49 protein-coding genes and 8 pseudogenes (2 of these 57 cut by a window edge) are annotated in these 56,974 nt (G+C 66.6%); 33 read left to right on the top strand and 24 right to left on the bottom strand.

Translation table 11 applies throughout. The features are described 5' to 3' along the window. The 15 genes from OE647_RS10175 to dhaL all read left to right on the top strand — a co-directional run. On the top strand, window positions 1-52 hold the end of the coding sequence (locus tag OE647_RS10175) for an ABC transporter substrate-binding protein (protein ID WP_263721619.1). It extends 1,337 nt beyond the left edge of the window; the window shows 52 of its 1,389 coding nt (coding positions 1,338-1,389); the start codon falls outside the window, past its left edge; the stop codon is at window positions 50-52. A gap of 120 nt (window positions 53-172) precedes the next feature. Further along, on the top strand, window positions 173-1,096 hold the full coding sequence (locus tag OE647_RS10170; protein ID WP_263721618.1) for a carbohydrate ABC transporter permease: 924 nt from the start codon (window positions 173-175) through the stop codon (window positions 1,094-1,096). 10 nt (window positions 1,097-1,106) lie between these two features. Then, window positions 1,107-1,964: a carbohydrate ABC transporter permease gene (locus OE647_RS10165; RefSeq protein WP_263721617.1), complete on the top strand. Its 858-nt coding sequence runs from the start codon at window positions 1,107-1,109 to the stop codon at window positions 1,962-1,964. Window positions 1,965-1,968: 4 nt separating this feature from the next. Continuing rightward, window positions 1,969-3,081: an ABC transporter ATP-binding protein gene (locus OE647_RS10160; protein WP_263721616.1), complete on the top strand. Its 1,113-nt coding sequence runs from the start codon at window positions 1,969-1,971 to the stop codon at window positions 3,079-3,081. Further along, window positions 3,078-4,226, top strand: a complete 1,149-nt coding sequence (locus tag OE647_RS10155; protein WP_263721615.1) for an ABC transporter ATP-binding protein — start codon at window positions 3,078-3,080, stop codon at window positions 4,224-4,226. Before OE647_RS10160 ends, OE647_RS10155 begins: the two co-directional genes overlap by 4 nt. After that, window positions 4,226-5,800: an FGGY-family carbohydrate kinase gene (locus OE647_RS10150; protein ID WP_263721614.1), complete on the top strand. Its 1,575-nt coding sequence runs from the start codon at window positions 4,226-4,228 to the stop codon at window positions 5,798-5,800. The genes OE647_RS10155 and OE647_RS10150 overlap by 1 nt, the downstream gene beginning before the upstream one ends. Then, a complete protein-coding gene (locus tag OE647_RS10145) occupies window positions 5,793-6,833 on the top strand; it encodes a 2-hydroxyacid dehydrogenase (RefSeq protein ID WP_263721613.1) in 1,041 nt (346 codons plus the stop codon). The genes OE647_RS10150 and OE647_RS10145 overlap by 8 nt, the downstream gene beginning before the upstream one ends. Next, the gene (locus OE647_RS10140) at window positions 6,833-7,483 is read left to right on the top strand and encodes a class II aldolase/adducin family protein (RefSeq protein WP_263721612.1); all 651 of its coding nucleotides are present in this window, start codon (window positions 6,833-6,835) and stop codon (window positions 7,481-7,483) included. Before OE647_RS10145 ends, OE647_RS10140 begins: the two co-directional genes overlap by 1 nt. Beyond that, entirely contained in the window at window positions 7,480-8,988 is a 1,509-nt protein-coding gene (locus OE647_RS10135; RefSeq protein WP_263721611.1) for a glycerol-3-phosphate dehydrogenase, read from the top strand. The genes OE647_RS10140 and OE647_RS10135 overlap by 4 nt, the downstream gene beginning before the upstream one ends. After that, window positions 8,985-10,031 carry a class II aldolase/adducin family protein gene (locus OE647_RS10130; RefSeq protein ID WP_263721610.1) on the top strand — a complete coding sequence of 349 codons (1,047 nt, stop codon included), beginning with the start codon at window positions 8,985-8,987 and terminating at the stop codon, window positions 10,029-10,031. Before OE647_RS10135 ends, OE647_RS10130 begins: the two co-directional genes overlap by 4 nt. Beyond that, entirely contained in the window at window positions 10,021-11,283 is a 1,263-nt protein-coding gene (locus tag OE647_RS10125; protein WP_263721609.1) for an FGGY-family carbohydrate kinase, read from the top strand. Before OE647_RS10130 ends, OE647_RS10125 begins: the two co-directional genes overlap by 11 nt. Next, window positions 11,280-12,128: a TIGR01459 family HAD-type hydrolase gene (locus OE647_RS10120; RefSeq protein ID WP_263721608.1), complete on the top strand. Its 849-nt coding sequence runs from the start codon at window positions 11,280-11,282 to the stop codon at window positions 12,126-12,128. The genes OE647_RS10125 and OE647_RS10120 overlap by 4 nt, the downstream gene beginning before the upstream one ends. After that, the gene (locus OE647_RS10115; RefSeq protein WP_263721607.1) at window positions 12,128-13,060 is read left to right on the top strand and encodes a sugar phosphate isomerase/epimerase family protein; all 933 of its coding nucleotides are present in this window, start codon (window positions 12,128-12,130) and stop codon (window positions 13,058-13,060) included. Before OE647_RS10120 ends, OE647_RS10115 begins: the two co-directional genes overlap by 1 nt. Window positions 13,061-13,075: 15 nt before the next feature. Beyond that, window positions 13,076-14,086, top strand: a complete 1,011-nt coding sequence (locus tag OE647_RS10110; RefSeq protein ID WP_263721606.1) for a dihydroxyacetone kinase subunit DhaK — start codon at window positions 13,076-13,078, stop codon at window positions 14,084-14,086. A 4-nt stretch (window positions 14,087-14,090) separates the two neighbouring features. Further along, entirely contained in the window at window positions 14,091-14,717 is a 627-nt protein-coding gene (gene dhaL, locus OE647_RS10105) for a dihydroxyacetone kinase subunit DhaL (RefSeq protein ID WP_263721605.1), read from the top strand. A 21-nt stretch (window positions 14,718-14,738) separates the two neighbouring features. On the opposite strand, the gene fsa is transcribed toward dhaL, so the two are convergent. Both fsa and tkt read right to left on the bottom strand, forming a co-directional pair. Further along, complete coding sequence (gene fsa, locus OE647_RS10100; protein ID WP_263721604.1) at window positions 14,739-15,392, bottom strand: fructose-6-phosphate aldolase; 654 nt, start codon at window positions 15,390-15,392, stop codon at window positions 14,739-14,741. Between the two features lie 10 nt (window positions 15,393-15,402). Further along, entirely contained in the window at window positions 15,403-17,403 is a 2,001-nt protein-coding gene (gene tkt / locus OE647_RS10095) for a transketolase (protein WP_263721603.1), read from the bottom strand. A 133-nt stretch (window positions 17,404-17,536) separates the two neighbouring features. On the opposite strand from tkt, the gene OE647_RS10090 reads away from it, so the two are divergent. From OE647_RS10090 to derI, 3 genes are read left to right on the top strand one after another with little or no spacing between them, the layout of a single operon-like run. Then, window positions 17,537-18,307 (top strand): DeoR/GlpR family DNA-binding transcription regulator, encoded by a 771-nt coding sequence (locus tag OE647_RS10090; protein WP_263721602.1) that lies wholly within the window; start codon window positions 17,537-17,539, stop codon window positions 18,305-18,307. Beyond that, the gene (locus OE647_RS10085) at window positions 18,304-19,074 is read left to right on the top strand and encodes a triose-phosphate isomerase (protein WP_263721601.1); all 771 of its coding nucleotides are present in this window, start codon (window positions 18,304-18,306) and stop codon (window positions 19,072-19,074) included. The genes OE647_RS10090 and OE647_RS10085 overlap by 4 nt, the downstream gene beginning before the upstream one ends. A gap of 34 nt (window positions 19,075-19,108) precedes the next feature. Continuing rightward, a complete protein-coding gene (gene derI, locus OE647_RS10080; protein WP_263721600.1) occupies window positions 19,109-19,567 on the top strand; it encodes a D-erythrulose-4-phosphate isomerase in 459 nt (152 codons plus the stop codon). A gap of 285 nt (window positions 19,568-19,852) precedes the next feature. Here derI and OE647_RS10075 read toward each other — a convergent pair. Next, window positions 19,853-20,919 (bottom strand): annotated as a pseudogene (locus tag OE647_RS10075) (IS3 family transposase); the annotation flags it as partial. Window positions 20,920-21,046: 127 nt separating this feature from the next. Here OE647_RS10075 and OE647_RS10070 point away from each other — a divergent pair. Next, window positions 21,047-22,229 (top strand): annotated as a pseudogene (locus OE647_RS10070) (IS3 family transposase). On the opposite strand, the pseudogene OE647_RS10065 reads toward OE647_RS10070, so the two are convergent. From OE647_RS10065 to OE647_RS10035, 8 genes and pseudogenes are all read right to left on the bottom strand, one after another. After that, a pseudogene (locus tag OE647_RS10065) lies at window positions 22,195-22,506 on the bottom strand (hypothetical protein); the annotation flags it as partial. The pseudogenes OE647_RS10070 and OE647_RS10065 sit on opposite strands and share 35 nt — an antisense overlap. A gap of 71 nt (window positions 22,507-22,577) precedes the next feature. Next, window positions 22,578-22,751: pseudogene (locus OE647_RS20190) on the bottom strand (SpoVR family protein); the annotation flags it as partial. Between the two features lie 278 nt (window positions 22,752-23,029). Beyond that, window positions 23,030-24,126 (bottom strand): annotated as a pseudogene (locus tag OE647_RS10060) (transposase). A gap of 69 nt (window positions 24,127-24,195) precedes the next feature. Next, entirely contained in the window at window positions 24,196-24,408 is a 213-nt protein-coding gene (locus OE647_RS10055) for a hypothetical protein (protein ID WP_263721599.1), read from the bottom strand. Window positions 24,409-24,483: 75 nt separating this feature from the next. Further along, the gene (locus tag OE647_RS10050; protein ID WP_263721598.1) at window positions 24,484-24,696 is read right to left on the bottom strand and encodes a transposase; all 213 of its coding nucleotides are present in this window, start codon (window positions 24,694-24,696) and stop codon (window positions 24,484-24,486) included. Window positions 24,697-24,874: 178 nt separating this feature from the next. Then, window positions 24,875-26,161, bottom strand: a complete 1,287-nt coding sequence (locus OE647_RS10045) for an O-acetylhomoserine aminocarboxypropyltransferase/cysteine synthase family protein (RefSeq protein ID WP_263721597.1) — start codon at window positions 26,159-26,161, stop codon at window positions 24,875-24,877. A gap of 319 nt (window positions 26,162-26,480) precedes the next feature. Further along, window positions 26,481-27,863 carry a trypsin-like peptidase domain-containing protein gene (locus OE647_RS10040; RefSeq protein ID WP_263721596.1) on the bottom strand — a complete coding sequence of 461 codons (1,383 nt, stop codon included), beginning with the start codon at window positions 27,861-27,863 and terminating at the stop codon, window positions 26,481-26,483. A gap of 68 nt (window positions 27,864-27,931) precedes the next feature. After that, on the bottom strand, window positions 27,932-28,933 hold the full coding sequence (locus OE647_RS10035) for a hypothetical protein (RefSeq protein ID WP_263721595.1): 1,002 nt from the start codon (window positions 28,931-28,933) through the stop codon (window positions 27,932-27,934). Here OE647_RS10035 and OE647_RS10030 point away from each other — a divergent pair. Next, window positions 28,932-29,165 (top strand): hypothetical protein, encoded by a 234-nt coding sequence (locus OE647_RS10030; protein ID WP_263721594.1) that lies wholly within the window; start codon window positions 28,932-28,934, stop codon window positions 29,163-29,165. The two genes, OE647_RS10035 and OE647_RS10030, sit on opposite strands and share 2 nt — an antisense overlap. A gap of 142 nt (window positions 29,166-29,307) precedes the next feature. Here OE647_RS10030 and OE647_RS10025 read toward each other — a convergent pair whose 3' ends face one another. From OE647_RS10025 to OE647_RS10005, 7 genes and pseudogenes are all read right to left on the bottom strand, one after another. Then, window positions 29,308-29,502: a hypothetical protein gene (locus OE647_RS10025; protein ID WP_263721593.1), complete on the bottom strand. Its 195-nt coding sequence runs from the start codon at window positions 29,500-29,502 to the stop codon at window positions 29,308-29,310. A 260-nt stretch (window positions 29,503-29,762) separates the two neighbouring features. After that, window positions 29,763-29,930 (bottom strand): annotated as a pseudogene (locus tag OE647_RS20185) (hypothetical protein); the annotation flags it as partial. A 154-nt stretch (window positions 29,931-30,084) separates the two neighbouring features. Beyond that, window positions 30,085-30,207 (bottom strand): annotated as a pseudogene (locus tag OE647_RS20180) (hypothetical protein); the annotation flags it as partial. 103 nt (window positions 30,208-30,310) lie between these two features. Next, window positions 30,311-30,433 (bottom strand): hypothetical protein, encoded by a 123-nt coding sequence (locus OE647_RS20175; protein WP_412174941.1) that lies wholly within the window; start codon window positions 30,431-30,433, stop codon window positions 30,311-30,313. Between the two features lie 226 nt (window positions 30,434-30,659). Further along, window positions 30,660-30,935 carry a F0F1 ATP synthase subunit A gene (locus tag OE647_RS10015; protein ID WP_263721591.1) on the bottom strand — a complete coding sequence of 92 codons (276 nt, stop codon included), beginning with the start codon at window positions 30,933-30,935 and terminating at the stop codon, window positions 30,660-30,662. 316 nt (window positions 30,936-31,251) lie between these two features. After that, window positions 31,252-31,605, bottom strand: a complete 354-nt coding sequence (locus OE647_RS10010; RefSeq protein WP_263721590.1) for a hypothetical protein — start codon at window positions 31,603-31,605, stop codon at window positions 31,252-31,254. A gap of 161 nt (window positions 31,606-31,766) precedes the next feature. Beyond that, on the bottom strand, window positions 31,767-32,348 hold the full coding sequence (locus tag OE647_RS10005) for a hypothetical protein (RefSeq protein WP_263721589.1): 582 nt from the start codon (window positions 32,346-32,348) through the stop codon (window positions 31,767-31,769). Between the two features lie 332 nt (window positions 32,349-32,680). On the opposite strand from OE647_RS10005, the gene OE647_RS10000 reads away from it, so the two are divergent. Further along, window positions 32,681-33,865 carry a CBS domain-containing protein gene (locus tag OE647_RS10000; protein WP_263721588.1) on the top strand — a complete coding sequence of 395 codons (1,185 nt, stop codon included), beginning with the start codon at window positions 32,681-32,683 and terminating at the stop codon, window positions 33,863-33,865. Between the two features lie 82 nt (window positions 33,866-33,947). Beyond that, window positions 33,948-35,504 carry a PAS domain S-box protein gene (locus OE647_RS09995; protein ID WP_263721587.1) on the top strand — a complete coding sequence of 519 codons (1,557 nt, stop codon included), beginning with the start codon at window positions 33,948-33,950 and terminating at the stop codon, window positions 35,502-35,504. A gap of 3 nt (window positions 35,505-35,507) precedes the next feature. Here the strand turns inward: OE647_RS09995 and OE647_RS09990 are convergent, their stop codons facing one another. Further along, window positions 35,508-36,236, bottom strand: a complete 729-nt coding sequence (locus OE647_RS09990) for a response regulator (RefSeq protein ID WP_263721586.1) — start codon at window positions 36,234-36,236, stop codon at window positions 35,508-35,510. Window positions 36,237-36,402: 166 nt separating this feature from the next. Here OE647_RS09990 and OE647_RS09985 point away from each other — a divergent pair, with 166 nt between their 5' ends. Beyond that, a complete protein-coding gene (locus OE647_RS09985; RefSeq protein WP_263721585.1) occupies window positions 36,403-37,083 on the top strand; it encodes a helix-turn-helix domain-containing protein in 681 nt (226 codons plus the stop codon). Window positions 37,084-37,345: 262 nt separating this feature from the next. Continuing rightward, entirely contained in the window at window positions 37,346-38,332 is a 987-nt protein-coding gene (locus OE647_RS09980; protein WP_263721584.1) for a hypothetical protein, read from the top strand. Here the strand turns inward: OE647_RS09980 and OE647_RS09975 are convergent. Next, window positions 38,313-38,471, bottom strand: a complete 159-nt coding sequence (locus OE647_RS09975; RefSeq protein ID WP_263721583.1) for a hypothetical protein — start codon at window positions 38,469-38,471, stop codon at window positions 38,313-38,315. The genes OE647_RS09980 and OE647_RS09975 overlap by 20 nt on opposite strands. 1,131 nt (window positions 38,472-39,602) lie before the next feature. Here OE647_RS09975 and acsA point away from each other — a divergent pair. From acsA to OE647_RS09950, 5 genes and pseudogenes are all read left to right on the top strand, one after another. Continuing rightward, window positions 39,603-41,348, top strand: coding sequence for an acetate--CoA ligase (gene acsA / locus OE647_RS09970; RefSeq protein ID WP_263721582.1), 1,746 nt, complete (start codon window positions 39,603-39,605; stop codon window positions 41,346-41,348). Continuing rightward, window positions 41,345-43,348: a pyruvate dehydrogenase (acetyl-transferring) E1 component subunit alpha gene (gene pdhA, locus OE647_RS09965; protein WP_263721581.1), complete on the top strand. Its 2,004-nt coding sequence runs from the start codon at window positions 41,345-41,347 to the stop codon at window positions 43,346-43,348. The genes acsA and pdhA overlap by 4 nt, the downstream gene beginning before the upstream one ends. Further along, window positions 43,345-44,523 (top strand): dihydrolipoamide acetyltransferase family protein, encoded by a 1,179-nt coding sequence (locus tag OE647_RS09960; protein WP_263721580.1) that lies wholly within the window; start codon window positions 43,345-43,347, stop codon window positions 44,521-44,523. The genes pdhA and OE647_RS09960 overlap by 4 nt, the downstream gene beginning before the upstream one ends. Beyond that, complete coding sequence (locus OE647_RS09955) at window positions 44,520-44,765, top strand: acyl carrier protein (RefSeq protein WP_263721579.1); 246 nt, start codon at window positions 44,520-44,522, stop codon at window positions 44,763-44,765. Before OE647_RS09960 ends, OE647_RS09955 begins: the two co-directional genes overlap by 4 nt. 95 nt (window positions 44,766-44,860) lie before the next feature. Next, a pseudogene (locus tag OE647_RS09950) lies at window positions 44,861-45,703 on the top strand (ureidoglycolate lyase). 5 nt (window positions 45,704-45,708) lie between these two features. On the opposite strand, the gene OE647_RS09945 reads toward OE647_RS09950, so the two are convergent. The 3 genes from OE647_RS09945 to OE647_RS09935 form a co-directional block, all read right to left on the bottom strand. After that, window positions 45,709-47,022 carry an aspartate aminotransferase family protein gene (locus tag OE647_RS09945; protein ID WP_263721578.1) on the bottom strand — a complete coding sequence of 438 codons (1,314 nt, stop codon included), beginning with the start codon at window positions 47,020-47,022 and terminating at the stop codon, window positions 45,709-45,711. Further along, entirely contained in the window at window positions 47,019-48,572 is a 1,554-nt protein-coding gene (locus OE647_RS09940; protein ID WP_263721577.1) for a trimethylamine methyltransferase family protein, read from the bottom strand. The genes OE647_RS09945 and OE647_RS09940 overlap by 4 nt, the downstream gene beginning before the upstream one ends. Before the next feature lie 100 nt (window positions 48,573-48,672). Continuing rightward, window positions 48,673-49,683 (bottom strand): LysR family transcriptional regulator, encoded by a 1,011-nt coding sequence (locus OE647_RS09935; RefSeq protein WP_263721576.1) that lies wholly within the window; start codon window positions 49,681-49,683, stop codon window positions 48,673-48,675. A gap of 156 nt (window positions 49,684-49,839) precedes the next feature. Here OE647_RS09935 and OE647_RS09930 point away from each other — a divergent pair, with 156 nt between their 5' ends. The 4 genes from OE647_RS09930 (at window position 49,840) to OE647_RS09915 (ending at window position 56,000) form a co-directional block, all read left to right on the top strand. After that, window positions 49,840-52,233 carry a GcvT family protein gene (locus OE647_RS09930; protein ID WP_263721575.1) on the top strand — a complete coding sequence of 798 codons (2,394 nt, stop codon included), beginning with the start codon at window positions 49,840-49,842 and terminating at the stop codon, window positions 52,231-52,233. Then, entirely contained in the window at window positions 52,230-54,647 is a 2,418-nt protein-coding gene (locus OE647_RS09925) for a GcvT family protein (protein WP_263721574.1), read from the top strand. Before OE647_RS09930 ends, OE647_RS09925 begins: the two co-directional genes overlap by 4 nt. Further along, window positions 54,644-55,402: a sulfotransferase gene (locus tag OE647_RS09920; protein WP_263721573.1), complete on the top strand. Its 759-nt coding sequence runs from the start codon at window positions 54,644-54,646 to the stop codon at window positions 55,400-55,402. The genes OE647_RS09925 and OE647_RS09920 overlap by 4 nt, the downstream gene beginning before the upstream one ends. A gap of 94 nt (window positions 55,403-55,496) precedes the next feature. Further along, window positions 55,497-56,000 (top strand): TrmO family methyltransferase domain-containing protein, encoded by a 504-nt coding sequence (locus OE647_RS09915; RefSeq protein WP_263721572.1) that lies wholly within the window; start codon window positions 55,497-55,499, stop codon window positions 55,998-56,000. Here the strand turns inward: OE647_RS09915 and OE647_RS09910 are convergent. Further along, on the bottom strand, window positions 55,997-56,974 hold the 3' portion of the coding sequence (locus OE647_RS09910; protein WP_263721571.1) for an aldose epimerase family protein. The gene runs 39 nt beyond the window's last position; 978 of the gene's 1,017 nt are visible here — the last part of the coding sequence; its start codon lies beyond the right edge, outside the window; its stop codon occupies window positions 55,997-55,999. The two genes, OE647_RS09915 and OE647_RS09910, sit on opposite strands and share 4 nt — an antisense overlap.

The raw sequence follows: 56,974 nt of genomic DNA, 5'->3' as shown, positions 1-56,974 counted from the left end.
CGACATGCTGGCCGAAAGCGTCAACAGCCAGTTGGCGGACGCCGGGCTCTAACCCGACAGGGTCCGCCCGCCCGCTCCCGCGGGCGGACCCACCCCTCTCTTTCAAACCGGCCATCATCCGATCATCGACCGCCCGGCATCGCGTTCGCGGGGCGCACGGAAGGAATTCGCCATGACAACCGCTATGACAGGCCAGCCGCGCCCCCGCCGCTTCCGCGTGAGCCGCCGCGTGCTGCCCTATCTTCTGAGCCTTCCCGCGCTCCTGACCTGTATCGGCATCCTGATCCCGTTTGGAACGGCGGTGATCTATTCGCTCCAGCGCTACCGGCTTTCACAGCCCTGGGCGCGCAAGTTCAACTGGGGCGAGAACTACTTCAACTTCCTGTCGGATTCCGCCTTCTGGAACACCCTCAAGGTCTCGGTCGTCTATGCCGGGCTGACCGTGGTGCTGGAGCTTCTGCTCGGCCTCGGCATCGCGCTGCTTCTGCAAAAGCGCAGCCGCGTGAACAATTTCGTGTCGATCATGCTCCTGATGCCGCTGATGACGGCGCCGGCGCTGGCGGCGCTGATGTGGAAGCTGATGACCAACCCGGGCTTCGGCATCCTGTCCTACTTTGCCACCCTGATCGGGCTGGAGGATTTCAACTGGGCCTCCGATCCGTCGACGGCGATGCTGACCGTCGTGATCGTGGACATCTGGGTCTACACGCCCTTCATCATGATCCTGCTTCTCGCCGGTCTCAGGTCGCTGCCGCAGCAGCCGTTCGAGGCCGCAGCACTTGACGGTGTGCCCCGCCTGTTCGTCTTCTGGCGCATCACGCTGCCGATGCTGACACCCTTCCTGCTGACGGCGACGCTGTTCCGCGTGATCGAGTCGATCCAGCAATTCGATATCATCTATGCCATGACCCAAGGCGGTCCCGGCGACCGTCTGACGGTCTTCCAGGTCGAAGCCTACCTCAACTTCTTCCAATCGACGAACGTTGGCCGCTCGGCCGCGCTGCTGATGATCCTCTGGGCGATCACCTACGCGCTGTCGAACATCTTCATCAAGAACTGGCTCCGGCTGCGCGAAAAGCAGCGCGGTGAGGCGTAAGGAGGCCATCATGCTGACCACAAGCCCGATCGAACGGATCCTGCGCGGCCTTGCCATCACGCTGGTCTGCCTGTTCTTCATGTTCCCGATCGTCTGGATCTTCCTGATGAGCTTCCAGACCAACGAGACGATCCTGCGGATTCCGCCCTCTGTCGTGTTCGCCCCGACCCTGGACAACTACCAGGCGCTGATCACGGGCAAGCTGGAAACGGCAGCGGGGATGCTTGAGATCAACTTCATGCGCAACCTTGGGAACTCGCTCTTCCTGTCGGCGACCTCGGTGGCGATCGGCCTCCTGCTCGGCGTACCCGCCGCCTATGCCTTTGCACGGCTGAAGTTCAAGGGCTCTGAGGACATCGCCTTCACGCTGCTGTCCTTCCGCTTCGCGCCGCCGCTTCTGGTTCTGCTGCCGCTGACCATCTATTTCCAGCAACTGGGTCTGGCGAATACCTATGGCGGGCTGATCTGGGTCTACCAGCTGATCGTGCTGCCGCTCATCCTCTGGATCGTGCGCGGCTACTTCGAGGATATCCCGGCCGACATCGAATACGCCTACCGCATCGCGGGCCATGACTTCTGGTCGACGTTCCGCCGGATCGCGCTGCCTCTGGCCGGTCCCGGGATCGCCGCCGCCGGACTTCTGTCCTTCATCTTCGCTTGGAACAACTTCGTCTTCGCGCTGGTGCTGGCCTCGGCCGACAAGCAGCCGGTGACCGTGGGCGCGCTGGCTTTCGTCACGGCTTCCGGCATCCAGTATGGCCAGGTCGCAGCCGGGATCGTCCTGTCGATCGCGCCGACCTTCGCCCTCGCACTCTATGCTCAGCGTTACCTTGTCGAAGGTCTGTCGCTTGGCGCGGTCAAAGGATAAAACGATGACCATATCTCTGAAAAACATCGAGAAATCGTTCAAGACGGATACCGTTCTGGACGGCGTCTCACTCTCGGTCGATACGGGCGAAACGCTCGTCCTGTTCGGGCCGTCGGGGGCGGGCAAGACGGTTCTGCTGCGCCTGATCGCGGGCGTGATCGAGCCGGAAGCGGGCGAGATCTGGGTGAACGGCGTGAACATGGATGGCGTGGAGCCCGAGGATCGGGGCATCGGCATGGCCTTCCAGAACTTCGCTCTGTTTCCGCATATGGACGCCTTCGCCAACATCGCCTCGCCGTTGACGGCGCGGCGGCAGTCGAAATCGGTGATGCGGCAAACGGTCGACCAGGTGGCGAAGCTGCTGAAGATCGACCATGTCCTTCATCACAAGCCCAAGGAACTGTCGAACGGCCAGAAGCAGCGCACCGCCCTGGCCCGGGCGCTGGCCGCGCAGCCGTCGATCCTTTTGCTCGACGACCCGCTGCGCAACGTTGACGCAAAGCTGCGCTTCGAGATGCGGCTTGAACTCCCCCGGCTTCTCAAGGACCAGAACGCGACGGTCATCTACGTTACGCAGGACTACAAGGAGGCGATGGCGCTGGGGCACCGGATCGCCGTCATGTCCAACCATGGGATCCAGCAGATCGGAACGCCGGAGGATATCTACCTGCGCCCCGCGAATATCGAGATCGCGCGGCTTTTCGGCGATCCGGTCATCAACCTTCTGTCCGTGAGACCGGAGCGCGGCGCGAACGGCGTCGTGGTCAACCTCTCGGACACGCCGATTGAGATGGCGGCGGGCTTCGAGGCGACGATCGGCACGGACTGCGTTCTTGGCCTGCGCCCCGAGGCGCTGCATTTCGTCCCGGAAGGCACCCCGGGTGCCATCCCCGTCGAGGTCGAAACCGAGACGCCGCTGAACGAAAAGACGGTGACCCTGGCGCTGACCGCCCGCAAGCGCGAGATCATGGTCTCCCGCCCGGCGGGCAGTCCGGGACCGAGCAGGGGGCGCGCCTATCTTTTGGTGGACGCCGGGCAAGCGCTTCTTTTCGATCGGGAAAGCGGCGCGCGGATCGCCCCGAGCACACATAACGGTCTTCAGGAGGACGTGGCATGAGCGACGCAATGCTTCGGCTGGTGAACGTCGACAAGTATTACGGGCCGCTCGACCACGGCGTCGCCGCGGTGAAGAACATCAACCTGGAGGTCGAGAAGGGCGAGATCATCGCGCTTCTGGGGTCATCAGGCTGCGGCAAGACCTCGACCCTGCGCATGGTCGCTGGCTTCGAGGCGGTCTCGCGCGGCAAGGTCTTCCTGAGCGGGCGCGAGGTACAGAACCTGCCTCCGGTCAAGCGCAACGTCGCGATGGCGTTCGAGGGTTATTCGCTTTATCCGACCGTCACCGTGCGCGATAACATCGCCTTTGCGCTCAAGGCCGCGCGGCTGCCGGAAAGCGAGGTCACCAAGCGCGTGGCCGAAGTTTCGGAGATGCTTGAGATAACGAGTATTCTCGACCGCTTCCCCTCATCCATCTCAGGTGGTCAGCAACAGCGGGCATCGCTTGCCCGCGCGCTTATCCGGGATGCGGACCTGCATCTTCTGGACGAACCCATGGGGCAGCTTGAGCCGCAGCTGAGGACGCTGTTGAGGGGCCGGATCAAGTACTACATCAAGGAACGCGGGCTGACGGCGATCCTCGTGACCCATGACCAGACCGAGGCCAACGCGCTGGCCGACCGGATCGCCGTCATGGAGGGGGGCGTGTTGCAGCAATACGCGAGCCCCGAGGAGATCAAGGAGCGGCCTGCCAACCTCTTCACCGGAACCTTCGTGGGCGAGCCGCCGATGAACGTCTTCCCGGCGTCGGTCACGGCGGCAGGCGGCAAGCTGCACATTGATCTGCGCGGCGATACGCGGGGCGACCTGCGCGCGGGACTGGACCTGATCTACGCAGAGAGCGATTTTGCGCAGCCTGTGCGCGAGCGGATGCTGGGCAAGCGCGATGTGGTCATCGGTGTTCGCCCCTACGCCGTCCATCGCGCGGCGCAGGGGGCTGCGGCGCAAGTCGTGGCGAACCAGTGGCTTGGCGACCAAAGCCATATTGCCGCATCTTTCGCAGGCAAGTCGATCGTTCTGGTGGAACACGACCGGGCGGTGCTGTCCGAAGGGGAGACCATCGCGGTCGAGATCCGGCCCAACGATCTTCATGTCTTCGATGCCGAAACCGGAATGGCGATGAGCCACGGCCAGGAGCTGGCCTGATGCAACCCTCCGGGCGCGACATCCTCATCGGGATCGATGCCGGAACCTCGGTCATCAAATCCGTTGCGTTTGAGCTCGGCGGGCGCCAGATCGGGGTCGCGTCGGTTCCAAACCGTTACACCATGCGGCCCGACGGGGCCGCGTTCCAGCCGCTTGGCCAGACCTGGGCCGATTGCGCACGAACGCTGCGGGACCTCGCGGAGAAGGTGCCGGATCTGGCCCGGCGGACGGCAGGCATCGCCGTGACGGCGCAAGGTGATGGCACATGGCTTGTCGGGGCCGGGAACGTGCCCGTCACCGATGGTTGGCTCTGGCTCGACGCGAGGGCGGCGGCGCTCGTGCGTGAGATGCGCAGCCGGCCCTCGGACCGGGCACGGTTCGAGGCGACGGGCACCGGGCTGAACGCCTGCCAGATGGGCGCGCAGCTGGCGCAGATGCAGGCGACGACGCCCGAGCTTCTGGATCGCGCCGAAGTGTCGCTGCACGCCAAGGACTGGCTCTACCTGAACCTGACCGGACAGCGCGTCACCGATCCCTGTGAGGCCACATTTACCTTCGGCGATTTCCGCACCCGTCGATATGACGAGGCGGTTATCGATACGCTGGGTCTGACAGGGCGCAGGGCCCTTTTGCCCGAGATCGTGGACGGAACGCAGGTGACGCACGCCTTGACCGAGGCCGCAGCGGAAGAGACCGGACTGCTTGCGGGCACGCCGGTCAGCCTCGGCTATGTCGATGTGGCCTGTACTGCGCTTGGCGCTGGCATCCACACGCCGGATGGGGGATCGGCGGGCTGCACCATCATCGGATCGACCGGGATGCACATGCGCGCGCGACGGGCCGAGGATGTGCATCTGAACGAGGACCGCACCGGTTATGTGATGCTTCTGCCGATGCCCGGCATGGTCGCGCAAATCCAGTCCAACATGGCGGCAACGCTGAACATTGACTGGGCCCTGCAACTGGCCGGAGACTTGGTGGCCGAAATGGGCGGCACGGTTTCGCAGTCCGAACTGATCGGCCGCATCGAGGGCTGGTTGGCGGCATCGACGCCGGGGCAGATCCTTTACCACCCCTATATCTCCGATGCTGGCGAACGCGGGCCCTTCATCGACAGCGCGGCACGGGCGAGCCTCGTGGGCCTCAGCATCGGGCACCGGTTCCCGGACCTGATCCGCGCCGTGATCGAGGGATTGGGCCTTGCCGCGCATGACTGCTACGCCGCGATGGGCGAGATGCCGGCCGAGGTTCGCCTGACCGGCGGTGCCGCACGCTCCGCCGGCCTGCGGGGCATCCTTTCCGCGGCCATCGGCGCGCCCACCCGTGTTTCGTCGCGCGAGGAGGCCGGCGCCGCCGGGGCGGCCATGATGTCTGCGGTTGCGATTGGCGCCTATCCTGACATGGAGGCCTGCATCGCCGACTGGGTCGTCCCTCAACTCGGCGCCGCCGAAGCGCCGGACCCGGTCACCGTTCGCACCTATGCGCGACTTTATCCCACCTACAGGGACACCCGGCTGGCCTTGCAGCCGGTCTGGAGTGCCCTTTCGAAAAGACAGGACGGATCAAATGGCTAGGCAAGTTGCCATCATCGGCGATCACTTCATGTTACCCGAGGTTTTCGAGACCAAGTTGATCGAGGCCTGCGGCCCACAGATTGCGACCCGCACCCGCAAGGACAACTGGCCCGACGAACCGATGGAGCATGGTTACGCGGTCGCGGGCATGGACGGGCTGAAGGAATACTTTGGCACCGCAGATGATGTCTGCGAATTCGTTGGCGATGCCGAGATCCTCGTGACGCAACTTGCGCCGATGTCGCGCGTCATGTTTGAGCGCCTGCCCAATCTGAAGATGATCGCGGTGTCGCGCGGCGGCCCGGTCAATATCGACATGAAGGCGGCGCGCGATCACGGGGTTCTGGTCGTCAATACGCCGGGGCGCAACGCCAGCGCGGTGGCGGAATTCACCATCGGCGCGATGATAGCGCTCAGCCGCAAGATCACCGAGGGTCACGAGGCGCTAAGAAGGGGCGAATGGCGCGGCGATCTTTACCGTGCGGATGTCACGGGCCGCGAGTTGAATGAACTGACCATCGGTGTGATCGGCTATGGCAACATCGGCACCAAGGTCGTGAAACTGCTGCGGGCCTTCGGTGCGAAGGTGCTGGTTACCGATCCCTATGTGCAGCTTGCGCCGGAGGACGCGGCAGGGGGCGTGGAGCTGGTGTCTCTCGACCGGCTGCTCGCGGAGTCCGATATCGTCAGCCTGCATCCTCGTGTCACGGAAGAGACCCGGAACATGATGAATGCCGGGGCCTTCGCCAGAATGAAGCTAGGGGCCCTGTTTCTCAACACCGCGCGCGGGCCGCTTTGCGACTATGACGCACTCTGCCAGGCGTTGCAGTCCGGGCACCTTGGCGGCGCGATGCTGGAGACTTTCGCGGTCGAGCCGGTGCCGGCGGACTGGCCGCTTCTCCAACTGCCGAACGTGACCCTGACGCCGCATATCGCCGGCGCCTCGGTGCGCACGGTTACCTTTGCCGCCGAACAGGCTGCCGAAGAGGTGCGCCGGTTCCTTGCCGGCGAGCCCGCAAGGAACCCCTGCTGATGGCACATCGAGAAGATATCTGCGCCGCAATGGTGGCGCTTGTGGACAGCGGGCTCAACCGGGGCGCGTCCGGCAATATCTCGGTCCGGGATGGCGAGCACATGCTGATCACGCCTTCCGGTGTGCCGCCGCGCGACATCCTGCCGAACGACATCGCCCGCATGCCGCTTGCAGGAGACGGGGAGTGGGAGGGGCCACTGGCGCCGTCCGTCGAATGGCGGTTCCACCGCGATATCCTGAATGCGCGTCCCGAGATGAACGCCGTCGTTCACACGCATGCACAGTGGTGCACGGCCCTGGCGGTCGCACGGAAATCCATCCCCGCCGTCCATTACATGATCGCGGCTTTTGGCGGTTCCGAAATCCGTTGCAGCGATTACGCGACCTACGGGACGCCCGAACTATCGGCCGCGGTCCTGGCGGCGCTGAAAAACCGCGCTGGATGCCTCATGGCCAACCACGGAATGGTGGTGGGGGGCGAAAACCTGACCAAGGCGCTCTGGCTCGCGAATGAGCTTGAGGCGCTGGCCCATCAGCACTTCCACAGCCTCTTGATCGGCGGCGCGCACGTTCTTAGCGATGAGCAGATCGCGGAGACGGCGCAGGGCTTCAAATCCTACGGAGCCAAGGCCAGGGGAGAAAGCGCATGACCGAAACGGTCGATCTTTTCATCATCGGCGGCGGCATCAATGGCGCGGGCATCGCGCGGGACGCAGCCGGTCGCGGGCTATCGGTGATCCTGTGTGAAAAGGACGACCTGGCTCAGGGCACCTCGTCCCGCTCCGGAAAGCTCGTGCATGGCGGGCTGCGCTACCTGGAATATTACGAGTTCCGGTTGGTGCGCGAGGCCCTGATTGAGCGCGAGGTGCTTCTGGAAAGCGCGCCGCACATCATCTGGCCCATGCGCTTCGTGCTGCCGCATTCGCCACAGGATCGCCCCGCGTGGCTCGTGCGGCTGGGGCTGTTTCTGTACGATCATCTCGGCGGGCGCAAACGGCTGCCGGGGACGCGGACGCTTGACCTGCGCCGCGATCCCGAGGGCGCGCCGATCAAGGACGCCTACACCAAGGGCTTCGAATACTCCGACTGCTGGGTGGACGATGCACGCCTCGTGATCCTGAACGCGCTGGACGCGGCCGAACGGGGGGCGAAGGTCCTGACGCGCACGGCCTGCACCCTGGCCCGGCGCGAGGGCGACTTGTGGAAGGTCGAGATGACCGACACACGAACCGGCGCGTCGCGCATCGTGATGGCGCGGGCCCTGGTGAACGCCGGCGGACCTTGGGTCAACGACATCATCAACCGGGTCGCCGGCTCCAACAGCCGCCGCAACGTGCGCCTGGTCAAGGGAAGCCACATCATCGTTCCGAAGTTCTGGGAGGGGGCGCAGGCCTATCTCGTTCAGAATACCGACAAGCGCGTCATCTTCATCAACCCCTACGAGGGCGACAAGGCGCTGATCGGCACGACGGATATCCCCTACGACGGCGCGCCCGAGGATGTTGCGGCCGGTGAGGATGAAATCGCCTACCTGATCGCCACCGTGAACCGCTACTTCAAGCAGGCCTTGAGGCGGGAGGATGTGCTGACCAGTTTCTCCGGCGTCCGGCCGCTTTATGACGACGGGCAGGGTAACCCCTCTGCCGTGACGCGCGACTATGTGTTCGACCTCGACACGGCGGGCGGCGCGCCGCTTCTGAACATCTTCGGCGGCAAGATCACGACCTTCCGAAAGCTGGCCGAGCACGGCGTGCAGCGCCTGAAGGCGACCTTCCCGAACATGGGCGCCGATTGGACGGCGAAGGCCCATCTGCCGGGCGGAGACATCGACAACGCCGACGTGCCGTTGTTCCTGGAGGCGTTGGCGCAGGAATATCCCTGGTTGCCGCGGCACCTCGCCCGGCATTATGCACGCCTTTACGGCACCCGGACCCGGGCGCTGATCGGCGGGGCCAAGGGCCTTTCCGACCTGGGCCAAAACTTTGGCCCGCAGCTTTATGAGGCCGAGGTGCGCTATCTTGTCGACCACGAATGGGCCGAAAGCGCGGAAGACATCCTCTGGCGCCGGACCAAGCACCGCCTGCACATGTCCCAGAGCCAGATCGCGGCGTTCGAGGCCTGGTTCGCCTCAAACCGGGAGGCCCGCAGCGCATGAACCCCGCACAACGGACGCGACCCGAGGGACTTGCCCGCCTGGCCGACCTGTCCGCCCGGATCGGGGCGGACCCGCTGCTGATACAGGCGGCCGGCGGAAATACCTCGATCAAGGACGGCGACGTCATGTGGATCAAGGCCTCGGGCACGCTTCTGGCCGACGCTCTCGATCGCGATGTCTTTGTCGCCTGTGACCTGCCGGGCATGCGCGCGGCTTTGGCCGAAGGCGCCGCGCGGGCGGACCAGCCCGCCGAATTCGCCTTGGATAAGGACGGCTTGCGACCCTCGATCGAGACCTCGCTTCACGCGGTCTTCCCGCAGGCCGTGGTCGTGCATGTCCATTGCGTCAACACCATCGCGCTGGCAATCTGCGCGGATGCCGAGCAAGCGCTCGCCCGCCGCCTGTCGGCCTTCGACTGGGCCTTTGTGCCCTATGTGAAGCCCGGCGCCCAGCTTGCGGCGCTTGTGCGGCAGACGCGCGGACCCAAGACGGATGTCATCGTGCTTGGCAATCACGGCCTGATCGTCGCCGCCGACACCGTAGAGGCGGTCGAGGAGCTATTGCTGGCCGTGGTCGCGGCGCTCAGGGCCGATCCGCTCACCCAACCACCGATCGACACGGCAAAGCTTGCCGCGCGCGCCGGGGACGGGTTCGAGCCGTTGCCGGTGGGGCACCCTTTGCATATTGTCGCGCAGGTGCCGCAGCTGTGCGAACTGGCCACGGCAGGAAGCCTTTACCCTGATCACGTGATCTTTTGCGGCCCCGGTGCCGCGACCCTGAACGCCGGGGAGGCGCCGCGACAGGCAGTCGACCGACGGCTTGCGGAAGGGTTTCCGCCGCCGGTCTTCCTGCTGGTACCGGAGACAGGGGCGCTGGTTCGCAGTGACGCCAGTTCGGGCGCGCGGGCCTTGGTGCGATGCCTGGGCGACGTGTTGTCGCGGCTGGAAAAGGGGGCCGCTGTCACCCATCTGACGGCCGAACAGGATCAGGAACTGACCAACTGGGACGCGGAGAAATACCGGCAGGCGCTCAATGCCGGATAGAGATCTGTTCGTCGGGATTGATCTGGGGACCTCCGGGGCCCGGGCGATCGTGATCGACGGCGACGGTCGCGTCCACGGTACCGCGAAGGCGGCGATGAGCGACTTTGGCAGCAATCACCGCGCCCCCGCGATCTGGTGGCAGGCGGCCGAGGCCGCCTTGGGCGGCGCGCTTGAGGGCGTCGAGCGTGCGCGCGTGCGCGCGGTCGCCGTCGATGGCACCTCGGGCACCATGGTTCCGGTCGATCCCCGCGGGGTGCCACTCTCAGACGGGCTGATGTATAACGATGCCTGCCCGGACAACGCGGTGCTGGAGGCGATCGCCCGCCACGCGCCCGCCTCCAGCGCCGCGCACGGACCGACAAGCGGGCTGGCGCGAGCCATCCTGTTCCAACGCCTGAGACCCGCCGCTATCCTGCACCAGGCCGACTGGATCGCCTTCAACCTCTCGGGGCGGTTTGTCAGCGACGCCAACAACGCCCTGAAGACCGGCTACGATCCGGTGTCCGCCGAATGGCCACGCTGGATCGCCGAGACGGGTTTAGACATCTCGCTCTTGCCCCCGGTGTCGGAGCCCGGCATGCCGGCCGGGCCGATTACCGCCGATGCCGCGGCGGCCTTTGGCCTCCCTTCCGACACGTTGCTGATGGCGGGGACGACGGATGGTTGCGCCTCGTTCCTGGCAACTGGCGCGTCCGAGGCCGGGGACGGGGTCAGCGCGCTGGGCACGACGCTGACCATCAAGATCCTGTCGGACAAACCGATCTTCGCGCCGGAATATGGCATCTACAGCCACCGCATTCTTGGCAAATGGCTGGCCGGCGGGGCATCGAATTCGGGCGGCGCGGCGCTTCTTGCGCATTTCACCGCCGAGGAGATGACGGCGCTGACGCCCGAGATCGACCCCGAAACCGACACCGGCCTAGACTATTACCCGCTGCCCAAACCCGGGGAGCGGTTCCCGGTCGCGGACCCGCTTCTTGCGCCGCGTACCGATCCCCGGCCTGAAAGCCGCGCGGAGTTTCTGAAGGCGCTTTTCGAAGGCGTGGCCGGGGTCGAGGCGCTGGCATTTCGCCGTTTGGCCGAGCTTGGCGCGCCGCCCCTGCGTTCGGTCCGGTCGGTCGGCGGCGGGGCGCAAAACCCGGTCTGGACCCGGATCCGGGAACGCAGGCTGGGCGTTCGCATGGAGGCGCCGCAATCGAGCGAGGCGGCCTTTGGCGCCGCACTTCTGGCCAAGGCCGGGGCCGGCGCATGAAACCCGCGACGCTGAAAGAACTGGCGGCCCGCTTCGACGCGTTTCTTGTCGATCAGTTCGGTGTCCTTCTGACGGGAAGTGGCGCCTATGATTTTGCCCCGGCCGCGCTTTCGCGTCTGTCGTCGTATGGCAAACCGGTGATCCTGCTGTCGAACTCGGGCAAGCGATCCGCCCCGAATGAGGCGCGCCTGACCCGGCTGGGTTTCGCGCGGGGCAGCTATCTGACCGTCATGTCCTCAGGCGAGGCCGCCTATTCCGCGCTTCGTCACCGGATCGGCGCGGACCTCGCGCCGGGGACCGCCGTCTGGGTCCATGCCCGCGACGGCGACCAGAGCAATGTCGCGGGCCTGGGCCTGGTGCCGGTCGATTCCCCGGCCGACGCCGGGCTGATCGTTCTGGCAGGAAGCCTGGGCGATGTCCTGACGCTCGATGACTACCGGGCGCTTCTGGCGCCGGCGGCGCGGCGCGCGGTGCCCTGCTTGTGCACCAATCCGGACATGGAGATGCTGACGCCCCAGGGGATCCGTTTCGGAGCCGGGCGCATCGCGCGGCTTTACGAAGAGCTTGGCGGCCCGGTGGAATGGATCGGCAAACCGCATCCGCTGATCTATGCCGAGGCCGCGCGCCTCCTGCCTGGGATTGCGCCGGATCGGATCCTTTGTATCGGCGACAGCCCGGCGCATGACGTGGCGGGCGGGCAGGCGGCAGGCTATGCGACCGCGCTAGTCCGGACCGGACTTCACGCGGAGCTCGACGATACGTCCCGCGCGGCCCTGTGCGAAAACGAAGGCGCGGTGCCCGATTTCGTGATCCCCTGTTTCTGCTTCGACCCTCCGGAGGCCTGATGCCCTTCACGTTGTCCCTGAACACCAATCCGCTGGTCAATCGTTTCGCCGACCCCGACGACCTGATCGAGGTCGTGGCGCGGGATCTGCGCATCCGCGACCTGCAACTGACACATGAGTTCATCAACCCAAGCTGGCCCGCCCATGTCATCCGCCGCCAGACCCGGCAGATGCAGCAGGCATGCGCGCGAACCGGCGTCCGCGTGACCTCGGGGATGACGGGGCCCTATGGCCGGCTGAACCATTTCGGCCACCCCGACGCCGAGGTCCGGCGATACTACATCGACTGGTTCAAGACCTTCGCAGAGATCACGGCCGACCTCGGCGGCCAGTCCGTCGGCACCCAGTTCGCGATTTTCACCTACAAGGACTTCGACGACCCGGCGCGGCGGGAGGAGCTGATCCGCATCGCCATCGACGGCTGGGCCGAAGTGGCCCAGCACGCGAAGGATGCGGGGCTCAGCTATGTCTTCTGGGAACCGATGAGCATCGGGCGGGAATTCGGCGAGACGATCGAAGCCTGTCTCGCGTTGCAGGACCGTCTGACGGCAGCAGACATGGCGATCCCGATGTGGATGATGGCCGACATCGACCACGGCGACGTGACCTCGCCCAATCCCGATGACTACGATCCCTATGCCTGGGCGCGCGCGGTGCCGAAGGTTTCGCCGATCATCCACATCAAGCAATCGCTGATGGACAAGGGCGGCCACCGCCCCTTCACGGCGGATTTCAACGCGCGGGGGCGCATCCAGCCCGGGCCGCTTCTGGCGGCCTTCCGGGAGGGCGGGGGCGAGGACAACGAGATCTGCCTGGAACTGAGCTTCAAGGAACGGGAGCCGAATGACCGCGAGGTGATCCCCCAGATCGCGGAAAGCGTTGCCTTCTGGGCGCCCCATGTCGATACCGGGGTGCAGGATCTGAACATCTGAGCGGAGTAGCGCGCCATGACCCTCACCCAGAAACTGATCAACGACGGCAACGACACGGTTGACGAGATGCTGGCCGGGGTGATGGCGGCGCATCCCGATCACCTCTGGCGCCCCGACCACGCGCCGCGCGCGGTGATCGCGCGGCACGGCCCGCGCGAGGGCAAGGTCGCGCTGGTCATCGGTGGCGGATCGGGCCATGAGCCGACGTTCCTTGGCTTCGTCGGCAAGGGTCTGGCCGATGCCGCCGCGATCGGGAACGTCTTCGCCTCGCCGCCGCCGCAACCGGTGATGGACGCCGCGATGGCGGCCCACGGCGGGGCAGGGGTTCTTTTCATGTACGGCAACTATGCCGGCGACGTCATGAACTTCGACATGGCCGCCGAAATGCTGGAGATGGAAGGGATCGAGACGCGCACCGTGCTGACGACGGACGACATCGCCTCTGCCCCACGCGAGGCGCGCGACAAGCGGCGCGGCGTGGCGGGCAATGTCTTCATCTTCAAGGCGGCAGGCGCGGCGGCGGATCTAGGTCTGCCCCTTGACGAGGTGGAGCGGATCGCGCGGCATGCGAACGCGCGCACCTACACGATGGGGGTCGCCCTGTCCGCCTGTTCTCTGCCGCAGACGAGGCGGCCGAACTTCGACCTGCCCGCGGGCGAGATGGAGATCGGCATGGGCATCCACGGAGAGCCCGGAATTCGGCGCGAGGCCCTGCGCCCCGCCGATGCGGTCACCGACGAGATCATGGATGCGATCCTCTCGGAAATGGCCGCCGCGCCGGGGGATCGGGTTGCGGTGCTGGTCAACTCGCTCGGATCGACGCCGTTGATGGAGCTTTACATCCTTCACGCCCGCGTCAACGCGCGGCTGAAGGCGGCGGAACTTGAGGTTCACCGCACGCTGGTCGGACCCTATTGCACCTCGATGGAAATGGCGGGGGCATCGATCACGATCATGCATCTGGATGATGAGTTGCAGCGGATGATCGATCACCCCTGCGATTGCGCGATGTTCAGGCAGGGGTGAAAGCATGGCCGAACTGACGCCCCAACGACTGGTCGCGAGTTTCGCGGCACTGGCCGAGAAGATGGATGCGGAACGAGACACGCTGTGTCGGCTCGACGGCGTAATTGGCGATGCGGACCACGGGATCGCCATGGCGCAGGGCATGGCGGCGGCTTCCGGGGCGGCGGCGGACCTGCCGGAGGGCGCAAGCCTTCAGGACGTGTTCAACGCCGCCGCGAAGGCGTTTCTGAACGCCGTCGGTGCCTCTTCTGGCCCGCTTTATGCCACGGCCTTCCTGCGGGCGGGGAAGGCGGCCGGCCCCCACGCCGCGATGCCCCTGGCCGAGACGCCTTCCCTGATCGCGGCCATGGCGGAGGGGATCGCGGCGCGCGGCAAGGCGGAGCCTGGGCAGAAAACCATGCTCGATGCCTGGGCACCAGCGGCCGAAGCGGCGCGGCGCGGCGACGATCTGGTTGCGATCTCCGCCGTTGCCCATGCGGGTGCCGAGGCGACGGCGGAGATGATCGCCACCCTCGGCCGCGCGGCACGCCTGGGCGAACGGAGCCGGGGCCACAGGGACCCCGGCGCGGTTTCCGCCGCGATGATCATTGCGGTGATGGCAGAGAGCTGGTCGCGGCCGGACGGGGCGTGAGGCCCGCTGCCGCGACAAGGCTCAAAGGATGCTTTGACCCGTGGCCGCCCAGTCCTTCGCGAACTGCGCCAGGCCCTTGTCCGTCAGGACGTGCGAGGCCAGCCCCTTGATCACCGCCGCTGGGACCGTCGCCACGTCCGCGCCCGCAAGGGCTGCTTCCTTGACATGGTTGGCGCTGCGGACCGAGGCCGCGAGAATCTGCGTCTCGAACCCGTAATTGTCGAAGATCTGGCGGATCTCTCGGACCAGATCCATCCCGTCAATATGGATGTCGTCCAGCCGCCCGACGAAGGGCGACACATAGGTCGCACCGGCCTTGGCCGCCAGCAGCGCCTGGTTGGCGGAAAAGCACAGCGTCACGTTGGTCTTGATGCCCTTCGCGGTGAAGTGTCGGCAGGCCTTCAACCCGTCGAGTGTTAGCGGCAGCTTGATCACGACATTCGGCGCGATCTTCGCCAGGTGCTCGCCCTCCGCGACCATGCCGTCGAAGTCCAGCGCCGCGACCTCGGCCGACACGGGGCCGTCGACCAGCGCGCAGATCTCGGCCACGACCTCCTTGAAGTCGCGCCCAGACTTGGCGATCAGGCTGGGGTTCGTCGTCACGCCATCCAAAAGGCCGTAGCTGTTCAACTCGTCGATCTCGGCGACGACTGCGGTGTCTGCGAAGAATTTCATGTCCGTCTCCTTATTTGCCCGTCAGCGCGTGGGCCCGGGCGATAATGGCGTCCTTGGTGATGCCGAACTTTTCGTAAAGCACTTCGGCCGGGGCGGAGGCGCCGAAGCCGTTCATGCCGATCACGTCGTCCTCGCTGGCGACATAGCGGGTCCAGCCGAACTTGCCCGCCGCCTCCACGGCAATGCGCGGTGCGGTGCCCAGAGTCCGCCTGCGATATTCCGCGGGCTGCGCCTCAAAGAGCTCCCAACTTGGCATCGAGACGACCGCGACGCCGAGGCCCTCGGCCGCCAGCGCCTCGGCGGCTTCGACCGCCATCGACACCTCGGTGCCCGTGGCCAAGAGCGTCACATCGCGCGCGGCACCGTAGGACCGGATGACGTAGGCGCCGTGCGACGACATGTTCGGGGCGTCCAGGCCCGGTCGGCCGCCGCGAAGCTGCGGCACTGCCTGACGTGACAGCGCCAGAACCGAGGGGCGCTTGCGGTTCTTCACCGCGATCTCCCAGCATTCCAGCGTCTCGACCGCGTCGGCAGGCCGGAACACCAGCAGGTTCGGGATCGCCCGCAGGCTGGCCAGATGCTCGATGGGCTGATGGGTTGGCCCGTCCTCACCAAGGCCGATGCTGTCATGGGTCATCACATGGATGCTGCCGACCCCCATCAGCGCGGCAAGCCGGATGGCGTTGCGGGAATAGTCGGAAAAGACCAGGAAGGTTCCGCCGTAGGGAATGATGCCGCCATGCAGGGCCATGCCGTTCATCGCGGCGGCCATGCCGAACTCCCGCACGCCGAAGCCGATGTAACGCCCGGGCGCATCGGGGGTGAAGGCCGGCTCCACCGACTTGACGCGGGTCAGATTCGATCCGGTCAGGTCCGCCGATCCGCCCACCATCTCCGGCAGTGCCGCTGTCAGGCTTTCCAGCGCGATCTGGCTGGCGCGGCGGGTCGCGACGGCTTGCGGCGTGGCGAAGAGCGCGTCGCGCGCTGTCTTGAAGGCGGCTTTCAGGCCCGCTGGTTCCCCGCCGGCCAGGCGCTGCGCAAGCGCCGCGCCCTTCGGGTCGGATGCCAGCCGCTGCCCCCACGCCTCGCGGGCGGCAGCGCCGCGGTTGCCGATCCCGCGCCATTGGTCCAGAAGCACCGCCGGGATTTCGAAGGGCGGGTGGGCCCATCCAAGCGCCTGCTTCGCCGCCTGCGCCTCTTCGGCGCCAAGCGGCGATCCGTGAGCCGCCGCCGTGCCTGCCTTTTTCGGCGCGCCGTAGCCGATGACGGTCTTCAACGCGATAAGGCTCGGGCGATCCGTCACCGATGCGGCCTCGGTCAGGGCCGCGTCAATGGCGGCGTGATCGTGTCCGTCCGCCTGCACGAAATGCCAGCCGCAGGCCCGGAACCGAGCGGGCACATCCTCGGAGAACGAGACAGAGGTCGCGCCATCGATGGTGATGGCGTTGTCGTCGTAGACCACCTTGAGCTTGCCGAGCTTCAGGTGCCCGGCAAGGCTGATCGCCTCTTGCCCGATCCCCTCCTGAAGACAGCCATCGCCCACGAAGACCCAGGTGCGGTGATCGACAAGGTCGCCGCCGAATTCTTCGGACAGGATGCGTTCCGCCAGCGCCATGCCGACCGCGTTCGCGAGGCCCTGGCCAAGCGGCCCGGTCGTGGTCTCGATGCCCGGTGCATGCCCGAACTCCGGGTGACCTGCCGTGCGCGCGCCCCATTGCCGGAAGTTGCGCAGTTCCTCCATCGTCATGTCGGGTGAGCCGGTCAGATGCAGGAGCGCATAGAGCAGCATCGAGGCGTGGCCGTTCGACAGGACGAAGCGGTCGCGGTCCGGCCAGTCCGGGTTCAGCGCGTCGAATTTCAGGTGGCGGGCGAATAGCACGGTCGCGGCATCCGCCATGCCCATGGGTGCGCCGGGATGCCCGGATTTTGCCGCCTCGACAGCGTCGATGGCCAGCGCGCGAATGCAGTTTGCCAGCGCCTTATCGGTTCCCGGGTGCAGTTCGTTGGGCATCGCTTCCTCCTCATTCTGAGTGGGGCCTAAGTCAGAATCACAAATGTCACAACAATAAATCACAAAATAACGATAATAATGTTGATATGTAATTTTCCGGCGTTATGTTTCGCCGCATCCCAAGGGGACGAGCATGAAGCTGGAAGACCGCCGCAAGGAAATCATCGACCTGCTGATCGAGCAGGGGACCGTCGGGCTGGACGATCTCGCGGTGCGTTTCGGCGTGTCGAAGATGACGATTCACCGGGATCTCGATGATCTCGAAAGTGCGGGACTGCTGCGCAAGGTGCGCGGCGGGGCCTCGATCGAGACCAGCCTGCAATTCGAAAGCGACTACCGCTACCGCGCGCGCCGAGATACCGACGCGAAAAGGCGGATTGCCCGCGCCGCGGTGGATCTGGCCGAGCCGGGGATGACGGTCCTGATCAACGACGGTACCACCGCAGGCCTGCTGGCCGAGAGGCTGGCGGAAAAGCGGCCGCTAACCGTGATCACCAACAACCTTGCCGCGATCGAGGCGCTGACCGAGGCGCCGGGCATCACGCTCCTGGCGCTTGGAGGCACCTACAGCCGAAAGTTCAACGGCTTTTTCGGCGTCGTCACCGAAGAGGCTCTGGCGCATCTGCGCGCAGATCTGGCCTTTCTGTCCTCTCCCGCGATCTCGGGCGGGGTTTGCTATCACATGGACCAGGAGGTCATGCGGTCCAAACGCATGATGATCGAGAGCGCCTCGCGGGCCGTGCTCCTGGCCGACCGGCAGAAGTTCGGGCGCACCGCCCTTTACCGGCTGACCGATCTGGGCCGCTTTGATACCGTCATTACCGATGCGGCACTTCCACCCGACCATGCGACGCCGCTGGTCGAGTCAGGGGTGCGTATCCTGATCGCAAAGGATGAGGAATGATCGACGAACCGCACGTCTGGATCGGCACGAGTTGGAAGATGAACAAGACACTGGCCGAGGCGATGGCCTTTGCCGATGGTCTCGCTGCGGCCGATGGGGGCCGCGATCCGCGCGTGCAACGCTTCATCGTCCCGCCCTTCACTGCGGTCAGGGAGGTCAAGGCGCGGCTGGCGAAGTCCTCCGTCAAGGTCGGGGCGCAGAACATGCACTGGGCCGAGAAGGGCGCCTGGACGGGCGAGGTTTCCGCGCCGATGCTAGTGGACTGCGGCCTTGACCTGGTCGAACTGGGCCATTCCGAGCGGCGCGAACATTTCGGCGAAACCGATGAGACGGTTGGCCTGAAGGTTGAGGCCGCTGTGCGCCACGGCCTGACGCCGCTGATCTGCATTGGCGAAACCCTGGCCGATCGCGAAGGCGGTCGCGCCGACGAGGTGCTTGCACGGGAGGTGCAGGGGGCGCTTGGCAAGTTGGATGGCGCGCAGAAATCGGCGCCGATCCTTCTGGCCTATGAGCCTGTCTGGGCCATTGGGGAGCATGGAATCCCGGCCAGCGCCGACTATGCCGACGCCCGGCAGGCCGAGATTATCGCCGTCGCCGAGGGTATCCTGGGTCGGCGTATCCCCTGTCTTTACGGCGGCTCCGTCAACCCCGGCAACTGCGCCGAGCTGATCGCCTGCCCGCATATCGACGGGTTGTTCATCGGTCGCTCGGCCTGGGACGTCTCGGGCTATCTCGACATCCTGGCGCGCGTCTCGGCCGCGCTTTGACATCAACATTCGCCGATAGGGAAAGGAACTAGCTATGAAAATCGCAATCGCTGGGGACAGCGCAGGCGAGGGCTTGGCGGCGGCTCTGGCCGACCACCTCAAGGGTCGGTTCGAGGTTTCTGAAGTGTCGCGCACGGATGCGGGGCCTGACGCGTTCTACGCCAACCTCTCGGACCGCGTCGCGTCGGCGGTGATCGCCGGGGAATACGACCGCGCGATTCTGGTTTGTGGCACGGGCATCGGCGTTTCGATCGCGGCAAACAAGGTGCCGGGCATTCGCGCGGCGTTGTGCCACGATACCTATTCCGCCGAGCGCGCCGCGCTGTCGAACAACGCCCAGATCATCACCATGGGCGCGCGAGTTATCGGGCCGGAACTCGCCAAGGCGATAGCCGATGCGTTCCTGAAGGAAACCTTCGACGAAAAGGGCCGGTCCGCTGCAAACGTTGCCGCGATCAACGATGTCGATGCCAAGTATCACGCCGAATCCTGATCTTCGGGTGTTCAGTCCCGGCATCTGCCGGCCTGGCTTTGCAGCCCAGCCTCTTCGGATGAAATCGTGGGGCGTGACGCCGTCGGGCGTCTTGGGCCTGTACCGCGACAGCCTGCGCCTGTCGTAGATTCCGGGAGTCCGTCGTCGGCGCTGCACTGGCGCAAGGCGCGGCCCTCGGGGCAGCGGTAGAGATCTGCGCTTGCGTCATGGGCGAAGTCGCGCTGATCCAGCTTGCCGCCCGAGCGGGGTAATCCTCCCCGTTTTAGTGGGGCGCGACCGTGAAACTTATGCGGCCATTTTCTGCTTCATGGCGGGGTTGGGCCGCCGATGCCCATGTCGGGGCGTTCGTTGTTGTAGGCCCATAGCCATTCGGTGGCGATCTGCTGCACCTCCTCCATGGTTTCAAAGATTTAAAGGTCCGGCCATTCGTGCCGGACCGTCCGGTTATGGCGCTCGACATAGGCGTTTTGCTGCGGTTGGCCGGGTTGGATGTAGGTCAGCGCGATGCCTTGCTTTTCGGCCCAAGTCATCAGCGTGGAACTGATGTATTCGGGGCCGTTGTCGACCCTGAAGGCCAGCGGCTTGCCGCGCCACTTGATGTGGAGGAGGGGCAGGAAGCGGTCCGGGGGACCGTCTCCCCGACGACGGCTTCAGCGACCGAACGAGCCGCTCGGCGGGCAGCGAGAAGTCGATCTCGATGCCAAGGCCTTCGTTGTTGGAATCGCCCAGCACGTTCAAGAGCCGGAACTGTCGCCCGTCGGCCGGGCGCTCGGCCATAGACCGAAGGTCCGCGAAGCGAATTCCATGGACCAGACCAGGTTGGGCGCCTCCGGCATGGCCAATTCATCGGGCTTCTCGCGTTCGAGTTGGCGCCGCGGCTTGATCCGCAGATTCCGCTCCAGCTCGCAATAGATCCGGTGGACCCGCTTGTGGTTCCAGGCCCTCGCCATTGGGCTTGAGCCAAAGGTTCCCAATGGCTCGACGCTTCACGTTCCGAAGGTGCAGAAAACACAGGCCAAAACCCCAGGTCTTGTGCGCCCTGGTCAGCCCGACCAGCAGGTCGGCGATCATCTCGTTCTCCTCGTCGCGCTTCGGGCTGTAGCGGACGCAGGTCGCGCTGACGCCGAACGCCCGGCGGGCCAGCGCGATGCTGACCCCTCTTGTCGCCACCGCTTTCTCTGCCAACTCCCGGCGCTGAGCTGGCTGCCTCACTTTTTTCCGTGGGCCTCTTGGAGCAGATCGGCTTGCATGCGGAGATCGGCAAGCATGCGCTTCAACCGACGGTCCTCCTCCTCAAGCGCCTTCAGCCGCCGAGCGTCTGACACGCCCATGCCGTCATATCTTGAGCGCCAGTCGGTGGGCTGGACGGCTCGCTACCCCGAGCAAAGTGGCGGGTTACCGGAGACACCGGAGGGAAGACTGAGGTGCGCCTGGATTTGTAGACGCTTTGCCGCCTTGCTTTGAGCCGAGGAGGCGAGCATTGGGACAAGCAATTACAGTGACGCGGTCCAGCGGGACGCGGTGCCTCAGATCACGGTGCGGGGGTCTCCGGTTCGGGAGGTGTCCCGGCGGTTGGGCGTGAGCACACATTCCCTCTGCAAGTGGCGGAAGCTGTTCGGGGAACCCGTTCCAAAGCCGGGCGTGGATCATGAGGCCGGGAACCGGCGGCTGAAGCGCGAGCTGGCCAGGGTGACCGAGGAGCGCGACATCCTGAGAAAGGGCGAGCCATGTCCGCCATTGGTCCGAGGGCAATGGACGAGCGCGGACTTCGCGCGAGGGTCCCAGTGAAGTACGCCTTCATCCGGGCGCATCGCGAAGAGTTCGGCGCCCGGGCCATGTGCCGGGTGCTGCGGGTCCATTTCTCCGGCTTCCATGCCTGGCTCAAGGAACCGTCAAGCCACCGCGCGCAGGAGGATGCGCGTCAGACCGCGCTGGTCCGCCAAGCCTGGCGCGACAGCGGCAAGATCTATGGCTACCGCAAGCCGGCTGACGATCTGCGCGACCGGGGCGAACGCATCTCGGAGAACCGTGTGGCCCGGCTGGCGTCGCTGGCCGGGATCGCTGCGCAGGTGGGCTACAGGCGCCGCCCGGCCGATATGGCGGCAAGCCCGCGGTGGTGGCCGAGAACAGGCTGGAGCAGCGCTTCGAGGCATCTCGCCCCGATCAGCTTTGGGTCACCGATATCACCTACCTGAGGACACACGAAGGCTGGCTCTATCTCTGCGTCGTCATCGACCTGTTCTCCCGCCGTGTCGTTGGCTGGTCCGCTCAATCCCGCATGACGACGGACCTCGCCCTGCAAGCCCTGCTGATGGCCGTGTGGCGGCGCAAACCCTCAGGTAGGGTCATGGTACATCCCGATCAGGGTTCCCAGTTCACCAGCCGGGAATGGCAGACGTTCCTTCGCCAACACGGCCTCGAACCCAGCATGCGCCGCCGCGGCAACCGCCATGACAACGCGGTCGCCGAAAGCTTCTTCCAGTTGCTGAAGAGAGAGCGGATCAGGCGTCGGACATATCCGACCCGCGAAGACGCGCGGCCAGACGTGTTCGACTACATCGAGCTGTTCTACAACCCGAAGCGTAAACACACGAACAACGGTATGCTGTCGCCCGCTGACTTCGAGATCAGGCAGCAGAAACCGACCAAGGCGGGTCTCTAGGAAACTCGGGGCAGCTCAAGAAGCGCTCAATGTCGTCGAACACGTCGGCGCGTGCCGCGTCACGGGTGCGGTAGAGCTTGCGGGCCGTGGGCCCGTTCTGCAGCGACGAGAAGAAGCTCTCCGTTGCCGCATTGTCCCAGGCATTGCCGGCCCGGCTCATCAAGCGGGTAATGCCATTGTCGAGCAGCAGGCGTTGGACCTACGCACTGGCATATAGCGATCCCTGGTCCGAATGGTGGAGCAGCGCGTCGGTCTTGCCGCGGCGCCAGACAGCCATCTCCTGGTCTTGCACTTCGAGGGGTATATCTTCGCCGGTTGGTGGGCCACTTCAGCGGCGGCATTCCGGTTGAAGACGATCGCAAAGGCCAACCCGCGCAACCCGCGGCTATAGTGACGCTCGTGAAAGGCGAAATGCCTGCCGAGGGTCCAGCGCCCGTACATCAGCGCCATGCCCGAGGATGAATAGGCCTCCAGCGCCTGCTCCGCGGAAAAGACCTCGATCTGGTTTGGGGACAGGGTCAAGCGTCAAGCCCCCCTGCACGATCGTCACGACCGCGTCGTTGGGGCGGCGCAGGGTGTCGAAGTCCCTCTCGGCCCACTCGAACAGCCGTTCCGTGCCGGTGTGCACCTTGGGCATCGAAGACCTCCGATCGGACGGAAAACGGTCCACGGAAGACAGGTTAGGTACTCTCGGCTCCCCACTATCTGCCTTCCTTCGCGGCGGTCCAGCATGATGCTGTCCCTTGGATGGTGTAGCTGGCGCTGACGGTCACTGTTGTGTTCGGCGCGGGCATGGTTGATCAGGATGCCACGGCGGGCAGGCTGATGACGGCATCATCGCCCAAGGGCGCGATGGTTTCCAACGTCATGTAGCGGGCGCGCTGGACGGCCCATTCGTCATTTTGTTCCAGGAGCAGGGCTCCGATGAGGCGAACGATGGCGTCGTCGTTTGGGATCGAGGGCATTCCTGCCACTGGTCCGAGGGGATGCCCGAGGGCCGACGACATCGGTGCGGCGCCTGATTTCGCCGTTCAGGCGCTCGATTGGGTTGGTGCTGTGCAACTTCGCTCGGTGCTCCTTCGGGAAGGACATGCAGGCGAGGACATCGTGCTTGGCGTCGTCCATCAGCGTGGCGAGCTTCGGCACCTTGGGCCGGATCTGGTCGGCGACGGGCCGCCCCTGGGTGCTGGCGGCCTCGGCCGTGTCCTGCGCGAAGGCAGTGGCGATGAGCGCCGTGACGACGCGCCGCCCGCTCTTCCCGGCACGGGCGAGGGCATTGTTCTGGAAATGGACGCGGCAGCATTGCCAGATGGCGCTGAGTACCTTCGAGACGGAGGCTTTGATGCCCCCCGGTGCGCGCCCGAGATCACCGGCTTTACGCCCCGAAGGCCGCGCCGGACCTTGAGGTAAGTCGCGTCGATCCAGAGGTAGGACCAATCGCCTTCGAGAGGCCCGTTGAGGAGGGCCTTCACCTTGCCGTCGATCTCTTCGCACGGGCGGCTGACCTGGCTCTTGCTGATCCCCGACATCCCCATCGCCTTGACGAGATCGTCCACGGGCCGCGTCGAGATGCCCGGAACATAAGCCTCCTGGATGACCGCGGTCAGCGCCTTCTCGGCCATCCGCCGGGGTTCGAGAAAGCCCGGGAAGTAGCTGCCCTTCCTGAGCTTCGGAATGCGCAGCTCGACCGTCCCGGCGCGCGTAACCTAATCCCGGTCGCGATAGCCGTTGCGCTGCGCGAGCCGTGCCGGGTCCTTCTCGCCACAGACCGCACCCGTTGCAGCGCCGACCCCCAATTCCATCAGCCGCTCGGCGGCAAAGCCAATCATCTCGCCCAAAAGTCCGCCTCAGGGGGCCTCCCGACGCGGTGGCGGGAGTTCATTATGTCGGTGGTCATCGGTGGTCCAGATTGGTGTCAGAAACCAGGCCCCAACCGAACGCCGCCTGTGCCCCCCTCCGCCAGAAGCTACACCACGCTCAGGGTCAGCATCCCATAGGTGCGGTCGCTTGCCTTGAAGCTCCTGTCAATCACGGTGATGAGCTTTGTACCAAGGATCGCGCGAGCGCGGGCCGGACGATGGAACCAAGCATGAAAGCCGGAACGTGAGGCCTCCATGACCTCACAAAGCCCGTTCACGGTCCAGATATCGCCGTGCTTTGCGATGAAGGCGAACGTCATGTCGCCTCCCCGCGCGAACAAGGTCGCCGCTTTCTTGAGGATGCCCCGCTCCGCCCGGAACCGGACGGCCTCTTTCTACAGCGCTGCAATCTCGGCCAGGTCCGATCCCATCTGCCCGTTACCGGGAAAGGCCGCAGCAGGCGCCGCCGTCAATTCCTTGGTCCGGCGCCGCAGCACACTCTCTGTCAGGTCCAGATCCCGGCGCGCCTGGGCCACCCAAACGCCCCGCTCCGTCACCAGCTTCGCCGCCTCGATCTCGAACTCGCGGCTGAACATCCGTCGCGCCATTTCCACTCTCCAACTCCATGGTCACGATCTTATCTTCGTGCCCATGGAACCGGCAGAAGCTCATACGTCTTGGGGATGATCGCACCTTCCAATCGATCGCGACCCTCAACGCATTTGGTAAGAGCGGGCTGGCAAGAGGGGGCGTCCCGCCCCCCCTTCTAGTTGTGCGGCTACCCGATCAGGCCGTTGCCTTCGCAAGCGCCTGATCGAGGTCGGCGATGATGTCGTTGGCATCCTCGATCCCGATCGAAAGGCGCACGACATTGGGCGCGGCCCCGGCGGCCTTCTGCTGCTCGGGCGACAGCTGGCGGTGCGTCGTCGAGGCGGAGTGGATGATGAGCGAGCGGGTGTCGCCCAGGTTCGCGACGTGGCTGAAAAGCTCCAGCGAGTCGACGAGCTTCACGCAGGCCTCGTAGCCGCCCTTCACCGCGAAGGTGAAAAGCGCGCCCGCGCCCTTGGGGTAGACCCTCTGGGCCCGCTCGTAATAGGGCGAGGAGGGCAGGCCGGCGTAGGTCACATAGTCCACGCGCGGATCGTTCTCCAACCATTCGGCGACCTTGCGGGCGTTCTCGACATGGCGCTGCATCCTGAGCGACAGCGTCTCGATCCCCAGAAGCGTGTAATGCGCGCCCTGCGGGTTCATGGTCATGCCCAGGTCGCGCAGGCCGACCGCGATCGAGTGGAAGGTGAAGGCCAGCGGCCCGAAGGTCTCATGGAACTTCAGCCCGTGATAGGCGGGCTCGGGCGCGGAAAGCGAGGGGAACTTGTCCGAGGCCGACCAGTTGAAGTTGCCCGAATCCACGATCGCGCCGCCGGTCACGGTGCCGTTGCCGGTCAGATACTTGGTGGTCGAATGCACGACCAGCGTCGCGCCGAGGTCGATCGGGCGGCAAAGGTAGGGCGTGGCGGAGGTGTTGTCGACGATCAGCGGCAGCCCGGCCTTGTCGGCCACATCGGCGACGGCGCGGATGTCGGTCACATAGCCGCCCGGGTTGGCGATCGACTCGCAGAAGATCGCGCGGGTGTCATCGTCGATGGCCGCGGCCAGCGCGTCCAGGTCGTCGAAATCGACGAACTTCGCCGACCAGCCGAAGCGCTTGATGGACTGGCTGAACTGGGTGACCGTCCCGCCGTAAAGCCGGGTGGAGGCGATGATGTTGCGCCCCGGCCCCATCAGCGGGAAGAGCGCCATGATCTGCGCCGCGTGGCCCGAAGAGCAGCAGACCGCGCCGACGCCGCCTTCGAGCGTGGCGATGCGCTCGCCCAGGGCCGCGACCGTGGGGTTGGTCAGGCGCGAATAGATGTAGCCGACCTCTTGCAGGTTGAAGAGGGCCGCCGCGTGATCCGCGTCGCGAAAGACGAAGGCCGTGGTCTGGTAGATCGGAACCTGACGCGCGCCCGTGGCGGGATCGGGCCGGGCGCCGGCGTGGATCTGAAGCGTGTCAAAGCCGTAGGTCTTGGTCATCGGGGTCTCCGCGGGAAATGATGCGGCGCCGAGGTTAGGGCAAGCGCCCCCCCAAGACAACAGGTGCGCTGGGCGCGCGTTTCACAGCGTGCTTAGCAGTTGCAGCCTTTTGGACCGCGGTGGTCTGCGTGTTGGGTCGCGCTGCGCGACTCGGACGGGGATTGCGCCCTAGCCACGCAGACAAGCGCGACGGAAAACAGCGTCAGGGCAGCAAGGATGGCGGCAAAGGTCATGATGGCCTCCTTTCCGGGTGGGGCTATTGTGCGGCCATTCACCGTTCACACGGAAATCACATGCGCGGGAGGGGTCTGGGCGGCGGTTATCCGCGCAGCCTGAGGACCAGGCGCTGCCCATCGCGAACGAAGGTGATCTGCCACCGCCGGCTTGGCTGGCTCGCAACCGCTTCGAGGTCGCGGAGCGAGCGGATCTCCACCCCGTTGATCGCAAGGATCACATCGCCGCTTTGCAGCCGCGTTCCCCGCGCGGCGCCACCAACGCCGGTCACGATGATCCCCTCGGCGGACAATGGCAGCCCGTATTTCTGGATCAGAGCGGGGCTCAGGATCGCGGCCGAAAGCCCGTCGAAGATCGTGTTCGCCGTGATGCGAAGGCTTTGCGCATCGGAGACCGGCGCGGGCGAGAGGGTGACATCGGCTTCCTCCATGCGCCCGTCGCGCCAGTAGGCGACCGGCGCGGTGCCGCCGGTTCCCATCGTGGTCAGGCGGAACTCAAGCTCCTGCGGTCCATCGACATCAAGGCCGCCGACCGAGGTGATGACATCGCCGGTTTGCAGTCCCGAATGTGCGAAGGGGCTTTCTGGATGCAGGCGCGTGATCACGACGCCGCGCGGCGCGGGCATGCCCATGGCCTCTGCCATGGCGGCATCCACGACCTGGACCTCGATCCCCGACCAGGGGCGCTCGATCTCGGTGCGGCCGGCTTCGGCCTGGCTGACATACTGCCGGACAAGGTTCGCCGGAATCGCGAAGCCGATGCCGTTCGATCCGCCCGATCGGGTGACGATCTGGCTGTTGATCCCGAGGACCCGCCCCGTCATGTCGATCAGCGCCCCGCCGGAGTTGCCGGGGTTGATCGGCGCATCGGTCTGGATGAAATAACCGCCCCCCTGGCCCATGCCCCCGCCGGAGCGGGCAAGGCCCGACACGATCCCCGAGGTCACGGTCTGGCCGACGCCAAAGGGGTTGCCGATGGCCAGGACAAGATCGCCGACCTCCGCCCGGTCGGAGTCGGCCAGGTCCAGCGCCGGCAGGCCGGAGGCGTCTTCAAGCTGGATCACGGCGATATCGGCGCCGGGATCGGACAGGATCACCCGCCCGTCGAATTCGCGCCGGTCCGACAAGACTACGCGGATCGTGTCGGCGCCGCCGACGACATGGTAGTTCGAGACCACGATCCCGTCCGCGCGCAGGATCACGCCCGAGCCAAGGGAGTTCTGGACCCTTGGCGCGGCCTGTCCGAAGCCGAAGAACTGCGAAAAGAACGGGTCGTTGGCGAAGGGGCTCTGGCGCTGCTCGACGATCCTGCGGGCGTAGATGTTGACGACCGCAGGGGCCGTCGCCTTGACCAGCGGCGCGAAGCTCAGGCTGATTTCGGCCTGGGAGGCGGGCAGACGGGTCTCGGCAAACGCGGGCTGGGACAGGGCGGCGAGCGCGCAGAGCGGCAGGATCAGCATGGATTTCATGGTCTCGGTTCCCGGGCTTCTTGGCCAGCACCTGTGTTTCGTGCGCAGCTTTTTCAAGGGATTGAGGCTCAGCGCAGCCAAAGCTTCGCCTTCTTCAGCCGGTTGCGGACTGCCTGTTCCTGCGGCGGCAGCGCTTCGCCCTCGAACATGGCGCGGACTTCGGCGCCCTTGCTCTGGTAGATGAACTTGCGGATCGGTTCATGTTCCTTCACGACCTTCTTGATCCAGTTCGGCGCCAGGGCTGCCTCGATCGCCGCAATCGCGCGGTCGTCGCGATTGGCGTAAAGCAGCGGCAGCACCCGATAGTGGCGGCTGACGCTGCCATCGAGCCCGTCGAGACCCCGGCCCGGCCGTCCGCCGCCCAGTGAATGGATGACGAGGGGAAGCGCCACCTGGTCCAGCCAGGGGTCGAGCGACTGGCAGACAAGCGCGTCGGGCGCATCGTCGCGGATCGCCAGCGCGTAGTCGAGAAACCGCTGGCCGAAGACCCGCGCGTCGCGGTGAAAGAACCAGCCCGCGTTGAAATAGAGATAGCGTTCCCAGTGCTCATCCGGCTTCGTCCGGTCGAGAGAGCTTTCGAAGTCGAGGCCGAACTTGTCGTAGAGCGACTTCCAGATCTGGCCGTAGCCCGGTCCGTAAAGTTCGATCTGCGGCCAGGTGCCCTTGCGCCGCATTGAGGCGGCGGGTCGATCGAATTCGAAGACGACATCGGACAGGGGCGCCATGAAGGCGGTGTCCGTATCGAAGAATACGAAGGGGCGGTCCCCCGGCAGGATCGAAAGCGCCTCGATCTTGTTGCCATAGGGATAGGACTGGCCGAAATGGCGGCTCTCGAAGGGCACGATCTCTGCGCCCAGCCGGTCAAGCACGCCCCGGATCGCATCGGGAAGGCGCGTCTCATCCTGCCAGAGAGGGCCGGGCTCAGGTTCCGCCATCACCAGGCGCCCCTCGAAACCGGGATTGGCGGCGCGGAACGTGGCCGCGAAGATCACCGCCTCATAGGCCAGACGCCCGGCCTGGGCCACGCAGATCACGTCGAAGATTTCAGCCTGGGGATGTGCGGGCGCCATGGCGCTATATCGCGCGGGACCGTTCGTCTGGCAAGGGTGCGCCGTCGGCATCAAGGCCTTGGCGGGCCGCCTCGAACCCGGCAAGGATGTCGCGCAGTTCGCGGGTAATCGCTCCCTGGCGCAACAGGCGGTAGGCATCCATCAGCGCGTCACGGTGTTCTCCGATACTGCGTTCGGCGCGCCGCATGTTCACTCGCACGCGGTTCTGCCGGAGGTCTGTAAAGAAGCGTGAAGATGGTTGCCCGATCGGCCAGGAAAAGAGCGATCGGACCCAATGGCGGGGGGCGCGGCTTCGCCCCGTGCGCGGGCGGTCGCAGGCGAACCCGGTCGGAGCCGAACGTGATCAGGCCGGACCCGCCGCCCTCGGGCCGGGGTCATGCCGTGACGCCCTTTCCGCGTAGCACGATCCGCAGCCCCATCTCGATCGTGTGTTCGAAGTCGCCGATGGCCTCCGCCGCGCCAACAACCTGATGGATCCGGGGCGCGGACAGTGCCCTTGTCGCGCGCACCATTGCGTGGATTTCCCGCGTCGTCTGCAGATGCGCGGACGCGTCTTCAAGCGATTGCATCGCCGCCCTCGCTTGCTCCTCGTATCGCGGCAGGCCCGGAGTCGATCGCGCCGCCCGCGACCAAGCTTTCGGCGGGTCTCAGTGTCGATCTGGGTGCCGAGCCGCGCGCAGGTCTCCGAGTCCTCGACCTGGGCGCAGCAAGGCCGCAGGTCCCCGGCGAGCGCGCGGAAGGCGGGAAGCTGCGCCTTGCCGCCGACGCGGCTGACCGAGTTGCCGATGTCCAGGGCGGGCAACTGCCCCTTCTCGAAGTGGTCGGGCGCGAGACAGATCCGATGGTCAGTGATCGAGATCAATTCGGTCCGGATGAAGGCGGAGATGTTCTGCGCTTGCGTCTCCGTCACCGGGTGCGCGGTCAGGGCGCCGCCGCCATCGACCGCCGCGATCCCGGTTTGGAACGGGGCGACGGCGGCCGCTCGATGGGTGACCATTCCGGACCCGTCTCTGGTCGCCCTGCGGCTGGCCAAGCGCGCCCATCACCCGCCCCAGAAGCCCACCACCAACCGGCGTGCCGATCACGCGCCGGAGTCGGGTAACCTTGCCGCCGTGGCGTATCCCATCGCCGCAGCCAAGGACGATGACGCCCGACCGGTCGGTGCCCAGGCTGGCCGCTATGCCGGTCTCGGCCCGCTCGAAGCTCACCAGCACGTCTGCCCGCAGCTCGGGTATGCCCGCGATCCGGGCGCTGCCGTTTCCGACGCTCAGCACGCGGGCGACGCTGCCAAGCTCCACCTCGGTCCGGGTTTACGCCACGATGCGGGTCATGCGGTCCAAAGGTCCCGCGAACACGTCGCCAGGCAGAGAGGAGCGTTCAGGCGGCATCGACCGCCTGGCTGGCCGTGGTGACGAGGCTATCGGATACCAGCGTCTCGACCCGATCCAAGTCGCGCGCCGCTGACCATTCGAGGACCGGGCGGCCCGGCGTCAACCACATCCCGACCGGCGCGTCCTCTGCGGCGCGGTAGTCAACGTCGATCCCCTCGGCGATGTGATCATGAAGCGCGCGCGCGATCCGGTCGCGTGCCGCCGGGGTTAAATCGGTCGAGTTTTCGACGTGCGCCGACGCCCCTTCTGCCGTGGCCGAGGCGATCGCGCCGATCGCGACCGTCAGGCCGGCCGTGATGATCGAGACGATGGCGAACCGGACCGCGGCATCCTTTTCAGGGCTCCATTCCGTTGGAGAGCTTGGGGGAGGGCGCGGGTCCGTTGTCCGGACGGACGGTGGAGGCGATGAAGCCCATCGCGAGGGCCGCAAAAATATAGGCCTGGATCAGGCCGGTCCGCAGTCCCAGAACCTGTATCATCAGGGGGAAGAAGAAGGGCGCGATGCTGCTGTCGGTGCCGGCGATGACCGTCCCGCTCATGAAACGACCGTTCAGCCGGACGGCCAGCGCGATGGCGCGGGAGATCTCGGAGACGATGTTGATGGGGAGCATCACGGGCAAGGGCCGGACATCAGTGGGCAGTTAGCCCCAAAGGCCGCGCCGCGAGAGCGAGAAGGCAGACACCGCGATCAGCGCCGGCAGCGCCTGGGCCGCCTGCCAGAGCGAGGTGAAACAGACCAAGGCTCTGCGCCGCCCCGGCTATCGCGCCCAGATGGAGTGTCGAGGTCATCGCCCTGGCTTCCCGGTCATCCCTGCGGTCGAGAAGAAGGGCTGCGTCGGGAACCGTTCCAGCGCGCGCCGCACGATGGCGCGTCCTTTTCCGACAGCTCCTCGAACCCCGGCATGGGATGATGTCGTTGAGGTCCTTCTATTCCGCCAGCGCCGTCTGCACGGCACGCGCGGAAGCGCACACCGGTGGGGGCTTGCCGTCGATGGTCTCGTCGAAGATGTTCGGCATTTGCCCCAGCAGCGCCATGCCCGTCGGGGCGGTCAGGGGTTGCCCGGTATCGCGCCCGGCATTCCGAGCCGAAGCTCGGAGGAGAGGCTCAGGACCAGCACATGCGGCTTCGCGGCTGGGCAGGCTTGCAACCTCCAGCGTCATGGCGGCGTCGGACAGCAAGAGAAGCCGGGAGCCAATCCGGGGCGCCGCATGTTCGAAACGCACAGCGGCGCCCGTTCCCTCTGCCGCGACGCTATGCCCAAGGCGCGTGTTGTCAGCCAAGGTGACCTCGACACCGAACCCGTGGCCAGGGCGCCGCGACCGGCGCCCTTGAGCCATGATCCCGGATATCAACGGGTTTCACGCCTTGAGGCATAACAGTGCCGCCGGGTCCTGCCCCCTTGGCATGACCATCGCCGCCGACGCGGCAGCCTAGGGGCGGCTTAGTCGATCCAGCGGTGGATGTTGACGTCCTGCCCGGACCGCTCGGCCATGATCGCGACCGCGCGCCGCTCCTTCTCGGCTGTCGTGGCGCGCACGCACATCATAATCCCCCCCTTGTGGAGCTTGTCCTCGTAGAAGGGTTTGAGGTGCTGGCCGCTGCGATGGGCCAGGATCGCCCCCATCACGTCGCCGGGGATGCCCTCGATCGACACCACCGAGATCGACGCGGCAAGGGTGCTCGCGGGCGTTACCAGCATCGCCATGGCGATGTAGGATCCCATGAAGGCGAAACCGTACTTCAGGAAGGCCTTGTAGTCCTCCATCGCCGCTTCGGGCACAAAGGCTGAAACCGGCACGGTAGGATCGTTTTCCACTTCGCGCGACCACCAGAACCGGTTGCCGAGCGTCTTTGCCAGCGCGTCCTTGCGGCCCAGAAGGTCGACATCGTACCGGCTGAAACCGACCGCGCGCAGGTCGCTGTAGGTGGCTTGCAGTGCTTCGTAGGATTTGAAAACGCCGACGACTTCGGGGGCGTACAGCGTGCTCGGCCGATCGGCCGTTTCGATCAACACACTTGTCATGTCAGATTCCTCGCTTGGAGTCGTCCATACAATGCGGCAAAAATGCGGCATCGCATACCCTATCTTCAAGCGAGATGTGAAAATCGCAATAATCTAATAGAATACGTTCTATTATATGCGTTTTGTTAAACGATTCCGCCCAGAGATTGGGCCGCAGCATCGAGAACGGCCAAAAGACCGCGCAATCCGTGGGTTGTGGGGCGGCAAAGCGGAGAGAATCGCCTTTGCCTCGCAGGTCGGTGCCCGGAAACGGCGGCCGCATGATCGGGATCAATTGGCCCGGATCGGAGGTTGATAAAATTACCTTCAAGAAGCATGTGGCAGGGTAAGCGATGTTTGCGCGTGCGGTTTGGTCCATCGATCTTTTCGGCGCCGAGATCAGGCTCGACCCTGCCTGGATTCTTGTCGCCGCGCTGATGGTCTGGTCGCTGTTGTCTGGCTTCTTTCCTGGACGCCTTCCCGATCTTGGCAAGGGCGATCACGTTCTGCTCGCGATCGTCGCGACGGCGGGGCTTTTCGGCAGCATCGTTCTGCACGACGTCGCCCAGGCCCTGGCTCGCCGGAGGGTCTCGCAGGGTCGCGTCCTGCGGCACGATCTGGCGCCCGATCGCGTTGCCATGCCCGAAGAGGCGCCGCAAAGCGCGGGTTCGGAGCTCCGGATCGCGATCGCGGGCCTCGCGGTGCCGTTCGCGCTGGGCGCGCTCGCCTGGGTGGCGTTTGTGGCGTTGTCACGGGCCGGCATCTCGCCGCCGGTTCTGGCGCTGCTGGAATACCTTGCGCTGATCAACCTCGCGCTGGCATCGCTCAACCTGCTGCCCGCCTATCCACTGGACGGCGGTCGCATCCTGAGGGCCGCGCGCTGGCGCGCCTCGCACGATCTGGCCGCCGCGACGCGGGAGGCGGGTCAGGTCTCCGCGCTCGTCGCCCTCCTTCTGGTCGGATCGGGCTTCGTCTCACTGTTTTCGGGGGCCATGATCGTGGGCGGTTGGCAGGTGCTGATCGGTATCCTGTTGTTCCTGGCCGCGCCGCAGGCGCCGAGGCTGCCGAAGCGACCCTTGGTGGAAGCGCCCCAGGTGACGGGCGGAACGGTGGCGCAGTTCATGAGCGGCTCGCTCCACACCGCAAAGCCGGAGGACACGCTCGCCGAGGCGATAGACCGGATCATCCTGCGCCACTCGCGCAGCTTCGTGCCGGTGACCGAAGGCGAGCAGCTTCTGGGCTATGTCGATGCCAGACTGATCAGCGCGATCGACCGGGAAAACTGGGACGATACCCATGTCGCCGACATCTATGTCAGCAGCGACGAGACGAACACCATCCCCCCGGACCTGGAGATGGGCACCGTGATGAGGCGCATGATCACCGGCGGCCCGCGCAAGTACATGGTCGCCGAGCAGGGGCGGCTCTTGGGCGTCGTGACGCTCGCGGATCTGACCTCACATATCGCCATGCAGCAGGAGCTTGACCAGACGGGCGCGCCCGGACTGGCGGAGCCGGTTGGATACCTGCGAGCCTGAAAGCCGTCTGTTTGCGGGCGGTTGACGCCGTCGTCGCAACGGGCGAGGCTGCCGGCGCGTCCAACCTGGGAGATTCCGGCCGATGTCGTGTGAGGCATCAAGCGTCGTCTTGCTCGACACCATCCTCGCGACGGCTGTGGATGCCATCGTCGTTTGCGATGCCGATGGGCTTGTCACCCGCATCAATCCGGCCGCCAGCGCGATGTTCGGGTATGAACCCGAGGAGCTTCTGGGTCAGTCGATAGACCTGCTGGTGCCTGACGTCGCCGCGGACGCGCATCGGCGCCGGATCGGGGACTACCTCAGGACCGGTGAGGCGGGGATCATGGGCCACGGCCGCGATCTCGACGCGCTTCGCAAGGATGGCAGCATCTGCCCCGTGCATCTGAATATCGGCCGGTGCGACCTCGACGGGGCGCCGGTCTTCGTCGGGATCATGCGCGATCTGTCGGCGCGCAATGCCAGCCAGCGCGCGATGGAGGCGGCCAAGCGCATGGAACTGCTCGGCCAGCTGACCGGGGGCGTGGCGCATGATTTCAACAACATCCTGACCATCGTCATCGGCAACCTGGAGCTTCTGGGCAACTGCATCACCGACCCCAAGCAGCACGCCCTTCTGGATGAGGCGATGTCGGCGGCGGAGCTCGGGACCAAGCTGATCGGCAAGCTGCTGGCCCATGGCCGCAACGGGCCCGTCAGCCCGGTCCGCCTCAGGGTCAATCAGGCGATCTCGGAATCGCTCAGGCTTCTCAATCGTATCCTGTCGCCCAAGACCTCGGTGCGCTACGTCTACCGCTCGACGATCGACCAGATCGACATCGACCCTTCCGCGTTCGAGAATGCGCTGATCAACCTCGTCGTCAACGCGCAGGACGCGATGCCCGACGGGGGCGAGATCGTGATCAGCACCGCCGATGTCCGCATTGACGATTTCGGCTTTGCCGAGGTCGGGCTGCTGCCGGGGCGCTATGTGCGGATCTCCGTCACCGACAACGGCAAGGGGATGAGCGACGAGGTCAAGGCCCGCGCCTTCGAGCCGTTCTTCACCACCAAGGCGCCGGGGCGGGGCACCGGCCTCGGCCTCGCCACGGTCCAGGGCTTTGCCCGGCAGGCCGGGGGCAAGGTAACCCTTTACAGCGAGGTCGGTCTGGGCACGACCGTCAGCCTCTATTTCCCGGTGCCGGTCGCGGACCCGCCCGCGCGCGGGACCGAGCCCGCCTGCGAGAGCCAGACCGGGGCCGGAAACGGCAGCGTCATCCTTGTTGTCGAGGACGATCGCGCCATCCGCACGCTGACAAACAAGCGGATCGAGGCCCTGGGCTACCGGACGCTTGCCGCCGCGAGCGCGGCCGAAGCCCTGGACGTTCTGGAACAGCATCCGGAGGTTGCCGCCGTATTCTCCGACTTCATCATGCCGGGGCCGCTGAACGGCTTCGATCTCGCGCAAAGGATCAGGGCCGAACGGCCGGGGGTCGGGATCCTCATGACTTCGGGGTTTTCCGGTGATCTGCTGATGCCGCCCGGGAAAATGATGCCGCCCGGGAAAAGCGACGAGACATTGCAGCTTTTGCAGAAGCCCTACCGCCAGGTCGAGCTTGCCGCGCGACTGAAGGCCCTTTTGCCCGACAGCCGGGCCTAGCGGCTACGACACGAAGACCTCGGTCGCAAAGGTGTAACCCACGCCGCGCACCGTCTTGATCAGCTTGGGGGCGCTGGGCACCGCCTCGATCTTCTTGCGAAGGCGCGCGACCTGATTGTCGATCGTCCGGTCGAGGGGCGCCCATTCGAAGCCGTTCACCAGGTTCATGATCCTTTCGCGCGACAGCACCTCCCTGGGGTGGTCGAGAAAGACCGTGAGCAGGCGGAAATCGCCAGCGGTCAGTTCGATGGGCGCGCCCTCGGCGTCGAAAAGTTCCAGCGTTTCAGGGATTGCCCGGAACCCTGCGAAGGCGTATTCGCGCGGCGGTCCGGCCAGGGGGGTCGCGGGCTTGCCCGCCCCCTCGACCCCGGAGCGGCGCAGGATCGAATGGATGCGCGCCAGCACCTCGCGCGGGTGGAAGGGCTTGGTGATGTAGTCGTCCGCGCCCAGTTCCAGCCCGACGATCCGGTCGATGACGTCGCCGCGGCCCGTCACCATCACAATCGGGACGTTGGATATCTTGCCGACACGCCGTGCGACGTCCAGGCCGTCGGCGCCCGTAAGGTTCAGGTCGAGCGTGATCAGGTCGAACGACTGCCTTTGCACCATCTCGATGGCTGCCTCGCCCGTCTCGGCCTCGCTCACGGCGAAGCCGTCGGCCTCAAGACTCCGGCGCAGGAGCTGACGCACGCCAGGATCGTCTTCGACGACCAGGATGGACTTCCCGACCACGACCCCTCCTCATCCGGAACCACATGTCTAATTGTTCTGGGACATATTGTTTTCCCGAAAGGAAACGGCAAGCGGCAAGCGCGGCAATTACACTTTGATACAGGGCCAAAGATACTTCTGCGACATGTCGCAACCAATATACCGCGCATACCGCTAGGGGGCCATCATGTTTGCGAACACTGCCTGCAATGTCCTGTCGTTCCAATCCTGCCCCGTCCTGAAACGCGAACGCGCCCGGGAAGCCCCCGAGGGATGCCGGCGCCACCTGCGGCAGGGGGAGCATCTGTTCTACGAGGGCGACACGGCTAAGCATGTTTTCGAGGTCATCTCCGGGACGCTTCGCCTGGCGCGGGTCCAGCGGGACGGGCGCCGACAGGTCATGACCTTCGGTCTGCCGGGGGATCTGGTCGGCCTTCCGGTCGATGGCAGGCATTCGGCCGAATGCGATGCGGTGGAGCCCTGCGAAGTTATCGCGCACCGCTTCGATCCGCTTTCACCGCCGGAGCGCTGGCCCGACCTGAATGCGCGTGTCTTGAACGCGGCGCTGGAGGAGATCCACGCGCTTCAGGACCATTTCCTCACGCTTGGCCGGCGGTCCGCGTGCGAAAAGGTCGCGGCCTTCCTCCTCTGGCTTGGCAGCCGCGTCGGAGCGCGCGCGGGACGGCATCGGCGCGTACACCTCGCGATGAACCGCGCGGACATCGCCGACCATCTGGGCCTTACCCCTGAAACGGTCAGCCGCACGATCACGCAGTTGCGCGAAAGCGGGCTGCTTGCGCTGGATGGGGCGCAGACCGTGGTGATCCTCGACCCCGACGGGATGAGGGTATTGGCGGAGGGCGGCTGATCCCGGTCAGGGGGCGGCCTGCGCGACGCGCCTTTGAAGGTGGTTGAACCACTCGTGCGTCAGTTGAACGGTATGAACTATGACCTCCAATCCTTTGCGCGACTTCAGTGATGTTCTACGTCGGCCGGGGCGGCGGCTTCACGCACATAATTCGGCGGGCGAGATGATCGGCGTCAGTGCGCAAGGTCACGCGACCGTGAATTCTGCGCGCATGAAGCCCTCCTCGGTGCCCCCCGGTCCTGTCCCTTCGGCCCCCTCAAAGGTGGCCAAGATCGCCGCCGCCCTGCGCGACCGCGGCACGCCGGCTGAGGAGGTGAGAGAGACCAACATGGCTTGGGTCTTTCTGACCCGTGACGCCGTCTTCAAGGCGAAGAAGCCGGTCCGAAGCGCGCTCAGCGACTGCCGGTCGCTGCGCGCTCGCCGCGATGCCTGCAACGAGGAACTGCGGCTGAACCGGCGTCTTGCCCCCGATGTCTATCTGGGGCTGTCGCGACTGACGCGATTGCAGGGCGGCAGCTTCGCCATCGACGGCGACGGGGCGACGGCGGAATGGCTGGTTCACATGCGAAGGCTTGAGGCCGCGCGCTTCCTGGACCAGGCGATCCGGTCGGGGGATGCCACGCCGGGCGAGATCGCTGCGGCGGCGGACCGCCTGACGAGGTTTCACGCCGGGGCGGCGCGGCCACCCATCGGCCATTTCCGCTATCTTGGTCGCTATCGGCATGAGATCCAGGAATTGCGTCATCTGCTGAACGAACCGCCGTTCCAGGAGTTTGCCCCTCACCTGGACCGCCTTGCCGAGTTGCTCGACCAGTTCCTGGCCGACGACATCGGGCTGATCCTGTCGCGGCTGGACGATGGGCATGTCGTCGACGGCCATGGCGATCTTCGGCCCGAACATGTCTGGCTGGGCCCGCCGGTCCTGATCATCGACTGCCTCGAAGGCTCGGCCGATCATCGCGCCCTTGATCCCTACGAGGAATACGCAACGCTCGCGATGGAATGCGCGGCGCTCGGCGCGCGGGGTGTGCAAGAGGTGCTGTTCGAGCGTGCCGCTATGGTTCTGGGGCCGGTGCCACCGCCCCGGCTCATCGCTTTCTATACCGTGTTCCGGGCGACATTGCGCACCCGTCAGGCGCTTGCGCACCTCCTTGACCCTACGCCGAGGACGCCGGAAAAATGGGTGCCGCAGGCCGCGCGCTACCTAGCCCTTGCCGAAGAGGCGGCCCTTAGCCTGGAGGGCGGATAAGCTCGCTGAGCGAGCCATCGGCCAGCAGGGGCGCGACGCTGACGACCTCGACCCGGCGGCCGTGAAGGGCAGGGTCGAGCCTGCGGCGCGGCATGCTGTGGGGGGCGATCCGGCGGCTGACAGCGTCGTTCTCCGACACCGCCTCCGCGCCCGCACCGCGGGGCTGATCCGGTTAATCTCTGCCAGACGTTCCATCTTGCCGGGGCAGGGCCGCAACTCTGCCGCAGGGGCATTGCGCGAAAGCCAGTCGCGGATCGCGTCTCACGCCGACCACGACAAGGCCGCCGACCGCCGCCAGCCCCGCCAGAGCCGGAACCAGCCGCCCGCTGCCGCGCCAGGCGGGAAAGCGCGCTTTCGACCAGCCGCGCATCAGGGCGAAAGGCCGGGCGCATCGTGGCATCCGTCGCCCGCCGGACACTGCTGCCCGAGAAGGAGACGACCCGTGCCCTTGGCCGCTGCACCGTCCAAAGGACGCCCCTGTTGCGGACCAGAGGCCCTTCGCGGCTCGCGCCACCTCCCGCGCCAACAAGACGGATCGCCGCATCGCGGCCTCCGCGCCGGCATGGCAAGTGGCGCTCAGGATCACACAAGGGGGGGATGGCAAGGGGTGGGCTCTCTCATCCACCACCCCACCGCGCGAGGACTTGGCGAAGGCGCGCAACTGGTCCTCGGCGCGCCGGTTCACGCTGCCCTCCGGATAAAACGCGTCGGGACCGCGTCCAGATGCCGCTGCACCGCGGACACAGCCGAAAACGCCTTCCGCACCTCACCGATCGCGGCGTTGAGTCCGGTGGTCGCCATCGCGTGGTTCGGTCCCTCGACCTCGTGGCGGTGGCCCTTCTCGCGCGTGGGGCAGACTTGAGCACCTCCGACAGCTCTTCCTCCGTCTGGGCGATCACCTTGTCGCGCGCTTCCTGCGCCGTCTCTGCCAACTCCTGGTAAGCCTCGGAGTTGGACAGCGCATGGATGTCGTTGGCCAGTTCGTCGATAAGCCGCTCCATCGCGGCGCGGAACCGCATCGCCGGGCGGCAAGCGGATCGCGCCCAGCGCACGGCCAGATCGGCACTGGTGGCAAGGTGGTCGTCGGCCGCCGACCCGGGCGCGCAAAGGCTTTCGGACGGCACGGCCTTTGGGTCGAGCGACCCGGGCATCGTCAGGCTCCTTCAAGCGCATTCGGCACATACCCCTGCGGGGCGGGCATATTGATCGGTATCAACGCCGGCGCCGCCGCGATCCCTAGACTGGGAGGGGTCAATCCGGGAATCAGCCGATGCAAGAGGAGCGGATCGTCAAACCCTGTGCCGAACGGGCGCGCGCCAACATGCCGGACTACGCGGCCGCGCGGGCGGCCTTCACTTGGGCCGAGGCGCGCAATTCGCTCGACGGGCTGGGGCAGGGCAGGCTCAACATCGCGCATGAGGCGATTGGCCGCCATGTCGCGGCGGGCCACGCGGATCAGGTCGCGCTGCGCTGGATCGCCAAGTCCGGGGCGCGGCGCGACTACACCTACGGCGACCTCGACCGCGAGACCAGCCGCTTCGCCAACGTCCTGCGCGACAGCGGCCTTGCGGTGGGCGACCGGGTCTACGCGCTTCTGGGTCGCACGCCGGAACTTTACATCGCGGCGCTGGGCACGTTGAAGGCGGGCTGCGTCTTCTGCCCGCTGTTTTCCGCCTTCGGCCCGGAGCCCATCCACGCGCGGATGGAGATTGGCGGCGCCGCCGCGCTGATCACGACAAAGCGCCTATATACCCGCAAGGTCGCGGGCCTGCGCGATCGCCTGCCCGACCTGCGCCTGGTCTTCCTGACCGACGCGGAGGTCGAGGGCACCCGCGCGATCGGCCCCCTGACGGACGCCGCATCGGACAGGTTCGAAACCGTGCCCATGGCGCCGGAGGACTCGGCGCTGTTGCATTTCACCTCGGGCACCACCGGGCGCCCCAAGGGCGTGGTCCATGTCCACGAGGCGGTCGTCGCGCATCACACCACCGGGCGGCTCGCGCTCGACCTCAGGCCGGGGGATGTCTTCTGGTGTACGGCGGACCCCGGCTGGGTGACCGGCACCTCCTACGGGATCATTGCGCCGCTGACCAACCGCGTGACCATGATCGTGGATGAGGCGGAATTCGACGTGGCCCGCTGGTACGGCATCCTTGAGGACGAACGGGTGAACGTCTGGTACACCGCCCCCACCGCGATCCGGATGCTGATGAAGGCGGGCGCGGATCCTGCCGCGGGCCGGGATTTTTCCGCCCTCCGCTTCATGGCCAGCGTGGGTGAGCCCCTGAACCCAGAGGCGGTGATCTGGGGCAACAAGGTGCTGGGCCGCCCCTTCCACGACAACTGGTGGCAGACCGAGACCGGCGGGATCATGATCGCCAACTATGCTTCGATGGACGTGAAACCGGGGTCCATGGGCAAGCCCCTGCCGGGGATCGATGCCGGGGTGGTGGACGTGACCGACAACGGCGTCCATGAGCTGAACGAACCCATGGCGCTGGGGGAGCTGGCGCTGCGTTCCGGCTGGCCCTCGATGATGCGCGGCTACCTGCATGAGGAGGCGCGCTACCGCAAGTGCTTCCGCGACGGCTGGTACCTGACCGGCGATCTGGCGATGCGCGATGCGGAGGGCTATTTCTGGTTCGTGGGCCGCGCAGACGACCTGATCAAGAGCGCGGGCCACCTGATCGGCCCCTTCGAGGTTGAAAGCGCGCTCATGGAACATCCGGCGGTCGCCGAAGTGGGTGTCATCGGCGTTCCAGATGAGACCGCAGGCCAGCTGGTCAAGGCCTATGTCGCGCTGAAACCCGGGCATGAGCCGTCGGAGGATCTGCGCCGCGACCTTCTGGGGTTGGCGCGCTCGCGGCTTGGCCCCGCCGTTGCCCCCAAAGAGATCGTGTTCCGTAAGAACCTGCCCAAGACCCGCAGTGGCAAGATCATGCGCCGTCTGCTCAAGGCGCGCGAACTTGGCCTGCCGGAGGGCGATATCTCGACCCTGGAGAGCGATGAACAATGACGTCTGGCAGCCTCAAACCCCATCTCGATCATGACCATGTGCGCGGGCTTCTCAAGGCGATGATCCGCATCCGCCGGTTCGAGGACAAATGCGCCGAGCTTTACACCGAACAGAAGATTCGCGGCTTCCTGCACCTTTACGACGGCGAAGAGGCGATCGCGGCGGGGATCATTCCGGTACTCGGGGCGAAGGACCGGCTGGTGGCGACCTACCGCGAGCATGGCCATGCATTGGCGCGCGGGGTTCCCATGAACGCGGTCCTGGCCGAGATGTTCGGCAAGGCGGAGGGCTGCGCGGGCGGGCGCGGCGGGTCGATGCACCTGTTCAGCAGCGATCACAACTTCTACGGCGGCAACGCCATCGTGGGGGGCGGGTTGCCGCTGGCAACGGGCCTCGCGCTGGCCGATCGGATGCAGGGAAGCGACGCCATGACCGCCTGCTTCTTCGGCGAGGGCGCCGTCGCGGAGGGCGAGTTCCACGAGGCGATGAACCTCGCCTCGCTCTGGGACCTGCCGGTGTTGTTCGTCTGCGAAAACAACGGCTATGCGATGGGCACCGCGCTGTCGCTGTCGGAGGCCGAGACCGACATCGCCGCCAAGGCCCGCAGCTACGCGATCGCGTCCGAGGTCGTGGACGGCATGGATGTCGTCGCGGTCGAGGCCGCCGCGCGCCGGGCGATCGCCCAGATGCGCGAAACGCGGGAGCCCTTCTTTCTCGAATGCCGCACCTACCGGTTCCGCGCGCATTCGATGTTCGACGCCCAGCTTTACCGCCCCAAGGCGGAGGTCGAGGAATGGCGCCAGAAGGGCCCGATCCTGCGCTTCCAGGGGTGGCTGGAAGAAAACCATCTGCTGCATGCCAATGAGGTGGCCAGGATCACCGCCGAGGTAGACGCCGAGATCGCCTCGGCGGTGGCCTTCGCCGAGGCGGGTAGCGACGAACCCGTCGCAAACCTGACCCGGCATGTCCTCTCCGACACCCGCCCGGAGCCGCCCGCCCTCGTCCCGCCGGGCAAGCCGATCTCCACCACCTACCGCGAGGCGATCAAGGCCGCGATCACCGAGGCGATGGAGCGGGACGACCGCGTGTTCCTGATGGGGGAAGACGTGGGGCGCTACGGCGGCTGCTACGCGGTTTCCAAAGGGCTGCTGGATCGCTTCGGAGCTGAACGCATCCGCGACACGCCGCTGTCGGAATCTGGGTTCACCGGCGCGGGCATCGGCGCCGCCATCGCCGGAATGCGCCCGATTGTCGAGGTGATGACGGTCAACTTCTCGCTCCTCGCGCTGGACCAGATCCTCAACACCGCCGCGACCTTCCGGCACATGTCGAACGGCCAGTTCGGGGTGCCGGTCGTGATCCGCATGGCGACCGGCGCGGGGCGGCAGCTGGCGGCCCAGCATTCCCACTCGCTCGAAGGGTGGTATGCCCATATCCCCGGACTGCGGGTTCTGGCACCCGCCACGATCGAGGACGCGCGGGGAATGCTCTGGACGGCGCTTCAGGACCCTGACCCGGTCCTGATCTTCGAAAACGTCATGCTTTACAACATGGATGGGGAGCTTGCCGAGAACGCGGGCGCCGTCGACATCGACCGCGCCGTGGTCCGGCGCGAAGGCACCGACATCACACTTCTGACCTATGGCGGATCGCTTTGGAAAACGCTGGAGGCGGCCGGGACATTGGCCGCACAGGGGATCGAGGCCGAGGTCATTGACCTGCGCAGCCTGCGCCCGCTCGATATGGAAACCATCCTCACCTCGGTCCGCAAGACGCGCCGGGCGGTCGCGGTGGACGAGGGCTGGAAAAGCGGCAGCCTGGCCGCCGAGATCGGGATGCGGCTCGCGGAGGAGGCGTTCTGGGACCTCGACGCGCCGCTTGGGCGGGTGTGCAGCGCCGAGGTGCCGATCCCCTACGCCGCGCATTTGGAACAGTCGGCGATCCCGCAACCGGCGCGGATCGTCGAAACCGTCATGGCCGTGATGGGGGAACGCCCATGAGCGCGTTTCTCATGCCCTCGCTCGGCGCGGATATGGAGGCCGGGACCTTGATCGAACAACTGGTGCCGACGGGCGGCGAAGTGCATCGCGGCGACATCATCGCCGTGGTCGAAACCCAGAAGGGCGCGATCGAGATCGAGGTCTTTCAGGATGGGCGGCTGGAGGGCTGGCTGGTCGGGGTCGGGCAGAAGGTTCCGGTCGGGACGCCCCTGGCCATGATCCGCGCGGCGGGCGAGCCCGAGGCGCCGCAACCGCAAGATCCGGCCCCCGAACCGCCCGCCCCGGAGGTGCCGCCGCCGGCGGAGCCTGGCCCCCCGTCGACCGAACCCGAGGTGCCGCCCCCCGATATCCCCTCGCCGGAGCAACCCTATCCGGAACTGCGCCGGCCCCGCGCCTCGCCCGCCGCGCGGCGGCTGGCGGCGCGACGGGGCATCGACCTGAGCCGCCTCGCGCCGCGCCGCGACGGGACAATCCGGCTTGCCGATGTCGATGCCGCGGCCGGGGCGCCGCCCGCGCCAGACATGCGTCAGGCCATCGCCGCCGCCATGGCGCGCTCCAAACGCGAGATCCCGCATTATTACCTGTCCCACCAGCTTGACGTGACGGCGGTCCTCGATTTCGTCGCGCAGCGGAACGCTGACCGCCCGCCCGAGGCGCGGCTGGTGCCGGCGGCGCTCTACCTGCGGGCGATGGCCAGGGCGCTGGACAAGTACCCGGAATTCGCGGGCCACTACATCGGCGGCCGCTTTCGCCCAGCTGGCGGCGCGCATATCGGTCTTGCCATCAACCTGCGGGGCAGGGGCCTTGTCGCCCCCGCGATCTTCGACGTGGACCGATCAGATATTGACGCGGTGATGGCAGCAGTGCGGGACCTCGTCCAGCGGGCGCGCGCGGGACGCTTCCGGGCGCGCGAGTTGTCGGACGCCACGATCACGCTGACCAGCCTGGGCGAGCGCGGCGTCGACGGGTTGTTCGGCATCATCTACCCGCCGCAGGTGGCCATCGTCGGCATCGGCACGCCCGCGCCGCGCCCCTGTGTCGTCGCAGGCCAGGTGGTGGCGCGCACCATGGCGACCCTGACCCTTGCCGCCGATCACCGCGTCAGCGACGGCCACCGGGGGGCGTTGTTCCTGCGGGCCATCGATACCCACCTGCAACAGCCGGAGGCGCTATGACCCGCGATCAGATCGAGCAGATCCTCAGGGCCGAGTTGAACCGCATCGCTCCGGACATCGCCATCGACCGGATCGACCCCGCCGCGCCCCTGCGGGAAGAGTTCGACATCGACTCAATCGATGTTCTCACCCTCGTCACCGCGCTTTCCAAGGCGTTGAAGATCGACATCCCGGAGGCCGATTATCCGCAGATGGAAAGTTACGCCGATCTTCTGGACTATCTGGCGGCGCGCGCGGGCTAGGTCTCCCCTGGCAGGGGACTGCTGGCGAAAAAGGATATACCGGCGCGCGGGGGCGTGTCATCCAGGGCCTCCGGCAAGGGTATGCGAGGATCGGGATGAAGCTGCTGCGCTATGGATATCCGGGGCAGGAAAAGCCCGGCATGCTGGATGCGGAGGGCAACATTCGCGACCTGTCGGACGCGGTCACGGATATCGCCGGGCCGGTCTTGGGGGATGCGGGGCTTGAGGCACTCCGCGCGCTTGACCCCGCGCAGCTACCGCTTGTGACCGGCGATCCACGCATCGGGCCTTGCGTCGGTGGTGTCGGCAAGTTCGTCTGCATCGGCCTGAACTACGCCGATCATGCCGCTGAAAGCGGGATGGATCTGCCCGATGAGCCGATCGTCTTCTTCAAGGCGACCTCGGCGATCTGCGGACCCAATGACGGGGTGGAGATCCCGCGCGGATCGGTCAAGACCGACTAGGAGGTGGAGTTGGGCGTGGTCATCGGCAAGACCGCGAAATACGTCACCGAGGCGGAGGCGCTGAACCATGTCGCGGGCTACTGCGTCGTCAACGACCTGTCGGAACGTGACTTCCAGATGCACCGCTCGGGCCAATGGGTGAAGGGCAAGTCCGCCGACAGCTTCGGGCCCATCGGTCCCTGGCTCGTGACGCGGGACGAGGTGCCCAACCCGCAGGCGCTGGGCATGTGGCTGGAAGTCAACGGCCGCCGGTACCAGGACGGCTCCACCCGGACGATGCATTTCGGCGTCGCGGCCGTGATCGCGTACCTTTCGCAGTTCATGAGCCTGCATCCGGGCGACATCATCGCCACCGGCACGCCGCCGGGCGTGGGGATGGGGCAGAATCCGCAGGTCTACCTTCGTCCCGGAGACATGATCGAACTGGGTGTCGAGGGGCTTGGCCGCCAGCGGCAGCGCGCCTTCGCCGGATAGGGGCGCTACCTTGCCTTGGTGAAGGCGCGGTCCAGTCCTTCGGACACCTGGTCGACATCGGCCAGCGACAGGCAGAGCGGCGGCACCATCCGCAGGGTCGACCGCGTCGGCCCGGACTTCGACAGGATCAGCCCGCTTTCGCGGCACTGCTCGAAGACGGCTGCGGTGGTTTCGGGGTCGGGTTCCTTGGAATTGCGGTCCCGCACCATCTCGATGGCGAGCATCAGGCCGCGCCCGCGCACGTCGCCGATGGCCGGATGGCGTTGGCGTAGGTCGTTCAGCCGTTCAAGCAGCGCGCCGCCGACGGTCTTGGCGTTCTGCTGAAGCCTCTCCTCGCGCAGCACCTGAAGGACGGCGCGGCCCGCCGCGCAGCTTGTGGGGTTGGCGCCATAGGTGTGGAACATGAATTTCTCGGCCATCGGCTGGGCGATCTGCCGTTGCGCCACCACCGCGCCGAGGGGGAAGCCGTTGCCGATCCCCTTGGCCATGACCACGATATCGGGGATCACGCCGTCGGCCTCGAAGCCCCACATGTGATCGCCGGTGCGCCCGAAGCCGGACTGCACCTCGTCGGCGATGTAAAGCCCGCCCGCCGCGCGCACCCGTTCCGCCGCGCCCGACATGTAGCCCGGCGGCATCTCGATGATCCCGCCGTAGCCTTGCACCGATTCCACCAGCATCCCCGCGATGCGGCCGGTGGTGGCGACGGCGATGGTGCGCTCGATCTCGTCCAGGTAGGGCTGGGTGCCGGGGCCGAAGACGCCGCGATACTGGTTTGGTTCGGCGACGAAGGCGACGTTGCCGGGCATGCCGGGGTGGCGGAAGGCCGCGATCCCGGTCACCGACTGCGCGGCCGAGGTGGGCCCATGATAGCCGTTCCGGAGCGCCAGCAGGTCGAGATTGCCGGTGTATCCGCGCGCCATCACCATGGCGAGGTCGATCGCCTCGGAGCCGGAGTTGGTGAAATGCACCACCCACTCGATATCGCCCTTCGGCCCCTTCGGCATGGTCGCCGCCAGTTCCTCCGCCAGATGGGCGGGGACGGGGTGGTAGAACATCGTGGTGCAATGGGTCAGTTCGGCGGCCTGCTCCGCCGCGGCCTTGACCACCACGGGATGCGAATGCCCGACCGAGACACAGACGTTCATGCCCAGAAGATCGACGTATTTCCTCCCCGCCTCGTCCCAGAGGTATTGCATCGACCCCCGGCGAAAGATCATCGGCTCCGCGAAGGGGACGAACTTCTTTTGGCTCGCGGCATAGTAGGTGTCGCGGCGGCGGGCTGTGCCCTCAAGGCTCCAGTCGATGGGCAGGGTCATGCGCTTGTTCCTTCTATCTCTCGGGTGCGGCGGGCGACGAAATCGTCCAGGGCTTCGCGCACGGCGATGTCCATGTCCGGCGGCTGGTAGTCCGCCAGCAGCTTCTTGACCTTCAGCGCGGCGCGCTCATGTTCCCACAGCGCGCCCTCGGCGCTCCATTGCTCATAGGTGCCGTTGTCCGACATCTCGCCCATCCAGAGCGCGGTTTCGAAAAGCGCCTGCGTGTGGGCCGCGCCCAGGAAGTGGCCGCCGGGGGGGACCTCCCGAAACGCGTCCATCGCTTGCGCGGATTCCGAGAAATCGACCCCCTGGACGAAGCGCATCATCGCCGAGCAGCGGTCTGCATCCATCACGATCTTCTCATAGCCCGTGGTCAGCAGCCCCTCCAGGCAGCCGGTGGCGTGGATGATGAAGTTGACCCCGGCCATGGCCGCACCCATCAGCTGCGCCTGGCTTTCGTAGCCCGCCTGGGCGTCCGGGACCTTCGAGGCCGTCAGCGCCCCGACCGAATGGAAGGGCAGGCCCAGCCGGTCGGCAAGCGTCTTGGCGCACATCTGGAACTGCGTGCCCTCGGGCGTGCCGAAGGTCGGCGCCCCGGTCCTGAGCGAGATCGGCGAAAAGAACGTGCCGAAGGCCGCCGGCGCGCCGGGGCGGATGAGCTGGATCAGCGCGACCGAGGCCATGACCTCGGCCAGCACCTGCGCCAGCGTGCCGGCGATGGTGACGGGCGACATCGCGCCGCCCAGGACGAAGGGCGACACCACCGTGCACTGCCCCGCGCGGGCATATTCCTTCAGCGCCCAGAGCATGGTTTCGTCCAGAACCAGCGGCGCGTTGGTGTTGACGACCGAATAAAGGACGCAGTTCCGCTCGACGAACTCCGCGCCCATGGCGAGCTTGCACATCTCGATCGTGTCGCGGGCGCGCTCGGGGGCGGTCACGGCCCCCATGAAGGGCTTGTCGTTCAGCGTCAGATGCGCATGCGCCATATGCAAGTGGCGCAGCGGCACCGGCAGGTCCACCGGTTCGACCACCACGCCGCCGGAGTGGTTCACCGCCGCCAACTGGTGGTGGATCTTGGTGATATCGCGGAAATCCGCGATGGTCGCGTAGCGGCGGCCGCGTTCGATATCATGGACGAAGGGGGGGCCGAAGCTGGGGCAATAGACCTGCGCATCGCCCCCGATCTGGATCGAACGGGCCGGATTGCGCGCATGCTGGGTGAAGACGCGCGGCGCGGTTCGGATCTTGTCACGGCACCAGCCGGGGTCGAAGCGGACGCGCTGGCCCTCGACCCGTGCGCCATGCTTGCGGAAGATCTCCAGCGTTTCGGGGTCGCCGCGAAACTCCATCCCGATCTCGTCCAGGATGCGGTCGGCGTTCCGCTCGATGATCTCGACGCTTTCCGCATCGATCAGGCTGACCTGTCCGATCCGCCGGATCGTGTAGGGCGCGCTGAGCGCGTTGCGGGCGGTGCGGGCGCGGATCTTCTCGCTCCTGCCCGCGCGATGAGGCGCGGGCCTTTCCCTGGTTTCGTCATCCTGCTGCATGGCATCCTGCGGGTTTGCGCCTTGTCCCGGCAAGTCTACGCAGCCGCCCAGGCTTCCGCCTAGAGGTGCCGTGGATCATCGAATTTACTAATGATGGGGATTAGCCCTTCGTGCCTTCCGGGGCGGGGAAGTGATATTCGACCTCATCGGCGATTGCGGGAAAGCGCAACGCGAAGTGTTCCCGCAGGATCTGCGCGCATTGCCGCGCCAGCGCCTCCGCGATCGCCTGATGATCGCCGTCGCGGCTGACGACCTGAATGCGCCGCCGGAAACCCGGAAAGGGCAGGGGTTCGATCCGCAGCTTCATGCCCTCCGCCACCGCGTCGATCAGGAGCGAGGGCGTCAGAAGCGCGAAGCATTTCCCGGTCGCCACACCGGCCACCACCATGGACGACCGGTCGGCCTCCATCGCGCGGGGGAAGTGCAGGCGGCAGCGTTGCAGGTGCTGGTCAGTCCGGCGGCCGACCGGCGTGGCCACGCCGAAGCGCACCAGCGACAGGCGGGAGGAGATCTCGTCGATGTCCTTGGGGTTCCCGCCGTAAGATTCTGGCAGAACGAGATAAAATGACTCATCCAGAATTGGGACCACATGGTCGTCCTCGTCGTTGCGCACCAGTTCCGAGGTCACGGCGATGTCGATCTGGCGCGCGTTCAGCGCCGCGCGGTGGTCGATGGCAAGGCCCGCCGACAGGATCAGTTCCGGCACGCCCAGCTCCTCCACCGCGAAGTCGAAGAGGCCCGGCGTCAGCGTCGTCGCGATCGAGGCCAGGAGCCCCATCCTGAGGACCGGCAGAGAGGTCGCGTTCAGCCGCCGGATATTGGCCTTCAGGTCCTCGATCTCGTTCAGGATGCGGTATCCGTGGCGTTGCAGGATGCCGCCCGCATGGGTGAGTGTCACAGGCCGGTGCGACCGGTCTATGAACTTCACCCCAAAGGCGGTTTCGAGGTTTTTGAGATGTTGGGAGGCCGCGGACTGCGTCATCCCCAACGCACGCGCCGCGGTCGTGACCTGCTGCATCTCGGCCACGGCCATGAAGATCTCGACCGCCCGGAAGAGGTTGAAATCCGGCGTCTGGTTTGACTTCGGGTCAGAATCCTTGGGGTTTCGCATCTGTTTCACCTGCCGGGCCGGAAAGCGGCCTTCGCCCGCGCGGCCCGAATCCGGCGAAGGTTCTGTCTTTCATTAGAAAGTTTAATAGTGTTTGCGCGGGCTTGATCAATGCCCCGGGCACGGGATCAGGTGGCGTCAGGCACAACCGGGTGGCGCATGGCAGGAACACTCATCATCGGCGGCGGCGCGATCGGGCTCAGCCTCGCCTATCACCTGGCGCGAAGGGGCGAGCGCGAGGTCCTGCTGGTCGAACGCGATCGGCTGACCTCCGGCACCAGCTGGCATGCGGCGGGCATCGTCGGGCCGCTGCGCGCCACGCCCAACATGACGCGGCTTGCGATGTACGCGGGCGAACTTTTCCCGCGACTTGAGGCTGAATGCGGCCTGTCCACCGGCTACCGCCGGACTGGCGGCTACTGGCTGGCGCGCGACCCGGCGCGGATGGACGAGCTGCGCCGCATCGCCGCGCTGGGGCGGCATTTCGGCCTGACGCCTTCGATTGTTCCGGGCGAGGAGGTGCGGGTTCCGGGGCTGGAGACGGCGGGCATCCTCGGCGCGCTCCGGGTCGAGGAGGACGCGAACGTCAATCCCGTCGACCTCTGTATGGCCTATGCCAAGGCGGCTCGAACGCTGGGGGCCGAGATCCGGGAACACACGGCGGTCGCCGCGCTGATCGTCGAAGGCGGTGTGGCGCGCGGCGCGCGGCTTGCGGACGGCTCCGAGATCCGGGCGGATCGCGTGGCGCTCTGCGCCGGGGCCTGGTCGAAACGGCTGGCGGAGGCGGCAGGCGTGGCGCTGCCGCTTCAGGCGGTGGAGCACATGTATATCGTCACCGAGCCGATGGCCGGCCTGCCGCAGCCCTATCCGGTGCTGCGCGACCTGGACCGGGGCATCTACGTGAAAGGCGACGCCGGGAAGCTGGTGATCGGCGGTTTCGAGCCGGGGGCCAAGTGCTGGAACCCCTACGGGCCGGAGGGCAGCCGCCCCTTCCTCGAACTGCCGGAGGACTGGGACCAGTTCGCCCCCTTCATGGAGGCGGCCCTAGCCCTGATCCCCGCGCTTGAGCGCACGGGCATCCAGCATTTCATGAACGGGCCGGAAAGCTTTACCACCGACAGCCGGCCTCTTATCGGTCAGACCAATGAGGTCGATGGGCTGTTCGTCGCCGCCGGAATGAACTCGGTCGGCGTCATGTCCTCGGCCGGGGTGGGGCGGGTGCTGGCGGACTGGATGATGGAGGGCGCCGCGCCGCTCGATCTCTGGCCCATCGACGTGGCCCGTGCCGATCCGCTGACCGCCGCCGCCGCGCATGTGGAGGCACGGATGGAGGAGGCGGTGGCCGATGTCTTTGCGATCCACTGGCCCTACAAGCAGCCCAAGGCGGGCCGGGGCCTGCGCCGTTCGGCTCTCCACGACCGTTGGGCGGAGGCGGGCGCGGTCTTTGGCCTGACGGCGGGATGGGAACGGGGGCTGTGGTACGCGGCGAACGATGATGAGCGCCGCTTGCCCTACTCGGTCACTGAGCAACCCTGGCAAGAGATCGTCCACCGGGAGGCCGCGGCGATGGAGCGCGGCGCGGCGCTGATCGACCTGTCGCCCTTCGGCAAGTTCGATATCGCGGGGCCGGACGCGCTTTCGGCCTTGCAGTTCCTGGCGGCGGGCAATGTCGATGTCGAAACCGGGCGGGCAGTCTATACGCCGCTTCTGAACGCCAGGGGCGGGATCGAGGCCGACGTGACCATCACCCGCCTCGGCACCGATCTGTTCCGCCTGACGTCAGGGGCCGCGACGCGTTGGCGCGACCTGGCCTGGCTTCGGCGAAACATGGCGGGGCGCGACCTGACGATCCGCGACGTGACCGAGACGGAGGTCGTGATCGGCGTGATGGGCGCGGGGTCGCGAAGGCTTCTGGCTGGGCTTTCCCCTGACGGCTGGCAGGATTTCCCGTTCGCGACCGCCCGGGACGTTACCGTGGCAGGCCAGCCCTGCCGCGCGACCCGCGTCAGCTTCGTGGGCGAGCTTGGCTGGGAATTGTCCATCCCCGCTGCCCACGGCGGCCCGGTCTTCGATGCGCTTCGGCGCTGGGGCGCGTGCCCCCTTGGCCACTATGCGCTGGACGCTTGCCGGATCGAGAAGGGGTTCCGCCACTGGGGCCACGATCTCGGCCCCGAGATCACGCCGCTTGAGGCGGGCCTGGGCTTCACGGTGGACTGGGGCAAGGACTTCCTCGGCAAACCGGCGCTCGAACGGCAAAGGGCTGCGGGGCTGACGCGCCGCCTGCACCTGTTTGAGGTCGAGGGGCGCCCGCTGGTCCTGCATGACGAGCCGATCCGGGAGGGCGGCGCGGTCGTGGGCATGACGACCTCCGGCGGTCGGGGGGCGCGGACGCGCAGGACACTCGCCTTGGGCCTGATCTCGGTCGGTCCCGGCGAAAAGACCGCCCAAACGGCGGCGCGGCAGTTTGAAATCGAGATCGCGGGGCGGCTTTATCCGGCGAAAGTGCTGGAACGGGCCCCCTTCGATCCCCAAGGCGAACGGATGCGGGGATGACATTGAACGCTCAGGTCCTGATCATCGGCGGCGGCGCGATGGGCGTGTCGCTGATGTACCACCTGGTCAAGGCCGGCTGGAGCGATGTCGTCCTGACCGAGAAGAACGACCTGACCCATGGCTCCACCTGGCATGCGGCGGGGCTGTGCACGCATTTCGCGCACAACCCCACGATCCAGGAGTTGCGCGCGACCTCCGTCCGGCTTTACCGCGACATCCTGCCGGAGGAGACGGGCGGCACCTGCGGTTTCCACCGGTCGGGCGCCATGCGCATCACCTCAAACCCCGACCGGATGGATGAATTCGCCCATGTCGCGGGGCTGTCGCGGTTCACGGGCTATGACCTGCGGCTTCTCACCTCGCCCGAGGAGGTCGCGGCGCTGCATCCACTGGCGCGGACCGAGGGCATCCTAGGCGGCATCTACGAGCCCGACGACGGCCATGTGGACCCGACCCTTGCCACCAACGCGATGGCGCAGGTCGCGCGGGCTGGCGGCGCCACGATCCTGCGGCAGAACCCCGTCCGCGCGATCCGGCGCGAGGGCGGTCACTGGATGGTCGAAACCCTGCGCGAGGTGATCCGCGCCCGCCACATCGTCAATGCCGCCGGCACCTGGGGCTGGGAGGTGGGGCACATGATGGGGCTCAACATCCCCTCGGTCCCGGTCCTTCACCAGTATCTTGTCACCGACACCATCCCCGCCGTGGCCGGGCGCATCGCGGCGGGTCTGCCCGAACTGCCGATGATCCGCGACCCGGAGGAAAGCTGGTATGTTCGCCAGGAACGCGACGGGTTGATCCTCGGTCCCTATGAAAAGAACGCCCAGCCCTGGTCCATCGACGGCGTCCCGCCCGACTTCGGGGCCGAGCTGATGGCGCCCGATCTGGACCGGGTGGAACATATCATCGTGGCGGCCATGGCGCGGATCCCGGCGCTGGAAACCGGGGGCGTGAAGTCGGTCGTGAACGGGCCGATCACCTTCACCCCGGATGCGAACCCGCTGATCGGCCCGGTCCATGGCCTGCCGGACGCCTGGCTTCTGACCGGGTCCTCGATGGGGGTGATGGAGGGCGGCGGCGCGGGCTGGTTCCTGGCCCACTGGATGACGCACGGCGCGCCCCCCATGGACGCGCTTGCGGTCGACAGCCGCCGTTTCGGCGCCTGGGCCGACCGTGACTACCGGGTGCAGAAGGCGGTCGAATGTTTCGGGCTCCAGTTCGGTGTGCATTATCCCTATGAGGAACGTCCGGCAGCGCGTGGCAAGCGCCTCTCGCCCCTCCACGACCGGATGCTGGCGCGCGGGGCGGTCATGGGTGCGGCCCATGGCTGGGAACGGCCGAACTGGTTTTCCGACCGCACCGGGGACGAGGCCGTGCCGACCTTCCGCCGGGCCAATTGGTTTCCCCATGTCGCGCGCGAGGTCCAGACGGTGAGCGAGGCCGCGGGCCTCGCCGACCTCTCGGTCTTTTCCAAGTTCGAGGTCACGGGACCAGATGCGCGCGCTTTCGTCGACGCATTGGGGGCCAACCGGGCGCCCAAGGTGGGGCGCGTCGGTCTCCTCCATGCGCTGACGCCCGCTGGGGGCACGGCTTCGGAATTCACTGTCAGCGCGCTGCCGGGGGACCGCTTCTACCTGACCTCCGCCGCGGCGGCGGAAGAGATGGACGAAGACCTTCTGCGCGCCCGCGCCTCCGGCTTCGATGTCCAGATCGCCAATGTGACCGAAAGTCTCGGCGTGATCGCCCTGATGGGGCCGAAGTCCCGCGCGATCCTGTCCGGGCTGACGGACGCCGACCTGGGTGCCGGTTTCCCCTGGCTTGGTGTGCGGGAGATCACGGTGGCCGACATTCCCCTGCGAGCGCTCCGCGTATCCTACATCGGCGAGCTGGGGTGGGAGCTTCACGCGCCGCGCGCCGATTGCGCGGCGCTTTTCGACGCGCTGGAGGCCGCGGGACGGCCGCATGGGCTGGGCCTTTTCGGGGCCTACGCGATGAATTCCATGCGGCTGGAAAAGGGCTACCGGGCCTGGGGGGCGGATTTCACGACCGAACGGACCCCGGCGGAAAGCGGGGCCGGGCCGCTGATCCGGGCCGAGGGCCGGGATTTCGTCGGACGCGAGGCGCTCGCACGGCGGATGGAGGCGCCGGATCGATGGGAAACGGTGCTGCTGGCGATTGAGGCCGACGGGGTGGACCCGTTCTACAGCCACACCGTCCTTCATGCCGGCCGGCCGGTCGGCGTCGTGACCTCAGGCGCCTGGGGGCACCGGACCGGAAAGGCGCTGGCGCTGGCCTATCTGCGGGAGCGGGGCCTGCGGGACGGCCTCAGCGTCTCGATCCTCGGCCGGTCCTGCGCCGCGACGGTGCTGGAGGCCGCGCCCTACGACCCCGCGAATGAAAGGCTCAAGGCATGAGCGGTCATCCGATCATCGCGCTCTGGTCGCATCCGCGCTCGATGTCCACGGCGATGGAACGGATCATGCGTGAACGCGGCGATCTGGACTGCCTGCACGAACCCTTCATGTATGACTACTACGTGCACCGGCAGGTCCGCACCATGCCGCATTTCGAGGTGCAGGCCGATCACCCGACAAGCTACGGTGCCATCCGTGACATGATCCTGGAGCGCGCCGAACGGGCCCCGGTCTTCTTCAAGGACATGTCCTACTACGTCTATCCGCAGATCCTGAAGGACAGGGCTTTTGCCGAACGGCTGACCGATGTGTTCCTGGTGCGCGACCCGGTCGCCTCGATCCCCTCCTACTTTCGGCTCGACCCCGGCCTGACGCTTGAGGAGGTGGGGCTGGAGGCACAGGCCCGCCATTTCGACGCCCTGGTCGCTGCCGGGAAGTCGCCGCCCGTCATCGTGGCCGAAGACGTTCGCGCCGATGCGGAGGGCGTGATCGGCGCGCTCTGGGCGCGGATCGGGCTTGCCCCCTGTCCCGCTGCCTTCGACTGGCAGCGCGAGACGCCAAAGGACTGGGCCCAGGTCGGCGGCTGGCACGGAGAGGTCAGCCGGTCCAGCGGCATCCGCCCCCTCGATGCGGACGAACTGGCCAAGCGCGAAAGCGATTTCGACGCGCTGGCGCGGCAAGAGCCGCGTCTTCGTGACCTTCTGGACCATCACCGGCCGTTCTACCGGCACCTGGCGGCGCAGGCGCGGTCCTGACACGGGCACAGCGACTGCCCGCTTGACAACCGCGCCAAGGGCGAGGTCCCTTTCCCGCCAAGATGGCAGAGTTGCCGAGACCGGAGGGACGATCATGGCGACCAAAGGGGCCCGCGCGGGCGAACGTGCGCTGGATTTCGATCCGGCGGCGCATCCCGATGCAGGGCTGTGCTTCATCGGCCGCATCACCTCGCCCTGGCGGCGAGGGGAATGCCCGAAGAACTTGCGCGAGGCGCGCGCGCGCGGCGGTGCTTTCGGGGCGGTGGTCGCGGAGCCCTATCGACCGGGGCTTGCCGGGCTTGCGGCGGGCGATCCGGTGGTCGTCCTTTACTGGATGGCCGATGCCGCGCGCGACCTGATCGTGCAGGCCCCCTCGCACCGCCCGGTGCCGCAGGGGGTCTTTGCGCTGCGCTCGCCCGCCCGGCCGAACCCGGTCGCGCTGGCGGTCGTGCGGCTTCTGGCGGTCGACCCGGTCACGGGCATCTTGCGCTTCGATGCGATGGACGCCTTCGACGGGACGCCCTTGCTGGACATCAAGCCCTGGCTCGCCTCCGTCGATGTGCCGCCGGGTTCGGAGGGCTTGGTGGACGGCGCCTAGCTGCCCGGCGCGGCGACGCGGGCGAAGACGAATTGCGTGTGCTGCTCGTAGATCTCTTCGGGCCTGAGTACCGGTTGCGGCCAGTCGGGATGATGGATCGCGTCGGGCCAGACCTGCGGCTCCAGCGCGATGCCGGGGAATGCGCCCATCGCGCGGCCGTCAAGGCCCGGCACCGGCACCGCGAGTGGTGCGCCGTCGAAGACCTGGAGGCCGGGTTCGGTCGTCCGGATCCGCATGGACAGATCGCCACCCCGCAGCTCCCCGACCTCGCGCAGCGGACCCCGAGCCGGGGCGAGGCAGAGGTTGTGGTCGATGGGTCCCCGCGCGCAGGCATCGCCCAGACGCTGCGGGGTGCGGAAGTCGAAGCGTGTGCCGGCCACTGACGCGACTTGCCCGGACGGAATCAACTCCGCATCGACGGGCAGGTAGTGATCGGCCGCCAGACGCAGTTGGTGGTTCAGGATGTCGGCCTCGCCCGAGAGGTTGAAGTAGCTGTGATGCGCGAGGTTGCACAGCGTCGGCCGGTCCGTCGTGGCCGTGATGCGGATGTCGAGCACGCCCCCCGGCTCCAGCGTGAAGCGGACGCGCGCCGTCAGCGCCCCCGGATAGCCCATGTCCCCGTCCGGCAGCAAGAGCGTCAGGGTGGCGTGGCTCGTCCCGACCTCCTCGAACGACCAAAGGCGGTGGCTCGTCCCAAGTTTCCCGCCGTGAAGCTGGTGCTTTCCCAGGAAGTTCGCGTCCAGCTGATGCGTGACCCCGTCGAGCGTGAAGGCCGCGCCCGCGATCCGGTTCGCGCAACGTCCCGCGATGGCACCGAAATAGGGGGAATAGGCCAGGTAATCCTCGATCCGCGCGAAGCCCAGGACAAGCGGGGGACTGTGCCCCTCCAACCGCAGGTCCTGCAGGATCGCGCCAAAGCTGAGGACCGAGGCGCTGAGCCCGCCGCCGTGCAGGACCGCCCGCTCAACCGGGCT

Origin of the sequence: Albidovulum sediminicola, assembly GCF_025751575.1 — a bacterium.
GTDB lineage: Bacteria > Pseudomonadota > Alphaproteobacteria > Rhodobacterales > Rhodobacteraceae > Albidovulum > Albidovulum sediminicola.
This window is presented reverse-complemented; position numbering and strand designations above follow the sequence as displayed.

Coding starts and splice junctions, on each gene's coding strand:
- OE647_RS10030 (WP_263721594.1), top strand. CDS start 28,932: ATGGCGCTATATCGCGCGGGACCGTTCGTCTGGCAAGGGTGCGCCGTC.
- OE647_RS09955 (WP_263721579.1), top strand. CDS start 44,520: ATGACCCGCGATCAGATCGAGCAGATCCTCAGGGCCGAGTTGAACCGC.
- OE647_RS10115 (WP_263721607.1), top strand. CDS start 12,128: ATGCCCTTCACGTTGTCCCTGAACACCAATCCGCTGGTCAATCGTTTC.
- tkt (WP_263721603.1), bottom strand. CDS start 17,403: ATGCCCAACGAACTGCACCCGGGAACCGATAAGGCGCTGGCAAACTGC.
- OE647_RS10140 (WP_263721612.1), top strand. CDS start 6,833: ATGGCACATCGAGAAGATATCTGCGCCGCAATGGTGGCGCTTGTGGAC.
- OE647_RS10135 (WP_263721611.1), top strand. CDS start 7,480: ATGACCGAAACGGTCGATCTTTTCATCATCGGCGGCGGCATCAATGGC.
- OE647_RS10025 (WP_263721593.1), bottom strand. CDS start 29,502: ATGCAATCGCTTGAAGACGCGTCCGCGCATCTGCAGACGACGCGGGAA.
- OE647_RS10050 (WP_263721598.1), bottom strand. CDS start 24,696: ATGGCGCGACGGATGTTCAGCCGCGAGTTCGAGATCGAGGCGGCGAAG.
- OE647_RS09995 (WP_263721587.1), top strand. CDS start 33,948: ATGTCGTGTGAGGCATCAAGCGTCGTCTTGCTCGACACCATCCTCGCG.
- OE647_RS10005 (WP_263721589.1), bottom strand. CDS start 32,348: ATGACAAGTGTGTTGATCGAAACGGCCGATCGGCCGAGCACGCTGTAC.
- OE647_RS09940 (WP_263721577.1), bottom strand. CDS start 48,572: ATGCAGCAGGATGACGAAACCAGGGAAAGGCCCGCGCCTCATCGCGCG.
- OE647_RS10015 (WP_263721591.1), bottom strand. CDS start 30,935: ATGCTCCCCATCAACATCGTCTCCGAGATCTCCCGCGCCATCGCGCTG.
- OE647_RS09915 (WP_263721572.1), top strand. CDS start 55,497: ATGGCGACCAAAGGGGCCCGCGCGGGCGAACGTGCGCTGGATTTCGAT.
- OE647_RS09945 (WP_263721578.1), bottom strand. CDS start 47,022: ATGACCCTGCCCATCGACTGGAGCCTTGAGGGCACAGCCCGCCGCCGC.
- OE647_RS10165 (WP_263721617.1), top strand. CDS start 1,107: ATGCTGACCACAAGCCCGATCGAACGGATCCTGCGCGGCCTTGCCATC.
- OE647_RS10040 (WP_263721596.1), bottom strand. CDS start 27,863: ATGAAATCCATGCTGATCCTGCCGCTCTGCGCGCTCGCCGCCCTGTCC.
- OE647_RS10045 (WP_263721597.1), bottom strand. CDS start 26,161: ATGACCAAGACCTACGGCTTTGACACGCTTCAGATCCACGCCGGCGCC.
- OE647_RS10170 (WP_263721618.1), top strand. CDS start 173: ATGACAACCGCTATGACAGGCCAGCCGCGCCCCCGCCGCTTCCGCGTG.
- derI (WP_263721600.1), top strand. CDS start 19,109: ATGAAAATCGCAATCGCTGGGGACAGCGCAGGCGAGGGCTTGGCGGCG.
- OE647_RS09930 (WP_263721575.1), top strand. CDS start 49,840: ATGGCAGGAACACTCATCATCGGCGGCGGCGCGATCGGGCTCAGCCTC.
- OE647_RS10125 (WP_263721609.1), top strand. CDS start 10,021: ATGCCGGATAGAGATCTGTTCGTCGGGATTGATCTGGGGACCTCCGGG.
- OE647_RS20175 (WP_412174941.1), bottom strand. CDS start 30,433: ATGTGGTTGACGCCGGGCCGCCCGGTCCTCGAATGGTCAGCGGCGCGC.
- OE647_RS09920 (WP_263721573.1), top strand. CDS start 54,644: ATGAGCGGTCATCCGATCATCGCGCTCTGGTCGCATCCGCGCTCGATG.
- OE647_RS10035 (WP_263721595.1), bottom strand. CDS start 28,933: ATGGCGCCCGCACATCCCCAGGCTGAAATCTTCGACGTGATCTGCGTG.
- OE647_RS10160 (WP_263721616.1), top strand. CDS start 1,969: ATGACCATATCTCTGAAAAACATCGAGAAATCGTTCAAGACGGATACC.
- OE647_RS10055 (WP_263721599.1), bottom strand. CDS start 24,408: ATGACGTTCGCCTTCATCGCAAAGCACGGCGATATCTGGACCGTGAAC.
- fsa (WP_263721604.1), bottom strand. CDS start 15,392: ATGAAATTCTTCGCAGACACCGCAGTCGTCGCCGAGATCGACGAGTTG.
- OE647_RS10085 (WP_263721601.1), top strand. CDS start 18,304: ATGATCGACGAACCGCACGTCTGGATCGGCACGAGTTGGAAGATGAAC.
- OE647_RS10110 (WP_263721606.1), top strand. CDS start 13,076: ATGACCCTCACCCAGAAACTGATCAACGACGGCAACGACACGGTTGAC.
- OE647_RS10000 (WP_263721588.1), top strand. CDS start 32,681: ATGTTTGCGCGTGCGGTTTGGTCCATCGATCTTTTCGGCGCCGAGATC.
- OE647_RS10120 (WP_263721608.1), top strand. CDS start 11,280: ATGAAACCCGCGACGCTGAAAGAACTGGCGGCCCGCTTCGACGCGTTT.
- OE647_RS10145 (WP_263721613.1), top strand. CDS start 5,793: ATGGCTAGGCAAGTTGCCATCATCGGCGATCACTTCATGTTACCCGAG.
- dhaL (WP_263721605.1), top strand. CDS start 14,091: ATGGCCGAACTGACGCCCCAACGACTGGTCGCGAGTTTCGCGGCACTG.
- OE647_RS09960 (WP_263721580.1), top strand. CDS start 43,345: ATGAGCGCGTTTCTCATGCCCTCGCTCGGCGCGGATATGGAGGCCGGG.
- pdhA (WP_263721581.1), top strand. CDS start 41,345: ATGACGTCTGGCAGCCTCAAACCCCATCTCGATCATGACCATGTGCGC.
- OE647_RS10130 (WP_263721610.1), top strand. CDS start 8,985: ATGAACCCCGCACAACGGACGCGACCCGAGGGACTTGCCCGCCTGGCC.
- OE647_RS10090 (WP_263721602.1), top strand. CDS start 17,537: ATGAAGCTGGAAGACCGCCGCAAGGAAATCATCGACCTGCTGATCGAG.
- OE647_RS10155 (WP_263721615.1), top strand. CDS start 3,078: ATGAGCGACGCAATGCTTCGGCTGGTGAACGTCGACAAGTATTACGGG.
- OE647_RS09925 (WP_263721574.1), top strand. CDS start 52,230: ATGACATTGAACGCTCAGGTCCTGATCATCGGCGGCGGCGCGATGGGC.
- OE647_RS09985 (WP_263721585.1), top strand. CDS start 36,403: ATGTTTGCGAACACTGCCTGCAATGTCCTGTCGTTCCAATCCTGCCCC.
- OE647_RS10150 (WP_263721614.1), top strand. CDS start 4,226: ATGCAACCCTCCGGGCGCGACATCCTCATCGGGATCGATGCCGGAACC.
- acsA (WP_263721582.1), top strand. CDS start 39,603: ATGCAAGAGGAGCGGATCGTCAAACCCTGTGCCGAACGGGCGCGCGCC.
- OE647_RS09935 (WP_263721576.1), bottom strand. CDS start 49,683: ATGCGAAACCCCAAGGATTCTGACCCGAAGTCAAACCAGACGCCGGAT.